Raw genomic sequence first — 55554 nt, 5'->3', positions numbered from 1 at the left:
GTTCCGCAGCCCGGCGAACTCGTCCTTTTCGATCGTGCTCATGGTCATGCACTGCACGATCAGGTCCACGCCCGCCATGTACTCGTCGTCGGCATAGATCTTCGGAAATTCCTCCACCCTGACCTCGTAGCCCTGCTCCTTGAGGTAGGGGATGAATTCTTCGGTGGCTTCAACGGGCTGGTGTCCGTCCCAGCCGCCGCGCACCACCAGTGCTGATTTGATCGGATTTGTCATTGTTCCTCTTAAGTAGTGGGTCAGCGCGTGCTGAAGGCGGCGTCGAAGGCCGCCGAAGGCGGAGAGATCTGTGCCAGTTCCTTGACCAGGGCCAGCGCCTGGGGTGCACCGACGAGGCGGTCCATGCCTGCGTCCTCCCATTCGATGCTGGTGGGGCCCTCATACCCGATGGCGTTCAGCGCCCGGAAGATCCGGTTCCACTGCACGTTTCCGTGACCTGCGGTTACAAAATCCCAACCACGGCGGGGATCCGCCCAGGCAAGATGGGAGCCCAGCCGTCCGTTGCGGCCGTCAAGCTGGCGGATGGATTCCTTCACGTGGACGTGGAGGATGTGCTCCGCAAAATCTTGCAGGAACATCACCGGGTCCAGGTCCTGCCAGACGAAGTGGGACGGGTCGAAGTTCAGCCCGAAGCTCTTGCGGTGTCCGATGGCTTCCAGGGTGCGCTTGGCGGTCCAGTAGTCGTAGGCGATTTCGGAGGGGTGCACCTCAAGGGCGAAGCGGACCCCCTCTTCCTCGAAGACATCCAGGATGGGGTTCCAGCGGTCGGCGAAGTCCCGGTACCCGGCGTCGATCATTTCCTGTGAGGCGGGCGGGAACATCGCCACGGCTTTCCAGATGGACGAGCCGGTGAAGCCGGTCACGGTTTTGACGCCAAGGCGGGCGGCTGCCCGGGCGGTGTCCTTCATCGACTCCGCGGCCCTGCGGCGCACTCCCTCGGGATCGCCGTCGCCCCAAACCTCAGCGGAGAGGATGCCCTGGTGGCGTTCGTCGATGGGGTCGTCGCACACGGCCTGGCCGGTGAGGTGGTTGGCGATCGCGTAAACCTTCAGGTGGTTCTTCTCCAGGATGTCCAGCCTGCCCTGGAGATAGTTGTCGTCCTCTGCGGCGCGGCGCGGGTCCAGGTGGTCGCCCCAGCAGGCGATCTCGAGGCCGTCAAAGCCCCACTCCCCGGCGAGCCGGGCCACTTCCTCAAAGGGCAGGTCGGCCCACTGGCCGGTGAAAAGGGTAATTGGTCGTGTCATCGGTTTCCTTGGGTTTAGAAAAGCTGCCCGGCCTTGCTCAGACTTTTTGCCACTGGCTTGAGTTGGCGGCGCTGGACTCCACGGCCGCCAGGACCCGCTGGACCTGCAGGGCGTCGGCGAAGGACGGTTCCGGCTGGCGGCCTTCGCCGATGGCGGTGACGAGGTCCACCACCTGGTGGGTAAAGCCATGCTCATAGCCCAGTCCGTGGCCCGTGGGCCACCAGTTGCCGGCGTAGGGATGCTCCGGTTCCGTGACAAAGATCTTGCGGAACCCGGCGTCGGGCGATTCGGCCGCGTCGTAGAAGTTCAGGACGTTCATGTCCTCGAAGTCGAAGGCCAACGAACCGCGGCTGCCGTTCACCTCCAGCCGCATGGCGTTCTTCCGGCCGAGGGCGTACCGCGTTGCTTCGAAGACGCCGATCGCACCCGAAGCAGCTCCGCCGTCGAACCTTGCTCCGAAGATGGCCGCATCATCGACGGTGACCTTGCCGCGAGGGGCGTCGTCACGAAGGTCGCCGTGCCCGCCCAGGCCCACCAAATCGCCGGCCAGCGGACGCTCACGCACGAACGTTTCGAGCAATGCGGACACTCCCGAGATTTTCTGGCCGGTGACCCATTGGGCGGCGTCGATGCTGTGCGCTCCGATGTCGCCCAGCGACCCCGACCCGGACTTGTTCTTGTCCAGCCGCCAGGTCATGGGGGCGTCGGCATCCGAAAGCCAGTCCTGCAGGTACTGGGCACGGACGTGCCTGATCCCGCCGAGCCTGCCTTGTTCCACAAACCGCTTGGCAAGGGCAAGGGCCGGAGTACGGCGGTAGCTGAACCCGCACATCGACATGACGCCGTTCTTGGCGGCGGTTTCAGCCGCAATGGTCATCCGTTCCGCTTCCTCCACCGAGTTCGCCAGAGGCTTCTCGCACAACACATGCTTGCCGGCCTCGAGGGCCGCGATGGCTATCTCAGCATGGGTGTCCCCGGGCGTGCAGATATCGATGAGGTCGATGTCGTCCCGCTCAACCAGGCGCCGCCAGTCCGTCTCGACCGAGTCCCAGCCCAGCTTGTCCGCGGCGGCGCGTGCGCCCTCGGCGTTGCGGCCAGCGACGGCGGTGAGCTCCGGCCGCAGCGGCAGGTCGAAGAACCGGGGCGCGGTGCGCCAGGCGTGGGAGTGGGCTGCACCCATGAAGGCATAGCCCACCATGCCAACCCGCAAGGGCTTTGCGGTGGTCATAAGAATGTCCTTTCTATTTGCTGAAGCCGGCGGTGAGGCCGCTGAGGAGCTGGCGGCGGCCGACGACGTAGAGCACCAGGATGGGGAGCGTGCTCAACATCACCGAGGCGAGCACAGCCGGGATGTTGACGCTGTACTCCCCCTGGAAGTTCCACAGCGCGAGGGGCAGGACGCGCAACTCGGGACTTTGGGTAAGGACCAGCGGAAGCAGGAACCCATTCCAGACGTGCAGGCCGTTGTAGATGGCGACGGTTACGATCGCCGGACGCGTCAGCGGCAGGGCCAGCCGCCACATGATCTGCCATTCGCTGCAGCCGTCCAGCCGCATCGATTCGAACAGTTCGTTCGGCACGTCGCGGATGAAGTTGGACAGGATCAGTACCGTCAGCGGGATGGCAAACGCAATGGACGGCAAAATCAGTGCCAGCAGGCTGTCATACAGGTTGAGCCGGATGATCATCAGGTAGATGGGGATGATCGTCGCCTGGAGCGGGATCGCCAGGCCCATCAGGAACATGCCGTTGACCAGTTTCAGGAACCGGCCGCTGCCCCGGACAATGGCGAAGGACGCCATGAAGGAGATCAGCACGGCGGGGGCCACGGCACCGATGGTGACGATGGCGCTGTTCATGAAGTACCTGGCGAAATCCGCCTCAAGGACCAACTGGTAGTTTTCCAGCGTGGGTGAGGCGGGAAGGGCCAGCGGGTTCTGGCCGAAGTAGCCTTCCTGCGTCTTCAGGCTGGTGATCACCACGTAGTACACGGGAATGATGATGATGGCGAGCCACAGCCAGCCGCCCAGCCCCGCGGGGATGTTGAGCCGGCGCAGCCTGGAACCCAGGCCGCCTGCGCGGGGCGCCGGGTTGGCGGGGGAGCCGACCCTGGCTTCCTGCGTGCTGGTGTTCAAGAGGGTACTCACGCTACAGACCTTCCAACTGGCTGCCCTGATTGTCCTTGCCTCCGAGGCGCTGGAGGAGCAAGGCAAGGGCAAGGCCGATGACTACGAGAATGACGGCGATAACGCTCGCCGGGCCCATCAGGTTGGCCCGGAAGCCCCGCAGGTACATGTCCAGGGCCAGGATCCTGGTGGAATTTCCGGGCCCGCCGCCGGTGAGGACGAAGATCAGGTCGAAGTACGTCAGCGACCCCACCACCATCAGGGTGGACGAGGTGATGATCGTGTACTTCAACTGGGGCAGCGTGATGTGGAAGAACTGCTTGATGGTACCGGCGCCGTCGATTTCCGCCGCCTCGTACAGCGACTTGGGGATCTGCCGCACCCCGCCTTGGTAGATCAGCGTGTGGAAGGGCACGAACTGCCAGGCGATCACGAAGATGACCAGGCCCAGGGCCAGGTGCGGGACCCCCAGCCAGTCCTGTGCCAGGAACGGCAACCCCAGGCCCGTGGCCAGTCCGAAGTTCGGATCCAGCAACGCCTTGAAGGCGATGGCGACGGCGGCCGAGGAGAGCAGCAGCGGCAGGAAGTACAGCACTGCAAGGGCTGCCCTGTAGCGCTGGCTTCCTGCCGTAAAGACCCCCAGGAGGAGGCTGATCGGCGTCTGGACAAGCCAGGAAGCGATCATGATCAGGAAGGTCAGCCCCAGGGCGTTGTACAGGCCCGGGTCAGCCAGGACGGAGAGCCAGTTGTCCATGCCGGCCACGCCGATGGCGCCGATGCCGTCCCAGTTCGCGAAGCTCAGGATGAAAACACCCGCCAGGGGCACCACGGCGAAGGCCAGGAAGAAGAAAAGCGCGGGCACTGTCAGCCACGCAAGCGCGGCCTTGCGCTTTTCGGTTTGTTCGGATTCACCCCTGGCGGCCGCAATGCGGGGGGCGGTGGAGACGGCGTTACTCATTTTCCGAGCGTGGCGTTCATGTTCTCGGCGAACTGCTGCGGCGTGATCGACTTCAGGAACAGCTGGTCGATGTTGTTCAGCAGGGCCTCGGCGGCGGTGGGGCTCAGGGCCTGGTCCCACGACTGCTGGAAGTTCGGGGCGTTCTTGGCCAGGTCGTAGACGAAGTTCAGGAAGTCCTTGTCCGGCGACGTGTTGAGTTTGTCTTCGATGCCGTTCACGATGGGCACGGATCCGGAGTTGATGTAGGTGTCAATGACCGTCTCGGTGAGGATCCCGTCCTTGAAGAACTTCTTCGCCGATTCCTTCTCCTGGTCAGTGGCCTTGGAGGAGATGGACATGTACTGGGCGGGGTTTCCGACGCCGTTCTTGGGGTCGCCCTTGCCGCCGGGAACCGTGGGGAACTGGACGAAGCCGAGTTTTCCGTCCTGGACGAAGTTCTGGCCGTTCTTCTTCATGCCGCCGTAGGTCCAGGTACCGTGCAGCATCATGGCTGCCTTGCCCGTGAACAGGAGGGCCTGGTCCGCGTTGGAGTCTGCGGTGATCGAGGAGAAGCCTTTGATGAAGCCTTCGGCGGAGACGAGTTCCTGGATCTTGGTGCCGGTCTCAATGACGGCCGGGTGCAGCCAGGCGTCGGGCTTGCCCTCGAAGATGGCGTTGAAGACCTCTTCGCCGCCAATGCGGTCCAGCAGGTATTCAAGCCACATCATGGAGGTCCAGCGGGACTGGCCGCCAAGCGAGAAGGGCGCGACGCCCATGTCGTTGAACGTTTTGACCAGCGACATGATGTCGTCCCAGGTCTTGGGCGGCTGGACGCCGGCCTTTTCGAACAGTTCCTTGTTGTAGAACAGGACGATCGGGGCAACGTACTGGTTGGGCAGGGCGTAAATTTTGCCATTGACGGTGGCCGCACCGAAGGAGGACGGGAAGAACTTCTCTTTCAGGTCCTTGTTCTCGTCGAACCAACTGGTCAGGTCATCCACCTGGTTGGCCTCGGCGTAGGTCTTCAGTGTGCCTCCGCCCCAGCCGTAAATGATGGTGGGGGCCTGGCCGGCACCAATCGCAGTCTTGATCTTGGTCTTGTAGGCGTCGTTCTGGAAGTACGTCACCGCAATCTTGTTGTCCGGGTTCGCGGAGTTGAACGCGTCGACGGCCTTTTGCATGGTGGTCTGGTTCGGCTCGCCGGAGAGGTACCACATGCTGGCGCCCCCGCCCCCGCTGGCGGTGCCGGGTCCGGAGGTGCCGCAGGCACTGGTTGCCGCGACGGCGAAGGGAGTGAGGGCGGCAAGGGCGAGGAAAGAGCGGCGGGAGGTCTGGGGCTGCTTCATTGCTTCTCCATCTGGAATTTGCTTCTTTGCAAGAATCGGAGCTGCGGCTCCGTCCACATTGTCGAAACATTTCGACATGTGGTTTAGATCACGCTCTAAACTAAAGCGCCTTAATCGTCTGGGGTCAAGAGGTTTCTGCTTCTTTCCTTAAGCCGCGAGTTCCGCGCCGGACAAGCCTTGACGCTTACCTGCGGCCTCGCCAGAATGAAGTCTCCGAAACATTCGAAAGATTGCGATCGCCATGACGACCAAAACGCCCCAGCGGACCAAGCCCACGCTCGCCTCCGTGGCGCGGCAGGCGGGCGTCTCGGCGCCCACAGTTTCCAAGGTTGTGAACGGCAGGGAAGATGTCGCCCCTGAAACCCGGGCCCGTATCCTTGCCGCCCTCGAGCAGTCCGGCTACCAGTCACCCCTCCAGCGGCGTTCCCCCGTGGATACGGGCACTGTTGTTGAAGTGGTGATCGACGTGCTCGATTCCGCCTACATGATCGAAGTGCTCAACGGGATACTCCAGTACGCGGCGGCGGCGGACGTTGAAGTCCTGGTCAGCGTCACCGGCCGTGATCTCGCGACGCCGGCCAGCCCACAGCGGCGCGCACAGAGGATGCTGGATGAGGGCAGGGCCGGGATGATCGTGGTGACCTCCGCGTTCAGCGAGTCACAACTGCAGGCGTTCCGGCGCCGGAAGATACCGGTCGTCGTCATTGATCCCCTCAACCCGCCGTCGGCCGACGTGGTCAGCGTGGGAGCCACAAACTGGGCCGGCGGCAAGGCCGCGACAGAACACCTGCTCGATCTGGGGCATCGGCGGATCGCCTACATTGGCGGGATCGAGAAAGCGGAATGCAACCAGGCGCGCCTCCATGGCTATATGGCAGCGCTGATGGCCCGCGGTATTACGGTTGACCCCCAGTACATCGTGTCCGGCGGCCAGTTCCGGCGCGAAAGCGGCGTCGCAGGGTTTCAGGAGCTGCTCAGGCTCGATCAGCTGCCCACCGCGATCTTCGCGGGGAGCGACGCGATTGCACTCGGTGTCCTGGGCGAAGCGGGCCGGCACGGCATCAGGGTCCCGGAAGACATCAGCCTCATCGGCTTTGACGGCACGAAGCAGGGTGCAGAATCCGTCCCTTCGCTGAGTTCCGTCGCCCAGCCGCTGGAAGAAATGGGCCGCGCGGCCCTGCGGTCGGTACTGCGGCAGGCCAACGGTGAATTCCCTGATTCCCACCGGGTGGAACTTGCCACCCATCTGATTGTCCGGGACTCCACTGCCCCGCCGGCGGCAGCAGAAGGAAGGAAGCGCCGGGCATGAAAATCACCAACCTCGACACTGTCGTCGTCGATTTCTACCGGACGAACCTCATTTTCGTCCGGCTGAGCACCGACGCCGGCATCACCGGCGTGGCCGAGGCAACCCTCGAGGGCCAGGAGCACGCGGTGCGCGGCGCCGTCGCCGTCCTCGCCGACGCGGTCCGCGGCAAGGATCCGACGCGGATAGCCCACACCATCTACGAACTTAACCGGGATGCCTACTGGCGGGGCGGACCGGTCTCCATGACTGCGCTCAGCGCACTGGAAATGGCCATGTGGGATGTCTCCGCCCGGGCCCTGGATGTGCCGGTGCACCGGATGCTCGGTGGACAGGTCCGCGACAGGGTGCGGGCATATGCGAACGGCTGGTTCTCGGGTGCCTCTTCCCCGGAGGATTTCGCGGCGGCCGCCGTTCAAACGGTTGCCCAGGGTTTTCGTGGCCTCAAATGGGATCCGTTCGAAGCGGCCGACCTGATCCTTGAGCCGAAGGACCTCCGGCGCATGCTTGAGCCTGTCGCAGCAGTGCGGGAGGCGGTCGGCGATGATGTGGAGCTCTTCATCGAGGGGCACGGCCGTTTCGACGTTCCCACTGCCATACGCGTGGCCCGGGAACTCGAGCCGTTCCAGCCGGTGTTCTTCGAGGAACCGTGCCCGCCGGACGGGATAGATGCGCTGGTGGAAGTCCGCTCGAAATCTCCCGTCCCGATCGCCGCCGGCGAGCGGTGGTTCGGGCGGAGCACCTTCGTCCCGGTCCTCTCACGCAACGCCGTGGATTACATCCAGCCAGACGTCACCCACGCGGGCGGCTTTTTGGAACTCAGCTTCATTTCCACGCTTGCGGCAGCCCATTACATTCCGTTCGCCCCCCACAACCCCAGCGGACCGCTCAGCACAGCGGCAACACTGCAGCTGGGCGCCACCTTGCCCAACTTCCGGTACCTGGAAATCATGGCTACGGATGTGCCCTGGCGCCAGGACATCTCCAGCGAGCGCCTTCAGCTGACAAACGAGGGCGACGTGCTCATTCCGGAAGGGCCGGGCCTGGGCATCGAGCTCGACTATGACGCCATTGCCGAACACCCGTACACTCCGCATCCGATGCGGATCTTCAGTGACGCCGTCGCTGACATCCGGCCGCCGGACGCCCGTTCCTACTTCAATACGGCTTCCCCCGCCAGTGCCGGATCCTCAAAGGCCGTGGACTGAACGGATTCCCATGTCTCCCCATAGGGGACCAGGTCGCTTAGCTCGGCGGTGAAGTGGCCGGGCCCATGCCTGGTTACCAGGATGCCTCGGAACGGGGACTCCTGGGTCATGGCCTGAAGCTGGTAGATGGAGGCGTTGAGCTTGTCATCAGCCTCGGACCGGGTCGTGGCCTTGATCGTGAGGCGGTGCGGCGTTCCCATGGAAGTTCCTCTCAGGCTGGCAGGCGGCCGCGGGTTTCCGCGGCCGCCTGCCTTCGGACTCAGTTGTTCGGCGTCACGGTTACGCCGCAGTGCAGGGTGCGCGTGTGGTCAACAACGCGCGTCCCACCCGTCAATTCGATAGTGGCCTGCAGCCGGATATCTCCACTGGAGGCACCAAACCGAAGTTCCAGGCCGCCGGGCTCAACGATCCGGCGGCCGTCGCGTCCCGTGAAGGATGCGACGTCGGCCGGAACCGTGAAGGAAACCCGTGCCGAGGCATTCGGTTCGAGCGGCACACGGGCGTACCCCACCAGCTTCTGCACGGGACGGACCACGGAGGCCACAGGGTCGTGCAGGTAGAGCTGGACGAGTTCGACGCCGGCCCGGTCACCCGTGTTGGTGACGGTCAGGGCCGCATGCGCGGCGCCGTCCACCGCCACCGTTGAGGGGCCTTCGAGCTCCAGCCCGCTCCATTCGAAGGTGGTGTAGCTGAGTCCGTGGCCGAACGGGTAGGCGGCGGCAGGATCGATGTTGGACACGCTGCTGGCCTGGGCAAGCGGGGCTGCCAGGTAGGTTGACGGCTGGGCTCCCGGCCGGGCGGGTATGCTCACCGGCAGCCTTCCGCTCGGATTGACGCTGCCGCTGAGGACCCTGGCCACGGCAGGACCGCCCTCTTCACCAGGGAAGAAGGCCTGCACAATCGCCGCGGCGTCGCGGACGGCCGAGCCCACAGCGTACGGACGGCCCGTGAGGAGCACCAGGACAACGGGTTTCCCGGTTTCGACCAGCCGGTCCAGTAGCTGCTGCTGGACGCCCGGGAGGACCAGGGACTCCGCGTCGCAGCCCTCACCGCTGGTGCCGCGGCCGAACAGGCCGGCGCGGTCTCCCAGGACGGCGATGACAACGTCCGCGGCGGCGGCGGCAGCAGCGGCGTCGTCAAATCCTTCCGTGGACGTGCCGTCGATGGTACAACCGGCCGTCACCGTGATGGTGCTGTCCGGGAATTCGGCCTTGAGGGACTGGGCCACGGTGGGCAGTTCGATGCCGATCGGGACGTCGGGGTGCTGTCCGCCGACATGGGCCGGGAAGGAGTAGCAGCCAAGGAAGGCCTGGGCATTGTCCGCATTGGGGCCCACGACGGCGATACGGCCGGGGCTGCGCAGTGGCAGGATGCCGTTGTTGCTGGCCAGGACGATGGACTGTTCGGCGATCCGCGCCGCAAGCTCCCGGTTGGCTGCCTTGTCCAGGCTGATGCTTCCCTCCAGGGCGGCGGGATCGCGAAGGTCTGCGCCCTGCAATGCAGGGGGAACCGCCGACCAGTCCCCGTCCAGCAGCCCCAGTTCGATCTTCTGTACCAGGACACGGCGCAGGGCCCGGTCGATGAGGCCGGTGGGGACCCTGCCGGCCTCGACTTCGGCGATAAGGTGCTCACCAAAGGCGTGCACAGTGGGAAGCTCGACGTCGACGCCGGCGGCCAGGGCGGCGGCTGCGGCTTCTCCAAAGGTTCCGGCGACCCCGTGCAGGTTCTTGAGGAAGGCGACGCCGAAGTAGTCCGCCACCACGGTGCCGTCGAATCCCCAGGTGTCGCGCAGGAGACCGGTGAGCAGCGAAGTGTCGGCGGCGGTGGGAACGCCGTCCAGGTCCGTGTAGGCGTGCATGACGGAGCGGACGCCGGATTCCCGAATGGCCATTTCGAACGGCGGAAGCAAAACATCGGCAAGCTCGCGGGCACCCACTGACACGGGGGCCAGGTTGCGGCCTGCCTTTGATGCGGAATAGCCCACAAAGTGCTTCAGGGTGGCCACGACGCCGCTGCTTTCCAGGCCCTGGATGTAGGCGGTGGCCAGCGTCCCGATCAGGTAGGGGTCTTCACCGATGGTTTCCTCCACCCGGCCCCAGCGCGCGTCGCGGACCACGTCCAGGACGGGGGCGAGGCCCTGGTGCACGCCGACCGACCGCATGTCGGCACCGATCGCGGAACCCATGGTGCGGATAAGGTCGGCGTCGAACGTGGCTCCCCAGGCCAGCGGAACCGGGTAGGCCGTTGCCTGCCAGGTGGCAAACCCGGCGAGGCACTCTTCGTGGACCAGTGCCGGAATGCCGAAGCGGTTCGCGGCCGCAATGCGCTGCTGGGTCCGCTGGAGGGAGAGGGCGCCCAGTGCCGGGTCCACCGGTGCGGTGCCGAACGGCCTGGTGAGCTGGCCCAGGCCATTGGGCAGGATTTCGTCGAGATCGACCGGCGGGTTCATTTCATTCTGGTGCGGCGCGACTTCGCCGCCCTCGCTGGAAGCACCCACCCAGACTCCATAGAGCTGGGCGGTCTTTTCCTTGAGAGTCATGGCGGCGATGAGGCTGTCTGCGCGCTCCTGTGGGCTGGCGGCAGGGTCGTGCCAGGGGGCGCTGTGGGTTGTCGTCTGGGTCATGGCTACTTTCCGCCAGCGCCCATGAGGCCCTGGACAAGCGCGCGGCGCGCGAAGAGGTATGCGAGCAGTACCGGCACCATGGAGAGGGTCACAGCCGCCAGGAGTCCGGGGATGTTGATGCCGAACTGTGTCTGGAAGTTGAAGAGGCCGAGGGTGACCACCCGGGTGGATTCGGACTGCGTCAGGATCAGCGGGAAGAGGAATCCGTTCCAGGCCTGCAGCGCCGAGAACACGGCGATGGTGGACAAGCCGCCCTTGGACAGCGGCAGTACCAGGCGGAGGAAGGAACGGGCGGGGGATGCACCATCCATCGCCATGGCTTCATACAGCTCAGGGGTGATGTCCCGCATGGTGCCGCAGAGGATGATTGTGCAGATCGGAAGGGCGAAGGCCGCCGTCGGGAGAATGACGCCAAGGAGGTTGTCGTACAGGCCCACTGTGTTGATCAGGTAGAACACCGGGACGATGACAGCCTGGGCGGGAATGGCCAGACCCAGCAGGAACACGCGGAAAATGACCGAGGCAGCACGGCTCTGGCTCCGAACGATCGCGTAGCTGAGCGGGGGCACCAGGAGCAGGACCAGGCCAACGACGCCCGCCGTCACGATGATGGTGTTGAGGAAGTACCGGCCGAACCCGCTGGTGATGGCATCGACGTAGTTCTGCAGGGTGAAGCTGGTCGGAAATGACAACGGCCCGTTGTCACCAAACTCCGCGCGGGTCTGGAACGTCGCGGAAAGCATGACGTAGAGAGGAACGGCAACAATGGCGAGCCAGATGAAGGCACCGATGCCGGCGAGGTAATTGGGACGCGTTTTCACTTAGATCCCCTCCAGGGAGCTGCGCATCTTGTCGTATCCGGAAACGCGGACCACAGCGAAGGAGATTGCCGTGGAGATGACGACGAGGACGAGGGCAATGGCGCTGCCCGCACCGAAATCGAACCGGCGGAACGCTTCCTGGTACATGTGGAAGGCAGTGATGGTGGTGCCGGTACCGGGCCCGCCGTTGGTCAGGATGAGGACGGTTTCAAAAGTGGTCAGCCCGCCCACCACCATCAGGATCACGGAGGTGATGATGCTGTTCCTCAGTTGCGGCAGGGTAATGCTGAAGAATTGCCGCACGGTTCCTGCGCCGTCGATCGAGGCAGCTTGGTACAGAACCGGCGGAATCTGCCGGGCCGCGCCTTGGTAGATGAGTGTGTGGAACGGCGTGAACTGCCACATGCCAACAAAGATCAGCACTGCAATGGCGCCCGTTTGAGTACCCAGCACGTTGCCGTCTCCGAACAGCCAGGACATCTGGCCGGGGATACCGAAGTTGGGGTCAAGCAGGGCACGCCACAGGACGGAGATCGCTGCGGAGGACAGCAGCAGCGGGACGAAATAGATGGCGCTGAGGATAGCGCGGTTTTTCTGGTTTCCGGCCGCCCAGACGCCCAGCAGGATGCTCAGCGGCGTCTGTGTAACGATGCCCAGCACGATGAACAGCAGGCTGAGCCACAGGCTCTGGAGCATCACAGGATCCTGGAAGAGGGATTCCCAGTTCTTGAGTCCCACGAACTTGGGGTCGCCCAGGCCCCTCCAGGAGGTGAAGGACAGCACGGCTACCGCAATCAGCGGGACCAGTGCGAAAAGTCCGAAGAAGATGGTGGCAGGAAGGGCCCAGGCGAAACCGGGGCGGCTCGAGGAGGAGCCACCCCGGCGCGCGGGGCGGCCCTCTTCGGAGCCGCCCGCACGCGCCGGGCGCCTGCGGTTTGCAAGCGTGGTGGTCATGGTTTTTCCTAGAGGCTCTGCATGGCCTTGATGAAGCCGTCTTCGTCAATCTGTCCGCTGAAGAACTGCGAAACGGCGGTGAGGATGGTGACGGTTGCTTCCGGCGGGTACGCCTGGTCCCAGGAGAGCTGGAAGGACGGGGCGTCCTTAACCAGGCTGAACTGGTACTTGGCGTATTCGGGGTCCGCCGCCTTATCGAGGAATTTCTCGGTGCTGGTGGTGGTGGGGAGGTTTCCGATGGCTACCTGTTCCTGCACGAACTTGTCCGAGTACATGAGTTTCAGGAAATCGCGGGCAGCTTCGGGATAGCGCGTGTTCTTGTGGATGGAGTAGAAGTTGTTCGTGTTGCCGACCAGATTGTCCTCGTCGCCCTTTCCACCTTCGATCGTCGGGAATTCGCTGTAACCCAGGACGTCCGCTGCGAACTGGGCATCGTTGCTCTGCTGGGTGGAGTACTCCCACGAGCCCATCAGTTCAAAACCGGCCTTGCCACTCGCCAGCAGGGCCGGGGACCCGCCGTCCGTGAACTTCACGGAGTCGAAGTTGGTGCCGAACGCGCCGGCGTCGACGAGTTCCCGAAGCATGCTGAGCGCCTTGCGGCTGTCTTCCGATTCCCAGACGCTGGTGTCGCCCTCCAGGGCCTTCTGGAACAGGCCTTCCCCTGCAACGCGGTCGTAGAGGTACTCGAACCACATCAGGGTGGGCCAGCGGTCACCGGCGCCCAGCGCGATGGGGGTGATGCCCTTGTCCTTGAGGATCTTCACGTCCTCCAGCAGTTCCTCCCAGGTTGCCGGCGGCTTGCTGATGCCGGCATCCGCCAGGACCTTTGAATTGTTGAAGAGCATGACAGGCTGGGTTCCCCGCATGGGAACGCCGTAGGCCTTGCCGTCCACCACTGCGGTTTCGAAGACGGACGGCAGGAAGGCGTCCTTCAGCTGCGGCTCTTCCTTGATGAAGTCATCAAGGGGAAGCACCAGGTCGGCGTCCACAAAGCTCTTGATGCTGCCGCCGCCCCAGTTGAAGAAGATGTCGGGAGCGGTGGGCGTGTCCATGATCGTCTGCAGCTTGGACTGGTACTCGGCACCGGGGATCTTGTCGAGGACGATCTTCACCTCGGAGGTGGCATTAAACTCGTCGATCATCTTCTGTTCAACGGTGTTGCCTGCGTCGCCGTACATTGCGACGTGCAGTTCATTCTCGGGCCGGCTCGATGCCCCGGACCCTCCGGAACAGCCGGCCATCGTCAGGCCAAGGGCAAGCGCCGCACCGCCGGCAAGCGCCCGGGCGACCCATCCATGGTTGTTCATCTTCGAACGCCTCTCGAAAGTTTCGATTTTTTCATCGAAAGTTATTTGATGCAGCCAGTGTAAGTTGCGACACAGCGGAGGTGCAAGGCGCGAAACTTTTGTGGCGAAAAGTAGGCCGCGTGCCGCTATGCTGGTCCTCATGTCCAGCCCTGCATCTTCCGACACGCGCGTCACCCTCGCCCAGTTGGCGGAGGAGGCGGGCGTTTCGCTGTCGACAATCTCAAAGGTTCTCAACGGCCGCTCCGACGTTTCTCGTAAAACGCGCTCGAAAGTTGAGGAGCTGCTGGAAGAACACGGCTACAAAAGGCGAAAAACGACGGCGTCGAAATCCGCACTCCTTGAGCTCGTTTTCCACGAGCTCGAAAGTGCGTGGGCTCTGGAAATCATCCGCGGCGTCGAAAACGTGGCAAAAGCGAACGGCATGAGTGTCATCCTCACCGAAAGCGGTACCAGGCAGGCGCCGGGAGCTGACTGGGTTGAGGGCGTGATGGCGCGCAGGCCCGCCGGGGTAGTCCTGGTCTTTTCCGACCTGCCGCAGGAATACAGGCAGCAGCTGGACGCCCGCTCCATCCCCTTCGTGATTATCGATCCGGCCGGTGATCCGGCCCCCGATGTGCCGTCCGTTGGGTCCGCAAACTGGGCCGGTGGCATGATGGCCACCCGCCACCTCATCGAGCTTGGCCATACCCGCATTGCCGCCATCTCCGGGCCGGAGGACATGATGTGCTCCCTGGCCCGGATTGACGGCTACAGCTCCGCCCTGAACACAGCGGGCATCCCCCTGGACCGGACGCTCATCAGGTACGGCGACTTCCATGTGGACGGCGGCCGGAGGCACGCCCTTGAACTGCTCCAGGCGGACAACCGGCCCACGGCCATCTTCGCGGGCAGTGATCTGCAGGCGCTCGGCGTGCTCGACGCTGCGCGGCAGCTCGGCATAGCTGTCCCCGCCCAGCTGTCCATCGTCGGCTATGACGACCTGCAGGTGGCACGCTGGTCCAGCCCCTCACTGACCACGGTGCACCAGCCGCTGATCGAGATGGCGGAAGAGGCCGCCCGGATGGTCCTGCGCCTCCGCGAGGGCGAACGGCCCAACAACCTCCGGCTCGACCTCGCAACGTCGCTTGTTGTCCGCCAAAGTACTGCGGCCTGCCCCGACTGATCCTCCGGGCAGCACCTTCTGAAAGGAACACCCATGCCACCTGCCGCTGCGCCCAATGGAGAACTCATCATCCTTGAGGCGGGACATTACCGGGCGACTGTTGCCAGCGTGGGCGCTGCCCTGGTCGGGCTGTCGTTTCGGGGTGAGGACATTGTCCTGCCCTTCCCCGCCGACGAGCTGCCGCCCGCATACGCGGGAAAAGTACTCATGCCGTGGCCAAACCGGATTACCAGCGGAACCTACAGCTTCGCGGGGCGACGCTATGAACTGCCGGTCAACGAGGCGGCCACCGGCAGCGCACTGCACGGGCTTGCGCTGTGGAACGACTGGCAGGTGGAGCAACGCTCCGGTTCCGATGTGGTGCTCACGCATCTGCTGCACGGCGAACCCGGTTATCCGTTCCAGCTCGCACTCTCGGCCCGATACACCCTGGACGCCGAAAATGGCCTTGCTGTCCACCTGGCTGCGACGAACCGCGGTACAACGGCAGCGCCGTATGGTTGCGGCTCCCACCCCTACATCACCGCTGGCGGCGAAGACATCGCCACCTGCGAACTGAGCTTCCGCGCAGGCAAAGTCCTCCTGACCGATGACAGGCTCCAGCCCACGGAGCTCCTGGATACCGCGGGCACCGACTTCGACTTTGCGCAGGCGCGGACCGTGGACTCCCAGTCACTCGATCATGCCTTCACCGCACTTCCCGAAGGGCCATGGAACGTTACCCTGCGGAATCCGGCCCTGAGGCTCGCGGCAGTGGTGGAAGCCGACGGCACCAGCGCGCCCTGGCTGCAGGTCTACTCCGGCGAGCTGCGCGGGCGGAAGGGCATGGCCGTGGAGCCAATGACGTGCCCGCCCAATGCCTTCAACACCGGGCAGGATGTTGTGGTCCTGGAACCCGGCGAATCGCATTCGCTGGCCTTCCGCATCCACGCTGTGGAGGGGTAGCAGCTGAAAACAGGAGCGGGCCTGGAACCTTGTGGTTCCAGGCCCGCCTTGTTCACTTAGCCGGTGCTGCCGTGCTTACCGCTGGTAGGCAGGGTGGTTCTCCAGGCGCTGCTCTCCGCCCGGGTTCGCCTTCAGGAGCGTGGACTGCAGGGCGTAGTACGAGGGCTTGCGGGTGTAGTCCTCCCACATCACCGTCGCCTCACCCTGTCCGCTAAAGAAGACAGGCACCCAGGAGTACTTGTCGTTGAAGCCCCAAATGGTGAACGAGTTGCAGTCGTCGACGTTGAGGCATGCTTCCAGCGCGCGCTGGTAGTAGCTCGCCTGCTTGGCCAGCTGCGCATCCGTCGGCTTGGCGCCGGCGGCAATCTCCATCCGCACGTCGATTTCGGTGACGGCAGTCTCCAGGCCAAGGTCGTCGAAGCGCTGGAGGTTCGCCTGCAGGTCTCCCGGGAAGCCGTACTGGGTGCTCAGGTGGCCCTGTACCGCGAACCCGTCCACCTTGACGCCCTGGGCCAGGAGGTTGGAGATGAGTCCGATGTAGGCAGTGCTCTTGGGGTTGATGCTTTCCACGCCGTAGTCATTGAAGAACAGCTTGGCATTCGGATCGGCTTCGTGTGCCCAGCGGAATGCATCGGCGATGATTTCCGGACCAAGTTCGCGGATCCAGATGTTGTCCGTAGTGCGCAGCGTTCCGTCGCCGTTGAAGATCTCGTTGGCGACATCCCACTGCTGGATCTTGCCCGCATACCGGCCCACCACAGTGGTGATGTGGTCCTTGAGGATGGAGCGCAGTTCATCCTTGCTGAAGTTGCCCTGTTCCAGCCAGGCGGGGTTCTGGCTGTGCCAGAACAGCGTGTGGCCGCGGACTACCTGGCCGTGCTGCTGGGCGAATTCAACGATGGCGTCCATTTCAGCGAACCGGTACTGGTCCCGCTGGGGGTGGATGAATTCCCACTTCGCCTGGTTTTCGGGTGACACAGAGCTGAACTCAGCCGCCAGGACATCGCGGTACTGCGCATCGGACGTGAAGGGGTTGGGGTAGGGCATTGTTTCGTGGTGACCGCCGCCTGCGACTGCAGTGCCAATGCGGACATCCTTGGGCGCAGCCCAGCGCAGGGTGTCCTGCTTGGCAAGGCCAGGGGCTTGCGGGCTGTCATTTCCCGCTGCCATGGCGGGCAGTGCGGCGGGGAGGACAAACGTCGACGCCAGTGCGGCGGCGGCGACAAGTTTGGCGACCTTCATCAAGAGCTCTCCTTTGAGGTGGAACCGCCCGCGTTGCGGCGGGCAGACATTTCCGGAAACTTCCGGAAATCTGTCGTTGTAGACTAAGAACCTTCCGGAAGGACCGTCAAGGGGTTCGCAAATATTTCGGTCCTGGCTGCCGCAGGACGACCTATACTTGCAGCGATATCAGGAGGAAAGCGTGCCCAAGACCCAGCGCCCGGCAACCACGATCTCGGCTATTGCCGCTGAAGCCGGGGTGTCAGTTCCTACCGTCTCCCGCGTGCTCAATAACCGGGGGGATGTGTCCGCCCAAACCCGGGAGCGGGTGGAAACCCTGCTGCGGGACCATGGCTATCAGCGGCGTGGCGTCCGGCCGGATGTCCGCTCGGGCCTGATCGACCTTGTCTTCAACGATCTCGACAGCCCGTGGGCCGTTGAAATCATCCGCGGGGTTGAGGAGGCGGCGAATGAAGCCGGCGCTTCCACGGTCGTGTCAGCGATCCACCGGAAAAAAAGTCCCACGTCGACCAGGCAGTGGCTGGAGAACGTGGGCGCCCGCGCCAGTGATGGCGCCATCCTCGTCACAACGGATTTGGATTCCTTCCTGCGGGCGGAACTGAAGCGCCTGGACGTTCCCGCCGTCGTCATTGATCCCGCGGGCGTGCCCGACCTGGAGGTTCCCACCATCGGGGCCACGAACTGGACGGGCGCCGTGGGAGCGACGGAGCACCTTATCGGATTGGGGCACCGCCGGATCGGTTTCGTTGCCGGCGCACCAGGCCTGTGGTGCAGCAGGGCGCGACTGGATGGGTACCGGGCCGGGCTGGACGCCGCAGGCCTTCCCTTCGACCCCGACCTGGTGGTGGAAGGCGATTTCGATTATTCATCCGGCTTCAGGGCCGGGGGCGTGCTGCTCCACCTTGACCAACCACCCACCGCCGTCTTTGCTGCCAGCGACCAGATGGCGCTCGGGGTGTACGAGGCGCTCCGGAAGGAGGGCCTGCGGGTTCCTGAAGATGTCAGCGTGGTGGGGTTCGACGACCTTCCCGAAGCGCGCTGGGCATCCCCGCCGCTGACGACTGTGAGGCAACCGCTGGTGGAGATGGGGAGGCTCGCGGCGCGCACCCTGCTTAGGCTCGTGCAGGGTGAAGTTGTGGAAAGCCCGCGGTTGGAGCTGGCCACCAAGCTCGTGGTCAGGGAAAGCACGCGCCCTCCTGCGTAATCCTGACGCTGGAGGACTGCCAACCCTTGACGGGGAAGCGGGCACCTCCGTACGCTGATTTGGTTCCGGAAACTACCGGAACAGGCTTGGGCAGTCCCTGTCCCCGCTCCCCGTCGTACGCCATGACGGAGGATTCCGGGACACATTAAACGGAGGCAGACTTCATGAAGAACTGGGCGGGCAACCTCGAATATGCCTCCGCGGACGTCCAGCGTCCTGAGTCGGTGGCTGAACTGGGGAAGGTGGTCGCCCGCTCCGCCAAGGTCAAGGCCCTGGGCTCCCGCCACTCCTTTAACACCGTGGGCGATACCGGGGGCACGCATATCCTGCTGGACGCCCTCCCGCAGAACATCAGCGTAGATGCCGCCCGGCAAAAAGTCCGCGTCAGCGGCGGTGTGAGCTACGGCGCCCTTTGCCGGGTGCTCGAACAGTCAGGCCTCGCCATTCACAACCTGGCATCACTTCCCCACATCTCGGTCGCCGGGGCAGTGCAGACAGGAACCCACGGATCGGGCGTCAACAACCAGGCGCTGGCCGGCGCCGTCGAATCCATCGAACTGGTCCGTCCCTCCGGGGAGCCCGCCAAGCTCACCAGGGCGGACGGTGACGAATTCCTGGCCAGCGTCGTGGGCCTCGGTGCCCTCGGCATCGTCACCGGCGTCGAACTGGCGGTCCGTCCCAGCTTCCGCGTGCGCCAGCGCGTACTGGAAAGCCTGCCGTGGGACCGGGCGCTGGAAGGCTTTGACGCCGTGATGTCCTGTGCCTACAGCGTCAGCCTCTTCACCGACTACGCCGGGGACACCGTCAGCCAGGTCTGGATCAAAGCGCTCGACGGCGAACCTCCCCTTCCGGAGCTGTTCGGCGCCACAGCCGCCACACGCCCGCGCCACCCGCTTCCGGACATGTCCGCGGAAAACTGCACGGTCCAGCTGGACGAGGCGGGCCCGTGGCTGGACCGGCTGCCGCATTTCCGCCACGAATTCACACCCAGTAACGGTGACGAGCTCCAGAGCGAATTCATCCTGCCGCTGGAACACGCGCCTGCCGCCATCCAGGCAGTCCGCGGCCTCGCGGACAAGCTGGCCCCCCTACTGTTCGTTTCAGAAATCCGCACAATCGCCGCCGACGAATTCTGGCTCAGCCCGTTCTACCGGCAGCAAAGCGTTGCACTGCACTTCACCTGGAAACCGCTGCAGCCGGAAGTGGAGGCCCTCCTTCCGGAACTGGAGGAACTGCTGCGGCCCTTCGGGTCACGTCCGCACTGGGGCAAGCTCTTCACCCCATCCGGCTATGACTGGGACGCGCTCTACCCCCGCTTCCCGGATTTCCGTGCCCTCGCAGAACGGCACGATCCGCTGGGGAAGTTCCGGAACAGCCTTCTGGACAGCGTCCTTGCCGCGCCGGCACGCAGTTCCCGCTGAACATCCCTGACCACCAAGACCGGACCCGCCCCCCGGCCCGGGCCCAGGGGCGCTCAGGGGCAAACCGGTAGGCTGGACGGATGAAACGCCACCTCGCCGCCCTGTCCATTGCCCCGCTCCTGCTCCTGGCCGCCGGCTGCGGTGCCGTCGAGGAGGCCGCGACCAACGCCGCCAATGACGCCGCTTCAAAGGTTGCGACGGCTGCCGCGGACGAAGTGACGCGGCAAATCTGCGCCGTAGTGCAGGACGGGTTGGTGAGTGTTGAAGACAAGCAGGTACTCGGCGGCCTGGCTTCCGCAGCCCGTACCGCCGGGGTTCCCGCGGAAATTACGACGCCGTTGGGCGAGATTGCCGAGGCCGGAGACCAGGTGCCGGCGGACTCAGTCGAGGCATTGACGGCGGCCTGCCCCGCCTGACCCGATGCGCGTGGATTGGCCCCTGTAAACCCCCGCCCGGTGGTGCTACGGTGAAGTGACGAGATAGTAAGCCTGTGATACTAATCACACGCGAAGGAGATCGTCATGGCCGAACGAGGAAGTAACAAGCACGGCTCCGAGCTGGATGACCAGATGAAGCACGAAGCCCAGGCAGCGGTGCACGGAACCAAGCCGCCACACGCGGAAGAATTCCGCGAAACAGAGCCCTTCCCGGATGACACGGATGCCGCAGAGGTCCGGGACGCCCTCAAACCGGTGGCAACGCCTGATCCGTCGGATGGCGGGGAGGGGGAACAGTGACCGGCACCTTGAAGCAGTACGCGGACCTTTACCGGCAGCCGGGCCCGTGGTGCACCGCCTATGTCAATGCGGGCACGGGAACCGTGGATACCCTGGAAGCTGCAGATGTCAGCCCCGGCAATGTCCGGACCCAGCTCGAGGGCCAAGGGGCCGCCGGATCCGACCTGGACGCGATGGAACAGGCGATCCAGCCGGCCACGGGCGTCCCAGCCCCGGTGGCCCGGTTCGTCCTGGTCCACCAGGGCAAAACGGAAATCAACGAAGTTCTCCCCGGAGAGCTCGTCCTTCCCGAGCGCGTCTCGGTGGATCCGATTCCCGACCTGCTGCCCCTGGTCAAGCACCGGCCCGAAGACCTCCCCTACGTTGTGGCGGAGGTAAGCCGCGAACACGGCGAAATCAGGCTGTACCACGCGGGCGCCGGTGCACCGGACAGCACCCGGGAGGTCGAGGGTGAATCCGAGCATGTGAGCAAGTTCCAGGGCGGCGGCTGGGCACACCTCCGGTTCCAACACCACACGGAGGATGTGTGGCGCCGGAACGCCGATGAAGTTGCCGGGGAAATAGACCGGGTGGTCAGCAGCAGCGGTGCCCGCCTCATCGTCCTGGCCGGCGATATCCGTGCCCGCGGACTTGTCCAGGAGCAGCTGTCCCAGGCCAGCCAGGCGATTGTCTCCGTGGTGGATTCACACACGCACACAGCCGGCGCGGACAGCGGCCTCCTGGAGGACCAGGTCAACCAGCGCGTCGCCGAGTTGTGGGCCACCGAGCAGCAGGATGTCATGGACCGCCTGGCCATGCAGGAAGGCCAGGCAAACCCGGAATCAGCGATTGGTATCGGCGCGGTGGTGCACGCGCTGCAGCAGGCGCAGGTGGATGTCCTGATCCTCAATGATGCCGCACTGGCCGAACGGACCTTGCTGGCCCTGGATGCCGAGCCCTGGATTGCCCTCGCCGAGGAGGAATCCTTGGCCGCAAACGTCCTGGGGAAGGTCCCCGCACCGGCTGCCCTCCTGCGGGCCGCGGCATTAACGGACGCCCGGGTGCTCCTGGTTCCCGGCCCCGTCCTGCCCGAAGGCGCGGATACCGCCGCATTGCTGCGCTGGCCCACCGGACCCGGCGTCCCGTCGTCGTAAATCCTCCAGGCCATCGTTGATTGGCCAACCAACTGATTGGAGAGCAAGATGACTACAGTGAACGAGAACCCTGAGGACGCGGCCGGCGTCATCATCCCGCAAGAGGACGCACTTCCTGGCCCGAGCCGGACGGGGCACGGAAAGATGCCCGAAAATATCGACGACGACGCCTACGAGGCGGCGGCCGAACAGGAACGGGTGGCGGCCGGCCTGGCCGACTACGCGCCGGGCGACGTTCCGCCTGCCACCGATCCCCTTCCGGAGGAAGCGTCAGAGGAAGCGGACCTTGCCCAGCGTGGGCTCCTGACAGAGGACGAGGACCAGCAGGACTAGCCTCTTCCACCAAACTGTCCAGCTGGTAAGAGTAGTCGGAAACAACGGAACCCGGACCTGCAAAATCCTAGGATTGCGGGTCCGGGTTCTCCTCACCGTGGATGTCCGGGCCGTGATGGCCCCCGGACCACGGGTGATACGGCCGGCGCGTGGACCGGTGGTCCGGTGCGACGAACGGCACCACACCCGGGTGCCGCCCCGCCGGCAACGCGCTGACGAACTTGGTCAACTCGTTGTGCAACACCTTCCAGCCGATCGTCGGGTCATCGGGGTAGGCATTAATCTCGGCGGCACGCGCCGCTTCCAGGGCCGCCACTCCGGCGTCAGTGAGTTCCACCTTCAACTGCCTGCGGTCTGACGCCTGCCGGGTCCGCGAGACCAATCCCGTGGCTTCCAGGCGGGTCAGGATGCGGCCCAACGTCTGGCTCTGTACCCGGATCGCGTCGGCAAGTTGTTCCTGGTTCAATGGCCCGCCGGCCAGGCCTTCCAGCGCTATGACGGCGGCCCGCGTTAGTCCCAAATGAGCCAGCGCGTCGTCCTGGCGGCGCTGGACCAGCCGCGCCGCCAGGGTGATCAAGCGGTAGCTGTTTCGGGCGTCGGGGTCGAGGTTGCTGGTCATCGGCCGTTGCCTTCCTGTAGGTGGCAATATGCGGAGGCTCCTGCGTCGCTACCGTCCTACAATAAGCATGCTTAGCATCATTTTTGCAAGCAGGCTTACTATCCGCGGCCGGCCCGGGGTGCGGAATTTTGTTACAGCAGGTCAGGGGCCTTGCGCATCAAAAGCAAAGTGTGCTTAGTATCTAGTTAGTAACCTTGCTTACTAATCGCCAGCACTGCTGGTTCTTGATCGCCAGCTAATCCTTGATGAAAGAGAGCCCGATGACAGAGAACCAATGGCCCCAGACCCCCAACACCGCTGCCACCGACCCCTTCGCGGCGCCGGCCACCGGAGTTGGAGACAGCTACACCGCTGCCCCGGACACGTCCGGCACCTCCAAGACCCAGGCGGCCAAGGAGGAGGCCTCGCATTTTGCCAGCGACGCAGCCGCTGCCGCCCAGGGCGTAGCCCAAACGGCCAAGAGCGAGGCCGCGAACGTGGCTGCGGAGGCGAAGAACAGCGCACAGGACCTGCTGCACCAGGCCAAGTCAGGCCTCACCAGCCAGGCCGGCACACAGCAGCAGAAGGCCGCGGAAGGCATCCGCACCATCTCCAGCCAGCTGCAGAGCATGGCTAATGCCCCTGAACAGCAGGGTGTCGCCAGCGACCTCATCCGGCAGGCGGCCCAGCGCAGCGAATCCGTGGCATCGTGGCTCGAAACCAAGGAACCCGGCGACCTGCTCGCCGAGGTCCAGCGTTTCGCCCGTAACCGCCCGGGCACGTTCCTGCTGCTGGCCGCCGGTGCAGGCGTCCTGGCAGGCCGCCTTACCCGTGGCCTGACCGGGGGCGCACCGGAGCAGGCGTCCGTGAACGCCACGCCGGCGCAGCGCACCGTGACGCGCCAGCCGGTCGCCCCGCTCCATCCGGAGACCGTCTACGCCGCTGGCACCGATGACCTGCTCACCGAGCCCACCATTGCGACGGGCGCCCCGGTTTCCACCTCAACCCTGCCGTCCGGGACCACCGAGGACAGCCCGCTGCGCTTCGAGGACGACCCCTACCGTGACGAGGACGGCAGCTACCGCGGGACGGACGGCACCTACCGGTCAACGGAAGGACGCCAGCTGTGAGTAGCCAGATTCCTGAGATGCCGCCGAGTGAGGCGCATCAGAAGGCCGATAACGCCTCGCTGGGTGAGCTCCTGGGTGATGTGACCCGGGACCTGTCCACCCTGATGCGCCAGGAAGTGGAACTGGCCAAGGCAGAACTCAAACAGTCCGCCACCCGCGCCGGGAAAGGCTCCGGCATGCTCGCCGGAGCCGGCGTCGCCGGCCACTTCGTCCTGATCTTCCTGTCCCTGGCCCTGATGTTCGCCCTCGGCGCACTCATGCCACTGGGCTGGGCCGCCGTGATCGTCGCCGTGATCTGGGGCATCGCCGCAGCCATCCTGGCCTCCATCGGCCGGAAGGAACTCAAACAGATCAAGGGCCTGCCCCAAACGGGCGAAACACTCTCCGAAATCCCCCCAACCCTAAAACCAGGTGAGGTAAACCGATGAGCGAGAACCCGGACGCAATCCGCCAAGACATAGAAGCCACCCGGGCACGCCTGGGCACCAACGTCGACGCCGTCGCGGACAAAGTCACCCCGTCCAACATCGTCCACCGCCAGACCGACAAGCTCAAAGACGCCGTCACCGGCGTAAAGGAGAAAGTCATGGGAGCAGCAGACCACGCCACCGTACGCGCACAAGACCGCCTGCACTCCGGTGCCGGGCACACCTCCGACGCCCTGCACTCCACCGGCGACACCCTCCACGACGCCAAAGACAACGTCTCGGCCAAACTCAGCGACGCCGGCACCGCGATCTCCCACACCCCGGACCAGGTCAAAGCCAAAACCCAGGGCAACCCCCTCGCCGCCGGCCTGATCGCCTTCGGCGCCGGACTGCTCGTCTCATCCCTGATCCCGCCAAGCCAAAAAGAACGCGAAGCCGCGGACCAACTCAAAACCGCAGCCCAGCCCCTGGCCACCCAGGTCACCGACGCCGCCAAAGACATGGTCCAGGACCTCAAGGAACCCGCCAAGGAAGCAGTGGAAAACGTCAAATCCACCGCCACCGACGCAGCCCAAAACGTCAAAACCGAAGGCCAACACGCCGCCACCGACGTCAAGGACCGCGCCACCGACGCCAAAGACCACGTCCAAAACACCTAAAACGGTGCTTTGACACAGCCACAGGCCGGTTCCCGCCCAGGGAACCGGCCTGTTCCATGGCTGGTTACCGCTTCCCCTTTTTCCGCGAACCCCGGCCGCGGCCCTTGTCGGGGTTGGGCGCGTACCGCTGGGCGACTTTCGGAGCTTTTTTGGGGGTGCCGCCGCCGCGCCGGTCAGGTTTGGGTTCCTTCTTAGCCTTTACCGGCTGCGCCGACGGCTGCCGTGAACTCTGGGCCGTCCGCCCGCGGACAATCCCGATGAATTCCTCGAGGACGTCATCCGTGGACTCCGTCAGCCAGACTAGTGCGATCTCGGTTCCCGGCGCTCCGCTAAGCCGCCGGGCCACGGTGTCCTTGACGTTGTAGTGCCGGGCCACGGACATCGGCAGGACCGCCAGTCCGGCGCCGGCGGCCACCACCTGGAGGGCGGGTTCGGGACCGCCCAGGGCAGCAACGTCCAGGAACGATTCCTGCTCCAGGTCCGCCAGGGCCACTTCCTCGAAGACGGAAATCTCGTGCCCCTTGGGTGCCACCACCACCGGTTGTTCCTCATAGAGCGGGATAACACTCAGGCCCTCGCGCTCAACGGGAAGGCGGACAAAGGCCATGTCCGCGGAACCGTCACGGACCGCGCCGGCCTGCGCGCCGCCGTCGTGCATAAACGCGGTCAACGGAACGCCCGGCATCCGTTCTTCCCACCGGCGGATCCACTTTCCCGGCGTAACGCCGGCCACGTAGGCGATGCGGAGAGTCCGCGTCCCTGCAGGAACTTCGGGCTCAGGGGAAGCGTCGGGGATGGGTTCGTTGGAGGAGGGCACGTCTTCACAGTACCGTTCGCCCGGATACCCTTGAAGCATGACCTCTGCGAACTCCCAGTCCATGAAGCCGGCCACCGTTGCCAAGAAACTTGGCATCTACCTGCCCGCAACGCCGCAGGAGTTCCAGGATTCGACAATCACCCGCGAGGAATTCGCCGAACTCCAGTCCAACCCGCCGGAGTGGCTCGCCGAGCTGCGCCGCAACGGCCCGCACCCGCGTCCGGTGGTCGCGCAGAAGCTGAACGTGTCCATCAGCGGCCTCGCCCGCGGTGGCGTGGAGGAAGCGCTCACGACGGCGGAAATCACCGCGCTGCTGCAGGCTCCCCCGCAGTGGCTGGTCACCGAGCGAGCCACGCACGCAGCCGTCCGCGCCGAGAACCAGCGGGTCAAGGAGCAGGCGGCGAAGAAGGCTGCCAAAAAGTAGCCGCGCGGGGTCAGTCGCGCCGGGTCAGTCCTGGTGCAGCTGGACGTAGTTGCCGCAGCCGTCGTCGAAGACGGCGGTGATGCCGGACGGGTCCTCCGTTGGCGGGGTTTTGAAGCTGACGCCCGCGGCCACCAGCCGGTCGTACTCCGCCTGGACATCGGGCACGCCGAACACGATCGCCGGCAGCCCGGCCTTGTAGACGGCGTTCATGTAGTCGGAGCCGATCGGGTTGTCACTGGGTTCCAGGAGAAGCCCCACTGAGCTGTCACCGGCGCCGGGGTCCTTGATGATGTAGAGGTTGTACTCCGGCATGGCCATGAGGGTGTCGAAGCCCAAAATGCCCGTGTAGAAGGCATGGGCGGCGGCGGGGTCCTTGACGTGGATGCTGCACATTTTGATTCGCATGGTCCCCAACATACTCCCGCTCAGCTCACGAGGATCTGCGTTGCGGATTCCTTGAGCTTTCCGTTGGCCCATTTCATCTGCCGGAGGTTCTGCGGGTGGCAGCGCCGGGCCACGTCCAGCAGGTCCGTGTGCTTGATGCCCTGGGCGGCCTGCGCCAGGAGTTCCCAGTCGGCCGACACGCCGCAGGCCTTCGTGTATACCTCGCGCAGGTCCCGCAGGAGCAGCAGCCCGGCCTCGCCTTCCCGGCCCACCAGCTGGCTGCCCTTTTCGCGGAGCTTTTCCAGCAGCGTGTTTTCGCTCCGCGGTTCCGGGTCCAGCTCCTGGCCGTAGCGGGTGGCGATGGCGGCGATCTCCCGGACATGCTGCTGGGACCACTTCGCCAGGTCCCGCCCCAAGTGGTAGATCTCGTGGTCCACCTTGTGCCGTTCCGAGACGTGGAAGAGTTCCTGCGCCAGGTCGTTCTCGTCCCGGTGCAGCTGTTCGAGTACCAGCCCGATTTTCACAGCGATCCCTCCCCTGCGGTGGTGCGGATGTCTTCCCCGGCCAGGGCGGTCGGGATGCCGCGGGTGCCGGTGCCGGGAAGTTCGACGGCGGGCGCGGACGCCGTGTTGGTCGGCGCCGGCGCGGGGCCGTCACCTGCACCCACGCGGCGGATGCGGGCGGCGGCGGTTTTGAAGATGGGCTGCTTGGAGGCTGCATCCCAGTCCGTGATGGTCAGCTCGTTGGCGGCGCGGCCGACGTCGCCGGGCTCATGGCCGGTTCCGGTGTCCCAGTACCCGTAGTGGAAGGGCAGGAACAGGACACCGTCGCGGATCCCGCCGATCCGCACCTGCGCACGGACGGAGCCGCGGGGAGTCTCCACCTCCGCAACGTCGCCCTCCGCGATTCCGTGTGTGCCGGCGTCGTGCGCTGACATCTCAACCCACACCTCCGGTGCGGCCGCCTGCAGTTCCGGTGCCCGCGCCGTCTTGGTGCGGGTGTGGAAGTGGAAGAGCGTGCGGCCGGTGATGAGCTGCAGCGGGAACTTCCGGCTGGGGAGTTCATGCGGCGGGACGTATTCGGCGGCCTTGATGATGGCGCGCCCCTCCGGGTTCAGGGCCTTGTACTCCTCAGGTTCCACCGGAGCCCCGGTGATGAGGTCGCGGCCGTAGGTTTCGCAGTACTCAGGGTGCGCCCAGAACTTCCCGTCCGTGTAGAGCCGCTCGGTACCGTCCGGATTTTCCCCGTTGCACGGCCACTGGATCCCCGAGGCGCCGCGCAGCTTGCCATAGGTGATGCCGGTGTAGTCGCAGGGGCGGCCCCGACTGCATTCCTTCCATGCCTCGAAGGCGGACTCGGCGTCATGCCACTTGATGAGCGGCTGCCCGTCTTTGTCCTTCAGGTCCATCCGGTGTGCGTAGTCGATGAAGATGTCCAGGTCCGGCCGCGCTTCGCCGGGCGGGTCCACGGCCTTCTCGGACAGGTGCACGGTGCGGTCCACATTAGTGAACGTCCCGGTTTTTTCGCCCCACGTGGCGGCAGGCAGGACGACGTCGGCCAGCTGCGCCGTCTCGGAAAGGAAGATGTCCTGCACCACCAGGAAGAGCCGGTCCTGTTTCAGGATGGAGCGGATGCGGGCGAGCTCCGGGAGCGACACCGCCGGGTTGGTGCCGCTGACCCAGAGCATCCGGATGGAGCCTTCCTCCACGTACCGCATCATCTGCATCACGTGCGTCGGGGGCGAGTAGTGCGGGATGGCCATCGGGTCCACGTTCCAGACCCGTGCCAGGTCCTGGACGTGGGTGTCGTTGGACCAGTTCCGGAAGGCCGGCAGGTCTCCGTCGGCGCCGCATTCGCGGGTGTTCTCGGCTGTGGGCTGACCGTTCATCTGCAGGATCCCGCAGCCGGGTTTGCCCAGCATGCCCCGGATGATGTGGACGTTATTAACCTGCACCGCGGCGGCTGTGGCCTGGTTGGACTGGTAGAAGCCCTGCAGGACGGTGGACAGCAGCCGTTCCGCCTGCCCGATGATCCGCGCTGCCTCCCGGATCTTTTCCCCGGGGACGCCGCAGATTTCGGCTACCAGGGCCGGCGGGTACTTATTGACCTCTTGTTCGAGCTCCTGGTAACCCACTGTGTGGGCCTGGATGTAGTCCTGGTCCACCCAGCCGTTCGCGATGATCTCGTGCAGTATCCCGTTCATCAGGGCCACATTCGTGCCGGGCCGCGGGGCGAGGTGGACCGTTGCTGCCTTGGCCACGGGTGTGAGGCGCGGGTCCACGCAAATGATCCTGGGCGGGTTGGGGCCGGCCAGCCGGTCCAGCATACGCGTCCAGAGTACGCTCTGGGTTTCGGCCACGTTGTGGCCATAGAGCGCAATCACATCCGCATGGTCAACGTCGGTATAGGAGCCGGGCTGGCCGTCGCAGCCAAAGGATTCCTTTAGTGCTTCCGCCGCGGTGGCGGTGCAGAGGCGCGTGTTGCCGTCCACGTGGTTGGTGCCGATGCCGCCGTGGGCGATGGTACCCAGCGTGTAGTACTCCTCGGCGAACAGCTGGCCCGTGGTGTAGAAGCCGATCGCGCTGGCGCCCTGTTCGGCCAACAGGGCCTTGGAGTGCGCCACCACCTGGCCCATGGCGGTGTCCCAGTCCGTCTCCACCAGCTTGCCGTTCCTCCGGACCAGGGGCCGGGTCAACCGGTCCGGGGAGCCGTTCGCCTGCCAACCGTATAGGTCTTTCGGGCCCAGGCGGCCGTAGTTGACCCGGTCCACGGCCCGGCCGCGCACACCCACTATCCGATTGTCCTTGACGGCGATGTCCATGGCATCGCCGTTCGAGTGGAGGATGGAGGCCGTCTGGACCCAGCGGTCAACATCCTCCGGGGAGACGCCCTCGGCAAGGTGCGAATCAACCCGGACCGGCCACGTTCCTCCGCTTGGATACGGGGTCCGTGTCCCCCAGGGTTCGGCGATCCTGTCCATCCGAGCCATCAGTCCATCTCCTGTCCCGAAGTCGGGCACGGCAACGGCGCCGGTCCCCGTACGGGAAACCTACCCCTGTTCCACCTGCCAAAACAGTGCCGGCCGCGCGTTGAAGTCCAGCCATTGACCCCGTCCGTCCGGCGCGGTGGAATTGAATGACCAGCCCGGGATTCCGCGGCCCGGGCTCATGCTGGAGGTCGGGTGGCAGCCATGGGGGAAGGGTTCTTCGAGGGTCTGGTACAGGGAGTGTGGGCGCTGGTGCTCGCCGGTCCCCTGCTGGTAGCCAGTGTGGCGGCCACGGTCTATGTAGTCCGCCGGCGCGCCCTGTCCAGAGGGCATGACCAAGCCGGCCCGCATGGCACGGCCGGGCATACGGACCAGGTGTTTTGGGACCTGTTCCTGGGAGCCTGCGTCGCCGTCCCTGCCCTGCTGATCCCAACCCTCGTTTCACCTTGGACGGGGCTGTTCCTAGGGGGTGCCGGTGTGGCAGCGGGCGTCGCGGCCTACAGGGCCACTCCCCGGTTCCTGGACCAACGGACCCGCCGCCGCGAGGACCGTCAGCTGGAGTCGGCCCACCTGGCAGCACGTGCGCAGCACGACGAGGTGATCGCCCGGTGGCGGCGTTACGAGCTGGACCCGGCCTGCCATATCGACTACCCGGCCCTGACGGACGTGCGGCTGCCGGAGACGTCGGCCTTCATCAAGGCGATGCGGGCGGCTGACCAGCTCCGTGGAGAGTCCCGGCAAGGCTATCCCGACGCCGTTACGCGCCTGGCTGCCTCCCTCGCCGCCGCGGAACGCGCAGCAGGAATTCCCGCCGAACAAGGTTAGGAAACCGCCCAGCGATGCGCGTCTTCCGGTACAGTCCTCGAAATTGACCGCAGCAAGGGAAATGTCAGACCCCCGTTAGACGATATTCCTATGGAAACGAGCGCGGGAGCGGCGGCACGAATGGAGGCCATCTGTGCCACCGTTGCTGCACTCGCCGCGCTTGATGCTGAGGACGCTGCACTCGCCTCCGCCGGTGCTTCGGCTGTGGCCGGCGCTGTTGCCGGTGACGGTGTGGATGCTCTTCAGCGGGCGTATGAGATCCGGCTTGAACGCCTGGAGCTGGAGAACAAGCTGGAGGCCCAGGCCGCGGCCCGAAAAGCCCGGTCCGTGGCCGAAGCCATGGACCTGCAGCATGCCATGATCCCGCCGGACGCGCCCCTGCATGAGCGGACCTACACCGAGATGTCCACGGTGGAGGAGATCGCCGGGATCCTGACCATCAGTTCCGGGGCCGCGTCCGCGTTCGTGACCCAGTCCCGCCAGGTCTGTGCCCTGCCGCCGGTAATGGACGTCCTGTCGGTTGGGGCCATGTCCTGGCAGCAGGCCCGGATTTTCGCCGACGAAACCGAGGCCCTGGACCACCCTGCTGCGGCCGCTTTGGTGGAGCATTTCCTCGACCCCGGCGCGCCCAACCCCGCCCGTGGTTGCCCGGCATCGGAGCTGGTGCCCGCCCGGTTACGGGCAAAGGTGCGCAGCTGGCGGGAACGCCACCACCGCGAATCGATCGAACAACGCCACCGCAAGTCCGCGGCGGACCGGCGGGTGGAATACACCCCGGACCGGGACGGTATGGCCTGGATCTCCGCCTACCTGCGCGCCGACCAGGCGCTGGCGATCAACAACGGCCTCACCGCAACCGCCAGGACCCTGCAGGGACCTAACGAAGCCCGCACTCTCACCCAGCTCAAAACCGACATCTTCGCCCGACGCCTCCTCACAAACCGGACAGCCTCCGCCCCCGACCACGCAGCTACCGGCTGCACCCCGACCCATGAGCTGGACGATGTGATCGGGCTGGCCACCTTCACAGGCTCCGATGAACCCGCAACAGAGCTCAATACGTTCGCCGGTGACAACCCCAGCACCAGGCCGGCAGCAGGACCGGACCTCCCCGCCGCCTGCACCACCCCGTACCCTGCTCAACCGGATTCGAGCGGAACCACGGGTCCCTGCGGCACCACCCTGCAACAGGCTAGATCCGCGTTGAGCGGAACCACGGACGCGGGCACGAACCAAGATCTGGCCAAGGTCCACACACCCCGCGCCGAGGTCCTCGTGACCGTCCCGCTCTTCGCGCTCCTTGGCCTCACCGACGAACCAGCCGAACTCGACGGCTACGGACCCATCCCCGCCTCCATCGCGCGTCAACTCCTCGCCGGCGGCGCCGAATCCTTCCGCCGCGTCCTGCTCGACCCCCGCGACGGAACACCCCTGGAAATCGGCCGCACCAGCTACCGCCTCACCAAAGCGATGAAAAGAGGTTTGCAGCTGCGGGACGGCAAGTGTGTCTTCCCCGGCTGCAGCAACAACTCCCTCGACAACGACACCGACCACCTCACAGCCTGGCAGCACGGCGGAACCACCGGCATCAGCAACCTCGCCCAACTCTGCCCTCGGCACCACCGCCTGAAACACAACAGCAGCTGGGAACCAACAGCCGCGACCAAGGACGAACCACCAGGCTGGACCTCACCCACCGGCCGCCACTACCAAGCCGAACAACCCGACCGCCAACCACCACAATGGCCACGGGGTATGGGTGTGGCGCCGGTGGGAGTGGAAGAACCCGGGAAGGGACAGAGTCCTGAAGGGAGACAGGGCTCAGGAGGGAAACAGGGTTCAGAAGGGCGCGGTTCGGACGCAGCTCCCGACGCAGGACCAGCCGCACCACCCTGGCCGGATCCTGCATGGTTCGAATCAGCACCGCCCGATCTGGAGCCTCCAGGCGACGAACCCGAGGACGAGAACCTCATAGATGCCAACGAATCCGAACCCGACGACCCCATCTGGGAAGCCTTCTACACCACACCCTTCGTCCTCCCACCCGACCCACAACCGGAATGGATACTCCTGCTCGAGGCCACGGCTCCCTGATCCAAGGGGTTAACTCGGGTCGAGGACTCATGCCCATGGGGCCAGGTCGGGCGAGGTCAGAATTGAACGTCGCCAGGCTCTGCAGCGGTGGTGCCAGGGGCAGGAGGTTAAGTGGTATGTCGGAAACGGTGGAAGGCTCCGGCACACCGGCGATAGCATCCGAAGATGGAGCCAGACGAATTACCAGAACGGGACCAGTATGGGCGGCTGCTGGAGGACCGCGGAGTCTGGAGGCAGGCCACCACCCTCGACGCCGCGGGCGAACTGACCGCGCGGTGGCTGGAGGGCGGCAGTTCGTACCAGCCCGGCCACTTCGCACCGGGCGCCGACGACGAAACCAGCCCCATCGCCACAGCCCTTGCTGAACTCAACCGCAACGGGTTGTTCACCAAAGAGTCGCAGCCCGGGCTGAAATCAGGGTCAGAAGCCCAGCGGGAGTATGTCACGGGCTTCTGCAGCGCGGACGTGGCAGGAGAACTGCTTGCATTGTCCACCCGCACCGAACTGGTGACCGTGGCTCACGCGCCCGGGGAATCCAGCAATGCGGCCATTCCGGTGACGTTAGTGGGATCGGAAGTTACGACGGTCCTCGGCTCGAGCGAGAACCCGGTGGACGAAGAACAGATCCGGGACTGGGCGGAGGAAACCAACGACACCCTGGCCCTGCTGCTCGCCGACTCCTGGTATGTGGAAATCTTCGATCCGGAGTGGGGCCGCAATGATGTCCTCCTGCCGGCAGTCCTGGGAGCGCTGGCAGCCGCCAGGGCCGGAAACAGGTAGGACCGGAAGTACCCGCTGAAAACACGGCTACAGCAAGGCCGGGACAGCCCACGGCTGCCCCGGCCCTCTCTCGTCATATGGATTTACAGTTTCACGTGGATCTAGAGTTCCACGGTGCCGCTTTCGCCAACGCTCATCCGGCTGTTGGTGACCTTCGACTTCACCCACTGCAGCACCGTCGCGGCGGTGCCGCCCGGGCTGTGCCAGTACTCGGCGGAATCAGAATCAATGCGGAGCAGGCAGACCTCGGGAGTGTCCGGTCCGTCCGGGAACCACGCTTCCACCGCCTGGTTCCACAGTTCATGGATCTTGGCACGGTCCGTCACCACTTCGGCGGTGCCGGCTACGGACACCCATTCGGTGTTCTTTCCAAAGGCAACATTGACGCGCGAGTCCCTGCGGACATGCGCAACCTGCGATGTGCCGAGACCGGTGAAGAACCACATGTCGCCGTCGTCCTTCACCTCCTGGACGGCCAGCGGGCGGCTGACGAGCGCGCCTTCCTCATTGATGGTGGTCAGCATTCCGATCTTGGAGTCGTTGATGATGTCCGTAACCTTGCTGATGCCGTTGGCGTCAGTCATGTCTCACCTCGCTTGTTTGCCTAGGGGACGCTCCCCACGGCCAGCCTATTAGTAAGCATGCTTATTTACCAGCGGCTCCGGCTCCTTCTCAGGCGGGAACAGCCACGTTCGCGAGTTCGGCGATCCGCGCGGCGGTTTGCCGGCCCATCCGGATGGCGCCGTCCACGTGCTGGTAGCCTTCCGCGGCGAGGTCGGAGGAGCACCAGTAGATGGGTCCCACCGGGGCGAGCTGGTCCTTGCCGTAACGGTGCAGGCCGCCCAGGTCGTAGCTGGCGGCGTACGCGCCGCGGGTCCATTCCTCCGACCCCCAGTCCGACTCGTAGTAGACCTCGGGCACCAGGGCCTCGTCGCCGAGGAAGCCCGCGATGGAGGCCAGGATCGCCTTCTTGCGGTCTTCCGCGCTCAGCTCGAAGACGGCGTCGGCCTTTTCGTCGGAGACGAAGCCCACCAGGGTGCCGCGGGCGTCGCCGTGGTTGGTGTTGTCGTAGACCTCCTGGACCAGCGCGTCGGCGCCGAAACCGGTGCCGGACAGACCCTTATTCCGCCAGAACGGCGTGCTGTAGACGGCATGGACCTTGATGACCAGGCCCAGGGACTGGTGCTGGTGCATCTGGTGCTGGCGGCGCGGCAACGGCGGGTTGAAGGAAACGCGGGAGTACAGGTTGGGCGGGACGGCCATGATCACAAACCGGGCATTGACGGTGGCACGGTCGGATTCGACGGTGACGCGGTGGCCGCTGTCACCGTCCGGCTGCCAATGGATGGTGCGCACGGGGGTGTTGAGGACAACGTCGTCACCCAGTTCCTGCGCCTGCAGCAGCGAGACCTGCTGCATGCCGCCCACCACGCGGCGGTCGAGGATGAAGTCCTCGTTGGTGAGGTTGGTGAAGGATCCGGCGGAGGCGGCCATCAGGACGGCCTGCAGCGCGGAGAAGGAGTGGGCCGGCTTGGTCAGCATGCCGCCGGCGATAAACAGGCCGATGTTCCTGCAGGCCTCCTCGTTGGCCGAGTTCTGCCGCAGCCAATGGTGGAAGGAGACAGTGTCCAGCTCCCGGGCCTTGGGGTGTGCCCAGGGTTCGGTGGCACCGACTTCGGCAGCGAGTCCGTCGAGCAGCTCCACCAGGCGGTCCATTTCGACGGCGGTGGCCGGGTCCACTGGGAAGGTATCACCCGTGTAGCGGACGGGAATGCCGTCGGAGCCGATGTAGACCGAGTCGCCCTGGCGGTAGCGCGGGTAGGTTTCCAGGTTCAGCTCCTGCAGTAGGTCAAGGAGTGCCGTCTGGTCCGGAGAAACCCACTGTCCGCCGATTTCCAGCATGGCGCCGTCCACGGTGTCCGTCCAGGTGCGGCCGCCGACGCGGTCACGGGCCTCGAGCACGGCCACGGTGAGTCCGGCCTTCTTCAGCTCCCGTGCTGCCGTGAGCCCGGACGGCCCGGCTCCGACGACCACGACGTCTCGGTTCAGGTTCAGCATGATGTCCTCTCTGGTGTCCCCCTGGTGAGGGGTAACACTAAATGAATGCCGTTCATTTATTAGAACTATAGCTGTTTCTCCGCGGGACTGGAAGTGCCCGGTGGAATAATGCTGGGGACCGCAAAAGAAAGGGCGCCGAATGCCGGCAGTAGCAGCCGAACAGGGACAGACTGCAGGGAACGCCGCACAGGCGCGCCGCCGTCGGGCAGGCCGGCCCTCAGCGGCAGTGCTGGACAAGGCGGGAATTACGACGGCGGCCCTCGAGCTGATCAGCCGGAAAGGCTACGACGGCCTCACCATGGCGGCACTGGCAAAGCTGCTGGACGTGGCGCCGTCGGCCCTGTACAACCACGTCAAAGCCAAGCGCGACGTCCTGCTCCTGGTGGAGGACCACCTGACGTCACTGGTGGACGTCTCAGCCTTCGGCACCAAGCCCTGGGAGGACGCCGTCAGGACATGGGCCCGGAGCTACCGGGACGTCTTCGCGGAGCACACCCCGCTGATTCCCGTTATTGCCGTGCTGCCGGTAACCGATGCCCCGCAGACCCTCGCTATGTACGAGACAGTCAGCAAAGGGTTCCTGGACGCCGGGTTCCCGCAGGAGCGCATCGTTCCTGCGATTGTGGCCCTCGAGTCCTTTATTTTCGGGTCCGCCTACGACGTGACTGCGCCAGGCGACATCTTCGAGCCCGGGTCCATGGCTGAGGCAAACCCGCATTTCACGGCAGCCGTGCGGAGTTTTTCCGTCGAGCAGGATACGGGCGGACATTCAGGAACCAAGGGGCATGGCCGCTGGAAACCGGCCGACACGGCGTTCAGCCTGGGACTCGAGGCGCTGATTGCCGGCCTGGGCTTGCTCCGGGGGCAGGCCGGCTGACCTCCGCGCCGCTTCTCCCCTAACGTCCGGACTGCCCAGGCCGCCGGTCCTCACGCCGGTCCCGGGGGTGGGACCCCACATCCGACCCGGAGTCCCAGGAGTCGGGCTCCTCCGTTTCGGAGACCCCATCTTCCGGGTCCGCATCTTCGGGATCCCCGTCTTCGGAGTCCCCGGATCCGGCGCGGACAGGCGTCGGAGTAGCAGTAGCTCCAGTCGGGCCTGCGGTCGCGGGTACATGCGCCCTCGGCGGCTGCGCCGGATCCTGCGGCGCTGCGTCCGGGGCGGCAGTCGCCGAGGGCTCCGCTGTAGCTGCGCCGGTAGCCTCCCCGCCGCTTTGGGCAGCCGCTTCGCCACTTTTCCTTGCGGCTTCCCTGGCCCTTTCAGCCGCAGCCAGCTGGCTGGCGCCGACATCCGCCGTCGGCCTCGAATTGGGATCCGCGCCAATGGCAACCCCACTGTCGGCCGGAACGGACGTCAGGACGGGATCGGCGTCGGACGGGGCAGTGCAGGCCGCAGTGGCGAGCAGTGCAAAGAGCATGCCAGTGGCGAACAGAGCGTTTCTGCGCATGGAAAACAAAGCCTCTTCAAGGTGTGCGGCGCGACGGGACGCCTGGTATGTCCCACCGGTGTTGTCACGGGCGGCGCAGTGCGGAAGCACCGCGCGGCGGCCTTAACACACGCAGAAGCAGTAACGATGGTTCGCCGGGGCGTGTGCGCCGACCGGTGACCTAAACGTTACATTGCCGCGTTGGCGGGAAGCCAATCGATGAAACGCCGCCGATTAGCAGGAATCTTGTATTACAAGTTATGTACTTGTATTCTAAGTGTGTGGGCGAAGAAGCCCAGTCCCCGCCCCTAGGAGAATCCATGAGCACCGTTGACCTGATCAGGCACGTCAAGCTGTCCACCGCCCGCCTCCCCCTTGCCGTTCCCATCAGCGATGCCAAGGTGTTCACGGGGCGCCAGAAGCCCATGACCGAAGTGGTCTTCCTCTTCGCCGAGATCACGACCGAGCAGGGCCACAGCGGACTGGGCTTCAGCTACTCCAAGCGCGCCGGGGGGCCGGCGCAGTACGCCCACGCCAAGGAGGTTGCCGAGGGAATCATTGGCGAGGACCCAAATGACATCGGCAAGCTCTACACCAAGCTCCTCTGGGCCGGCGCTTCAGTGGGCCGCTCAGGCGTCGCCACCCAGGCACTGGCCGCCATCGACATCGCCCTGTACGACCTCAAAGCCAAGCGTGCCGGGCTCCCCCTGGCCAAGCTGCTCGGCTCGTACCGTGACTCGGTCCAGACCTACAACACCTCCGGCGGCTTCCTGAACGCCACCCTCGACGAGGTCAAGGCCCGGGCCACGCAGTCCATCGACGACGGCATCGGCGGCATCAAGATCAAGGTCGGCCTGCCGGACACGGCCGAGGACCTCCGCCGCGTGGCGGGCATCCGGGAACACATCGGCTGGGACGTCCCGCTGATGGTGGACGCGAACCAGCAGTGGGACCGGGCCACCGCACTCCGGATGGGCCGGCAGTTCGAGGAGTTCAACCTCATCTGGATCGAGGAGCCGCTGGACGCCTACGACTTCGAGGGCCACGCCCACCTCGCGCAGGTCCTGGACACCCCTATCGCGACCGGTGAAATGCTCGCCTCCGTTGCGGAGCACAAAGGACTCATCGCCGCCAACGGCTGCGACATCATCCAACCGGATGCCCCGCGCGTAGGCGGCATCACCCAGTTCCTGCGCCTTGCGGCCCTCGCGGACGAACGCGGCCTGGGCCTGGCCCCACACTTCGCCATGGAAATCCACCTGCACCTGGCCGCGGCCTACCCGCGGGAGCCGTGGGTGGAGCACTTCGACTGGCTGGATCCGCTGTTCAACGAGCGCCTCGAAACGAAGGACGGCCGGATGATCGTTCCGGATCGCCCGGGCCTCGGCGTGACGTTCAGCGACCAGGCCCGCGCCTGGACCACCGAGTCCGTGGAGTTCGGCGCGTAGCCCTGAAGCCGTAATCTGGTGCCATGAGCCGGAACCTCACCGCGGACCTCGCCGCCGACCTTCGAAACCGTATCGTCGACGGCGTCATCCAGCCTGGTGAGAAGCTTCCCAGTGAAAACACGCTGATCAGCGACTTTGGCGTGAGCCGTACCGTGGTCCGGGCGGCCCTCACACGGCTCCAGGCCGAGGGACTGGTGGAAACGGAGCGCGGCCGCGGCAGTTTCGCGCTCACTCCGCCTTCGGAGGGGCCCTCGGCAGCGCCGGGGGCCCGCCCGGTGGCCACCACGGAGGACCGGCTGCACCTCCTCGAGTTCCGCATGGGCGTGGAAACCGAGGCCGCGGCGCTGGCTGCCGGCAATCACAGCGACCGGCAGTTGCGGGCCATCAATACTGCCTTGGAAGAGTTCACCGCCAGCGGCGGCCACCCGGCTCATGCCATGAAATCCGATTTCGAATTCCACCGGGCCGTGGCCGCGGCCTCCGGCAACCCGTATTACTCCGACTGCCTCACGGCCCTGGGACAGACCATGATCGCCATGCCGCGCACCCGGCTGATGACCGGCGTCGAGCATTATGCCCGGGACCACTTTGACCAGGTGGTGCTGGAGCACCGCTCCATTGCCGACGCAATTGCTGATGGCGACGAGGCGGCGGCAGCGGCCGCCATGCGCAGCCACCTTGCAAACTCGCGACGCCGGTTCAAGGCGTCCGCCCGCACCCCGGCCGGCGAATCCTAAGCTTGCCGGCAGGACCTGGGCTTGTCCGCCGGATCCGCGGACAAGCTTCTGGAATTACGTACGGCGCGTCAAAACGAAAGGGTCCGAACACGAAAGAGCCCCGGTCCTAGGACCGGGGCTCTTTCTTTGCGTGCGCGAGGGGGGATTTGAACCCCCACGCCCTTTCGGACACTGGCACCTGAAGCCAGCGCGTCTGCCGTTCCGCCACTCGCGCGCAACTTCTTCCACTTCAGCTGGTCGGTTTCCCGGATCCTCGCCTCGTAAAAGCAGCGAGATCAAGCATAACGGACACCTGCCGCAAAACACCAATCGAGCCGTCCGGCCCCCCAAAAGTGGACCGCGGAAGCACCGAAACCAGATTGTTAGGACACTGGAAAGCCCCGCAACACCATGCGGCGGGAGGGGCTGGGACCGAACTTTTCCGGGCGGCGGGCCGTTGTGGATTAAGGTCATTCACAGGCCTGCCCAGTAGTATCGGATGTAGGCGCGGCTGCTTCCTGCAGGCGCAGTCGTGGGTTGTGAACTGCACGCCGGGCGAAGGTCCGGAACAAGTTTTGCCCGGAACCGGGAGAAAGGAGGAGAACCATGGGCTTGCTGGACAAAGTCGAACGCGGCATTGAAAAAGCTGTCCGGGGCGTCTTCTCCACTGGCTCCAAGGCCCAGGTCGAACCCGTTGAGATCGCCAGCCGGCTCCGTCGCGAGGTGGACCACAAGGCCCTGACTGTCACCGCCGGACGCACCCTGGCTCCGAACGTCTTCGACGTCCAGCTCAGCGAAGACGACTTCCGCCGCGCGCAGGAGTGGGGCACCCCGCTGGCGGAAGAACTTTGCGATGTGGTGATCAACCACGTGCGCAGCCAGGGCTACACCCTCCAGGGATCCGTGCGGATTTCCTTCCGCCGCGACACCGAACTTCGCGCCGGCGACTTCGAAATTGTTTCCGCCACGGAAAAATCGTCCGGCACACCAGCTCCCGCACCGGCCCGGCCGAACGTTCCAGCTGCCCCCAGCCGGCAGCCGGTCCGGCTCCAGCCCGTGCTGGACATCGACGGCCAGCGCTACTCACTGAACGCACCGTCCATTGTGCTGGGCAGGTCCTCCGAGGCGGACATCCATGTCGAGGACACCGGTGTTTCCCGCCGCCACCTGGAAATCCGCACCGCCAACGGCGTCTCCAGCGCCGTGGACCTGGGCTCCACCAACGGAAGCTACGTGAACGGGCAGCGCGTTTCCGGCAGCACAGAACTTACTGACGGCTCCACCATCACGATGGGACGGACAAAGATCATCTTCCGCCTGCTTCCCGCCAACCCCGGTGGCCACGCATGAGCGACCTCACCATCACCGCGCTGCGGTTTGGCTTCCTCCTGCTCCTTTGGGTGCTCATCTTCAGCATCGTCTCGGCCATGCGCCGCGACCTCATGGTGGGCCGCAAGGCCGCCGCCGGGGCGCCCACGGCACGCCAGGTCCGCAAGAACCCTGAACTCGCTGAAACCCCGCCGCCGCCGGCAAAGCAGCAGGCCCGCCAGCTGGTCGTGGTTGAGGGCCCGTTAAAGGGAACCTCTGTTCCCCTGGCCGCGAGCCCCATCCTGCTGGGCCGTGCGCAGGAGGCCACCCTGGTCCTCGAGGACGACTACGCCTCCGGCCGGCACGCACGGCTGTTCCCGCAAGGCAGCCGCTGGTTCATCGAAGACCTCGGTTCCACCAACGGAACGTACCTGGCGGACCAGCAACTTACCCGTGCCCTGCCCGTTGAGCCAGGCGTACCAGTGAGAATCGGCAAGACGGTCATTGAATTGAGGCCGTAGCCGTGGCTGTCCCTGAGAACACCGCAAACGGGCAAACACCCGCGGAGCGGCCCCTCATCATGCGCTTCGCCGCGCGGTCCGATGTGGGCCGGATCCGCGCAAAGAATGACGACTCGGCCTACGCGGGACGCCACCTGGCCGTTGTGGCTGACGGCATGGGCGGCCACGCAGGCGGTGACGTCGCCTCCGCCGCCGCGGTCCTGGACATGATCCACCTGGACCGGGACGATTACGACGGCGACGCCGGCACCGTCCTCGCGGACGAGATCCAGACCGCAAACTCCCTGCTGTCCGAGCTGGTCCACATCAACCCCAAGCTCGCGGGGATGGGCACCACTGTCACCGCCCTGCTGCTGGCGGAAGGGAAACTCCACTTCGCCCACATTGGCGACTCCCGCGCGTACCGGCTCCGGGACGGCGAATTCAAGCAGGTGAGCGTGGACCACACGTTCGTCCAGCGGCTCATCGACGAAGGCCGGCTCAAGCCCGAGGAAGCCGAAAGCCACCCTCACAAGAACGTCCTGATGCGGGTCCTCGGCGATGTCGATGCCAGTCCGGAACTGGATCTCGACACCCTGGACGTCCAGCCGGGCGACCGGTGGCTGCTCTGCTCCGACGGCCTCAATTACGTGGCCGGGCATGCCGTCGAGCGCACCGTCAAGGAAACGAAGGACCTGCGCGAATGCGTGGAAACCCTGGTGGAACTGACCCTGGAAGCCGGCTCCCCGGACAACGTCACCGTTGTCATGGTCGAAATCGTCGAGGAAACGGCCGACGACGTCAGCACCGCCGCCGTCGACGTGGTGGCTCCCGTTGTGGGCACCAAGTCCGCTGCCGCGGCGGGGGCGGCAGCCGGCACAAAAGACGGCGGCAAGGCCGACGACGGTTCCGGCCGACCTGCCGGCGACGCGAAGGCGGCTGCCGGCAAGGGCCCCGGCGACGATAAGACCACCGGCGGCGAAGAGCCCGGATCGCAGCGGCACGGCTCCAGCGCCGCGGAGCCCGGCTCCACCGATCCCCACCTCGGTGAGCACCTCACGGCCGAAGTCCTCCGGGAAGAACTGGCCACCCGCCCGCACGAACTGGTGGGCGCCGCCGCGTCGGCCGCAGAATCCGGGTCCATCCCCACCATCGCAGGCCGCACCGTGGCGCGACGCGCGGCAACCCTCCTCACGCACAAAGCGGAACCGGCGGGCGACGACGACGAAACCTTTGTGCCGCTTAAGCCGCGCCGTTGGGTCACCTGGTCGATCGCAGCAGCAATCCTGGTGCTCCTCTCCGTCGGCCTATGGCTCGGGTACGCCTGGACCCAAACCCGGTATTACATTGGCGAGTTCGATTCCCGGGTGGCCATCTACAACGGTGTCTCGCAGCGGCTCGGCCCCATCCAGTTGTCCAGCCTGGAAACCGTAACGGACATCCGGATGGATTCACTGCCCCCCTTCTCGCAGCAGCGCGTCCGCCAGACCGTGCCCGCCAATGACCTCTACGACGCGCAGCGGATCGTGAAGAACCTCGAGCTGACCGGCACCACCTCGCCTGAAGAGCAGTGCCCGCCGTCGGCCTCTGCATCACCCACCGCGCCGGCACCTTCCCCCACGGCCCCCGCGGCATCCGCGCCCCCGGCGCCCGGCGAGGCACCCGCCAGCGCCGCTGCCGCGCCCTCCCCCGCACCAACTCCCACTGTCACCTGCGAGGGGGGCCAATGAGCCAGCTCACCACCACGCCTAAACCCCGCCGCAACGTCGAGCTGGCGTTGCTTCTCCTGGCCCTCGCTGTCGGTATCGGCGCGAACATGCTCGTCGGCGTCGACCAGGATAAGGCCTTCGACTCCGACTTCTGGTTCCAGTCCAGCCTCCTTGCCGTGGCCGCACTGGTGTTTCACGGCGTCCTCCGCTTACGCGCCAAATATGCCGATCCGGTTATCCTTCCGCTGGTAGTTGCCCTGAACGGCATAGGCCTGGCCATGATCCATCGGCTGGACGCCCCGGGCGATGACACGGGCAACAACCAGCTCCGCTGGACACTGATCGCCATGGCCGTGGCCATCGCGGTTATCTGGTTCCTCAAGGACCACCGGATCCTGCGGCGGTTTACCTTTATTTCCCTTGCCGCCAGTGCCCTCCTGCTGATCCTGCCCCTGGTTCCGGGCATCAGCGCCGGCGAGATCCTGGGCGCCCGGGTGTGGATCCGGCTTGGCCCAATGACATTCCAGCCGGGTGAAGTTGCCAAAATCACCCTGGCGATATTCTTCGCCGGGTACCTCTCCTCCAACCGCGACCTCATCCTGCTTGCCGGCCGGAAGATCGGGCCGCTGCAGTTCCCGCGCTTCAAGGACATGGGCCCCATGATCACGGCGTGGCTGGTCAGCATCGGCGTGCTCATCTTTCAGCGGGACCTCGGGTCCTCCATCCTGTTCTTCGGCCTGTTCATCGTCATGATCTACGTGGCCACCAGCCGGATCAGCTGGGTGGTCATCGGCCTGGCGCTCATCGCCGGCGGCGGCTTCGTGGCTGCGCAGGTGTTCTCCCATGTGGAGCTGCGGATCAACGGCTGGCTGAACGCCTTCACCGAAGAGGTCTACGGACGCTCCCCGGGCGGCAGCATGCAGATTGTCCAGGGACTCTTCGGCATGGCCAACGGCGGCCTCGTCGGCACCGGACTTGGCCAGGGCCGCCCGGACCTGGTTCCCTTCGCCAACAGCGACATGATCATCGCGTCCCTCGGCGAGGAGCTGGGGCTGATTGGCCTGTTCGCCGTCGTCCTGATGTACCTGCTGCTCTTCACCCGCGGCTTCCGTGCCGCGCTGGGTACCCGGGACGCGTTCGGCAAGCTCCTGGCCTGCGGGCTTTCCTTCGCCGTTGCGCTGCAGTGCTTCGTGGTGATTGGCGGCGTCACCCGCCTCATCCCGCTGACCGGGCTGACCACCCCGTTCCTCGCCGCCGGTGGCTCCTCCCTCCTGGCCAACTGGATCATCGTGGGGCTGCTCCTGATGATCTCGCACACGGCCCGCGGACCCGTGGACACCACACCACTGCCGCCTGCCAAGGGGCCGGAAGCAACGGGCATTGATACTCCTACCGAGGCGGTGAAACACCTGTGAACCAGGCAATACGGCATTCGTGGGTAGCGGCCATCGCCATGTTCGCCCTGATCTTCGGTGCCATCAGCTACGTCCAGGTGATCGGCGCCGACGAGCTCAAGGCCAATCCGTGGAACCAGCGCGCCGTGCTGCAGAACTTCTGCAACGACCGCGGCGCCATCATTGTGGGCGGGTCCGCCGTGGCGGAATCCGTGGAAAGCGGCTCCGAAACCTGCGCCTTCCAGCGCACCTACCCGCAGCCGGAACTGTACGCCGGCATCACGGGGTACTTTTCGCAGAATTTCGGCGCCACCGGCCTGGAACAGTCCATGGGCCCTGAACTGGCCGGCAACTCGGACCAGCTGTTCCTGGACCGCGTGGGACAGCTGTTCCTCGGCAACCAGCCCAAGGGAGCCTCGGTGGAACTCACCATCGACCCCGAACTCCAGCAACTCGCCTACAGCCTGATCCCGGACGGGCAGCGGGGATCCATTGTGGTCACCAACCCCAAGACCGGAGCCATCCTGGCCATGGTGTCCAAGCCGTCCTACGACCCGAACCTGGTCGCGACGCAGGACCTCGCCGCCTCCGAAGCCAACGTCAACGAGTTGCTCAAGGTCCCCGGCATCAACCTGCACCAGAGCGTCAGCGGACCCACAGGCGAACTCCTCGCCCCCGGTTCCGTCTTCAAACTGGTGGACACCGCCGCCGCCCTGGCCTCCGGGAAGTACAACGCGGACAGTGAACTGCCCAACCCGGCGGAGATGCCGTTCGAGGGCATCCAGTACCGGCTGCCCAACTACGCCGGCGGAAACTGCTACACGCGGGACACCGCCAGCTTCGCCTTCGCACTGCAGCAGTCCTGCAACACCCCGTTCGCCAGCATCGCCCTGGATATTGGCCGTGACGCGATCGCCGCGCAGGCGGAGAAATTCGGGTTCGGCCAGGACATGGGTGACCAGCTCAAGCTCGACTACGCCCGCGGCAACACCTTCCCCGATGGCCTGGACGCGCCCGGCCTGGCCCAGTCGGTCATCGGCCAGAAGGACGTCCGCGCCACACCGCTGCAGGTAGCCATGATGACCGCCGCCATCGCCAATGACGGTGTCCAGATGCAGCCCAACCTGGTCAAGACCCTGCGGTCCCCGGACCTCCGCGTCATTGATGAGCCCCAGCCCAAGCAGCTGCGGACCTCCACCACGCCGGCCATTGCCAACCAGATCACTGACTGGATGGTCAGTGCGGTCAGCGAAGGCATCGCGAACCGTGCGGCCGTACCGGGTGTCCAGGTGGCAGGCAAGACAGGCACCGCGGAGCTTGGCAACGGAACCAACAACTCCTGGTTCACCGGCTTTGCCCCCGCAAACAACCCGCAGGTGGGTGTCACGATCGTCATGGAAGGCGTGGACATCACCACCGGCGCACAGCTGACCAGTCCGAACGCGAAGAGAATTTTTGAGGCGGTGTTGAATAAGTGAGGCCTACAACGGGAATCACCCTCGGCGGCAGATTTCAGCTGACAACGCGGATCGCGATTGGCGGCATGGGCGAAGTCTGGAAAGCCAAGGACCTCGTCCTGGGCCGCATCGTCGCCATCAAGGTACTCAAGGAGGAATACACCGGCGACCCCGGATTCCTCCAGCGCTTCCGTGCTGAGGCCCGCCACACCGCCCTGCTGAACCACGTGGGCATCGCCAACGTCTTCGACTACGGCGAGGAGGAGGGCTCCGCCTACCTGGTCATGGAGCTGGTCCCCGGCCAGCCGCTGAGCAGCATCATCGAGCACGAGCAGGTGCTGTCGCCGGACCGCACGCTGTCCATCATCGCCCAGACAGCCCGCGCCCTCGCCGTCGCGCACGCCCAGGGCCTGGTGCACCGGGACGTCAAGCCCGGCAACCTGCTGATCACCCCTGACGGGCGCGTGAAAGTCACCGACTTCGGTATCGCCCGCCTCGCGGACCAGGTTCCGCTGACGCAGACGGGGCAGGTGATGGGTACGGCCCAGTACCTTGCCCCCGAGCAGGCGACCGGGCAGACCGCCACAGGGTCGTCGGACATCTATTCGCTCGGCGTGATCGGCTACGAGTGCCTCAGCGGACACCGCCCGTTCTCCGGCGAATCACAGATTGCCATCGCCCTGGCACAAGTCAATGACGCCCCGCCGCCGCTGTCGGAATCCCTGCCGGCTCCGGTACGGGCGCTGCTGATGTCCATGCTGGCCAAGGATCCCAAGGACCGGCCCGCCAACGCCATCAAGCTGGCCGAAGCCGCGGAGGCCATCCGCAACGGCGACATCAGCGCTGCCCGGGCCGCCGTGCCCGGCATGCTCCTGTTCGACGCCACAACCGGGCCCATCACTGCCCCCGTTGACACCGCGACCGCACCCACCGGTGTCATCGGCGCCTCACGGGATTCCTCGCCCACCGCCACCTCGGCCCTCCCCGTCGTCGGTGCCGGCGCCGCCGGAGCGGCGGCCGGTGCTGCGGCAGCTTCCGCCGCAGACGCCGACGGCCCACAAAGCAAGCTTGCCCGGGCGAATGCGCTGGCCGCCGAACGCAAGTGGGTTCCGGAAGACACAACGTACGACGACGAGCCTGCCGACGAGCCCGAACGCAAGGGCCGCAGTCCCTGGACCTGGCCGCTGATTGCCTTGATCCTCCTGGTGCTGTTCGCCCTGGTCGGGTTCTTCCTGAACCAGCAGGGCATCCTGTTCCCGTCGAACAGCGCCACGTCCAGCCCGCCGGCCACCAGCGCCCCGGCCACCAGCGCGAGCCCCACCCGGACATCCCCGGCCGCCACGCCGACACCTACCCGGAATACGCCGACGCCCACCCAGGAAACGGTGAACGTCATCCCGGCCGCGTACCTTGGCAAGGACTACCGCCAGGTGCAGTCCGAGCTGTCCAACCTGGGGCTGGCGGTGACTGTGGAGCCGCTGCAGACCAATGAGGCCGCACCGGGTCGGGTGGTTGGACTGAACCCAACCGGTCCGCTGCCGGTGGGTTCTTCGATCACCGTCACGTACGCGGTCGCGCCGCCGGCTGCGACAACCACGTCCCCCACGGCGCCCGCCACCACGTCCGCAGCCCCCACAACCGCGCAGTCCGCTCCCTCGCCGCGGTTGACCCTGCCCGCCTGCGCCGACGGCGAACAGCCCGGCACACCGCCCACCTGCGCCCCGTAGACGCCAGGACGAACAGTGAACGAGTCACCGCGCACACCAATGCACCGGGAGGACAGCCTCCCGGTGGATAACCAGCGGATCCTCAGCGGCCGCTACGAACTGGGCACCCTGATCGGCCGCGGCGGCATGGCGGACGTCTACAAGGGCTCCGACACGAGGCTGGGCCGGACGGTGGCGATAAAGCTGCTGCGCCCCGACCTGGCCCGCGACCCGCAGTTCCAGGCGCGGTTCAAGCGGGAGGCCCAGGCTGTCGCCGCGCTGAACCATTCGTCCATTGTTGCCATCTACGACACCGGCGAGCACTCGATTGCGGACGGATCCGGAGAAGACGTCCGCGTGCCGTACATTGTCATGGAATTCGTGGAGGGCAAGACCATCCGCGAACTCATCCGCGCCAACAGTGTCACCATCGACCAGGCCATCGACTATTGCCTGGGTGTCCTGTCAGCGCTGGAATACAGCCACAAAGCCGGCATCGTGCACCGGGACATCAAACCCGCCAACGTCATGTACTGCGAAGGCACAGATTCGGTGAAGGTGATGGATTTCGGAATCGCCCGTGCCATCGCCGACTCCGCCGCGACCATGACCCAGACACAGGCCGTGGTGGGCACCGCACAGTACCTCTCGCCGGAACAGGCGCGGGGTGAGACGGTGGACGCGCGAAGCGACCTGTACTCTGCGGCCTGCCTGCTCTTCGAGATGTTGACGTCCCGTCCGCCCTTCGTCGGCGACAGCCCGGTCTCCGTTGCCTATCAGCACGTCCGGGAGATTCCGGAGCCGCCCAGCAACCTCAATCCGAGCGTTTCGCCAGCCCTGGACTCCGTACTCGCCAAGGCCCTGCAGAAGAACCGCGAGGACCGGTTCCAGGATGCGGCCGCCTTCCGGCGCGCCCTAAGGGCGGCACGGTCCGGCATTCCGGTCCCGGTCCTGCCCGCCTCCGAGGCGCCCACGGACCCGAACGACTACGTGCCGGCAGCCCCTCCGGCAACGCAGGCTTTGGCGGCAACGGGGGCCAGCTTCCTTGATGACGCGCCCACAGGCCGGATCAGCGCTACAAGTGCCTACCAGGACGACGCCGGTCCGGCAGCGGCAGCGCCCCCGGCGGATATGCGCGCGGCAGCCGAGCCGCTGCCGCTGGGGCTTGGGACCCAACGTGAGCCGAACGAACGGCAGAGGTCCCGCCGTCGTGCATGGATTGCCACTTTGGTGATTGTCACCCTGCTGGTCCTTGCCGGCGGCGGCCTGTGGCTGTTCAACACTGTGAACCGGCCGGCCCCGGCGGCGAAGGTCCAGATTCCCGCGGTGGCCGCGATGACGGAGTCGGCTGCGCTGCAGGAACTGTACAACGCCGGCCTCAAGCCAAAGATCGTACGCAACCAGCACGACACCGTCCCCAAGGGCGTCGCCATCGGCACGGACCCTGCCGCAGGAGCGTCACTGGACCCGGGCGCGGAGCTGGTACTGAACATCTCAGAGGGCCCGAGCGCGGTGAAGATCCCGGACAGCCTGCCAGGTAAAACCGAAGCCGCGGCCCGGGACATCCTCAGGCAGAGCGGCCTGGTCGGCGCACCAACCACCACCACCGCCAACAGCGCCACCGTTCCGGCCGGGATCGTCATCACCACCAGCCCGGCTCCCGGACAGATGGTGGGTGTGGGAACCAGCGTGGAGCTGGTGGTATCCACGGGCAAAGTAACGGTGCCCGAGCTCCGCGGCCGCACCCGTGAAGAGGCGGAAACCGCCCTCAAGGAGCTGGGCCTTGTCCCGAACGTCATTGAGGTGGAGAACGGACAGGTGGAAGCGGGACGGGTGACCGACCAGAGCGATCCCGTGAACGCCGCCGTCGAGCAGGGCAAGACCGTCAGCATTGTGGTAGCCAAGGCACCGCCGCCTCCGCCACCATCTCCATCTCCCACCCCCACGCCGAGCCCAACGTCCACCCGGCGCGGCTAACGGAAAGGGACAGCACCCGGCGGGGTGCTGTCCCTTTTTGTCGGTTTACCGGGCCGGGGCCTAGTGCTGGATGAGCGGACTGAGCTTGGCTGCCCGGGCGGCCGCACCGGCCATGCCCAGGGATTCGAGCCAGTTGCCGAGCATCTGGTATCCGCCCTCCGTCAGCACCGACTCCGGGTGGAACTGCACGCCGCAGAGCGGGGCGGTACGGTGCTGGAGTCCCATCACCACGCCCGAGGCGGTCTGGGCGGTGACTTCCAGGACATCGGGGATCGACTCGCGGACTGCTGCCAGCGAGTGGTATCGGGTGGCCGTGACGGGGGAGGGGAGCCCGGCGAACACGCTGGTGCCGATGTGCTCCACCAGCGACGTCTTCCCGTGCATGAGTTCCGGAGCATGGGTAACCTTGCCACCGAAGGCCTCGGCCAGCGCCTGGTGGCCCAGGCACACGCCGAACATCGGCACACTGTGCTCGCCGCACCACTTAATCAGCTCGATGCAGACGCCGGCTTCTGCCGGGTTGCCGGGGCCCGGTGAAACCAGCACGCCGTCACGCGCGGAGGCAAGCTCGATGGCCTCGGCCAGCGTGACGTCGTCGTTCCGGACCACGGTGGTCTCGGCGCCGAGCTCCTGGAGGTATCCCACCAGGGTGTAGACAAAGCTGTCGTAGTTATCCACCACGAGGATCTTGGTTGTGGTCATGGCTGGCTTGCTGCACCAATCGTTGAGTCAGTGAACTGGGTGTACTCGGACATCCACGGAAAAAGGAACTGGACCATCAATACCAGTGCGACGGCGATGAGCACCAGTGAGGTGACGATCCTCAGCCACAGGGGACCGGGGAGGTGGCGGAAAATCCAGCCGTACATGGTCAGCCCCTTCCTGTCGCGGCGGCCACCTGGGCGGCGATTTCGGCCGGTGCGCCGGCTGAGGCGGGCCGCCAGCTGTCCAGCAGGGCGTAGGCGATGATGCGTTCTTCCGCCCCGAAACGCGGGTTGCAGCTGGTCATGGTGAGGTAACTTTCGGTGGGGGTAACACCAGGAAGGGTGGGGACGGGTTCCAGGACGTCGGTCCGGTCCGGCATCACAATCTGGTTGTTGCGGAAGACGTAGGCGTAGAAGCCGTCCTTTGTCTGCACGTAGATCTTGTCGCCGGGAACCAGGGTGTGGATGTTGTCCAGAACGGCCCCGTGGGTCTGCCGGTGACCGGCGACGGCGAAGTTGCCCACGGCGCCCGGCATCGCGGTGTTGGCGTAGTGGCCCAGGCCCAGGGTGTCGAGGACGTCGCTGGTGGTGCCCTGGACGATGGGACGGGTGTAGTTGGCGCCAAAGCGGGGGATATACATGATGCCGATGGTCCCCGCGTGGCCTGGCGCCGTACCCACGACCGGCGGGCCGAAGTCCTCACCGGCAGGCGGCACTTCAGGGGCCTCGGGAGCGGGGGCAGCGAGATCCTGGGCAAATTCCTTGATGACTTCGCTCTGCTTGGCATCCGATTCCACGTTCGTCCACCACAGCTGCCAGGCGACGAAGAGAAGAAGGATGATACCGGCGGTAATCAGCAACTCGCCGAGCACCTGGACGGTGCCACGGAGTATCCGCACACCCGAAGCCGGCGCAGCGGCGGGCCTCGCCTTTTCCTGCAATACCACGCATGCTCCTTGGGCGTCCCGCTGGGCGACGGCGGCCCAGGAAGTCCGGCTAGAATTGGCTGCTAGTAAGAACCCAGGTATGACCAAGATCGCGCAGACCGCTGGCTATTTCCTTCTTGCAGGATATCAAGCCCGGAACGCCGAGCTTGCCCAAGCCCGCCAAGGAGAGCCAGTGCCCGAGTCAAAGCCGCGCAAGAAGACTGCCAGCACCGCCCAGCCGGCCTCCCCGCAGGCGTACAAGCCAAACCCGGTCTGGTTCAAGCCCGTTATGTTCGGCCTGATGATCATCGGCCTGTTCTGGATCATCACGTTCTACATCAGTGAAGGCCGCTTCCCCGTCCAGGACTGGGGTTCATGGAACATCGTGGCCGGCTTCGGCATTGCGATCGTCGGATTCCTGATGACCACCCGCTGGCGGTCCTGACCCCTCCCGGTCCTCAGAAAACACCCGCCAGGAGGCGTCGCATGCCTGCCGAGCCAACCGGTTCCGTAATCGTCGGCGACGACGGCCTGGCCCGCCCTGCCTGGGCTTCGTCCGATCAGCTGCTGCGTGACTACTACGACCATGAATGGGGCCTTCCCGTCACCGACGAACAGGGCATCTATGAGCGGATCTGCCTCGAGGGTTTCCAGGCAGGCCTGTCCTGGGCGACTATCCTTCGAAAGCGTCCGGCCTTCCGTTCCGCTTTCGCCGGCTTTGATCCCGATGCCGTCGCGCTGTTCACGGAAGACGACGTCGAGCGGCTGCTCCAGGACCCCGGGATCGTCCGCAACCGGCTGAAGGTCCTCGCCGCCATCAAGAATGCCCAGGCAACCCTTGAGTTGCGGCAGGAGGGCGGGCTGGCGGACTTCGTCTGGCGATACCGGCCCGCTTCCACTCCGGCGCCCCGCGTGCACAGCGATATCCCCACCCAATCGGAGGAATCGGTGGCTCTTTCCAAAGCCTTGCGGAAAAAGGGCTTTGCCTTCGTGGGGCCAACAACGATGTTCGCGCTGATGGAGGCGATCGGCATGGTGGACACCCACCTGCTGGACAGCCACCGGCGCGGCTCGTCTGGAGTATGGTCCAGCTAGTCCCAGGAGGGCGTTCTCCCCAGTTGTTGGAAAAGTTATCCACAATGTTGAAAACCTGCGGATAACCGGATTCCCCCCTCGCGAGACGCCGTAAACCGCAAGAAAAACGAAGCTTGCCTCCGCGATGCGGTTATTAACAGTGTGGAATACGCTGTGGATAAACCCGGGGGTTCTGTGAAGAGGGTACCGGCTCAGCGCTGCCTGCGGACGGGATGGTGGCTGGTGATGGACACCCGGTTGAAGGCGTTCATGCTGATCGCGATCCAGCTGACCACTGAGAACTCCTCGTCACTCAGGCAGCGGCGGGCAAATCCTTCTTCCTGCTCCCGTATCTGCTGTGCGGGCAATTCGGTGATGCTTTCGACGAGGGCCAGGGCGGCGCGTTCCTTGTCCGTGAACAGGGCAGTATCCCGCCACGCCGGCAGCACGGCCAGCCGCTGCTGCGTTTCCCCGGCCTTAACCGCATCCTTCACATGCACGTCCAGGCAGTAGGCACAGCCATTGATCTGGGAGATCCGGACGTTGAGGAGTTCCACCGTCTTTTCGTCGATCCCCGCCTCTGCAGCGGCTTCCTTGACCTTGAGTCCCAGCCCGTTGATGGCTCGCCACACAGCCGGATGTTGCTTGTCGAGGAAGATGTGCTGGGTGGCGGTCAAGGAAGCCCTCCTGGAATCAACGCGTACAACTGGTGGAAATGGTGGCACCTGAAGCTTATCCACTTACCAACACCGTGATACCCACAAGTTATCCACAGGTGTGGACGAAGCTTGGGGATTGTGGGGATACAAAGGCCAGCACGCTGGGATGCAGAGGGTCCAGTCGCCTCGAACTACACGGGCGGAACTTATTAACAGTGTGCATAACCATGTTGAAAGCTGTCCCGCTGCCGTTCCTCTGCCCTGTTTCGGCGTGTATCCACCTGCCTTCTCCACAGCGGGCCACGGGAGAGGGCACTTTGTCCACTTACGCACATGCGTATCCCCAGAAGTTATCCACAGGTGTGGAGAATTTTCTGGATATAGCTGCGGGAAGGGGCCGGGGAACTACATGTAGTAGCTCGGCGGCAAATAACAGGGCTGTAAGTTACCAACACTGTGGATAAGCGCTGTGGAAAACAGAAAATCCCGCCAGCCGGACGGCCAGCGGGATTTTTTGGGTGGGACGATTTGGGCGAAGCCCTGGCTGAAACTACATTGAGACCCGGATCCAGGTGGCCAGGGCGAGCAGGAGGACAACACCCATCAGTCCCGCTGCCTGGAGGAGTCCCTGCCGCGGCCCCCGGGGGGTGTAGGCCAGTACCGCGGCGCAGAGAGCGCCGGTGACCAACCCCCCAAGGTGCGCCTGCCAGGCGATCTGGGGGACCAGGAAGCCGATGACGCCGTTGATGGCGATAAGCACCCACAACTGCCGTGTGTCTCCACCACGGTGGCGCTGGACCAGCAGCATGGCGCCGAAGAGGCCGAAGATCGCCCCGGATGCCCCAACCACGCCGTAAAGCGGGCGGCCGGGTTCATACAGGGGGGTCAGCAGGAGGTATCCCACGGAACCGCCAATGGCGGAGATCAGGTATAGCGCGAGGAACCGTACCCGTCCCAGGAGGGGTTCCAGGGCCTGCCCGAATGCCCACAGCATGTACATGTTCAGGGCGATGTGCAGGATGAACCCCTGCGAGTGCAGGAATGCTGACGTGAGCATCCGCCAGGGCTCGAATTCACCCCAGCGCGGCTCCGCATAGACGTTGGCAAAACCGAGGGCCTGGTAGATGGCATCATTCGGAACAAGCCACTGCAGGACGTACAGCACGGCGCAGGCGGCGATAGTTCCGAACGTCACCTTCGGTTTGCCCGTGGCAACGGCGCCGCCGTAAACGGTGCGTATTTCCGGCGTCGTACGTTTTGTTTCGTTGACGCAGTCAACGCATTGGAATCCGACGGCGGCCGCCCGCTGGCAGTCGGGGCATGCGGGACGCCCGCACCGCTGGCAGCGCACGTAGGATGGCCGGTCGGGATGCCGGGGGCACACCGGAACCTGGGCGGACGGCTCAGCCGACGGAATTCCGTAACTCATGGTGCGTGATTACAGCTGTTCGATGTCGATGCTGTTGATGGTGACGTCCTCGACCGGGCGGTCACCCATGCCGGTGCGCACGCCCTCGATAGCGTCCACGACCTTCTTGGATTCATCGTCGGCCACTTCACCGAAGATGCTGTGCTTGCCCTGCAGCCAGTCGGTGGGGATGGTGGTGATGAAGAACTGGGAGCCGTTGGTGCCCTTGCCCATCTGGATGCCGGCGTTGGCCATGGCCAGCTTGTAGGGCTGGTTGAAGCTGAGTTCGGGGTGGATTTCGTCGTCGAACCGGTAGCCGGGGCCGCCGGTGCCGCGGCCCAGGGGATCGCCGGCCTGGATCATGAAGTCCTTGATGATGCGGTGGAAGATGGTTCCGTTGTAAAGCGGCGTGCCGGTCTTGTCCTCGCCGGTTTCCGGGTGGGTCCATGCCTGCTCGCCGGTGGCGAGACCGATGAAGTTCTTGACCGTCTTGGGCGCGTGGTTGCCGAAGAGGTTAACCACGATGTCGCCGAGGCTCGTGTGGATGGTTGCTTTTGCTGTTGCGATGGCAGTCATAGGGCCCATTCTTCCATGCTGTCCCGGAGGGGGCATGGCCGCGGGAGCAGTTCCGCGCTGGGTGAAATCACCCTAAAATCCGCTGTGAGAATAGCCGGTGAAGTCCAAGCCACGTAGGCTAACCACAGACCGTCACATTAATCGGGAGGTAGTTGTGAAGAAATCGGATCGTATTGCCCGTGACCTTGAGTTGTCTGTCATAGGCGCGGTTGAAAATGCCAAGGACTGGGCTGCCCCCCGCGTGGAAGCAGCCGTGGATTGGGCAGTTCCCCGCCTCCAGCATGGCCTGGACACCGCTTCCCCCAAGATCCAGGAAGGCCTGAAGACTGCGGCCCACAACCTGGCTGACGGCGTGGCCACCGTTACGCCCCGGATCCAGGACGGCCTGGCGCACCTCGCTCCGCGGATCAACGACGTCGTGGAAGGCGCCTCGCCGCGCCTGCACGAGGCACTGGACAGGGCAACCCCCGTGGTCCTGAACGCGCGTGACCGGGTTGTGGTCGAGTACCTGCCCCGCCTTTCGGACCAGATCGGCCACGCTTCCGAGGCTGTGCACCGCACACTGGAAAGTGCACCGGCCCGCGTGGATGCCGTCGCCCAGAAGCTTGGCGACGTCGGAATCGTGCACGCACTCCAGGAGCAGGCCCAGGCCACCGGAACGCAGTTGAAGGCAGCAGCAACCGAAGCGGGCCGCACTGTGGGCATCCAGCTGGCCCAGCCGGAACCGCCCAGGAAACAGCGGGGCTGGCTCGTTTTCGGCGTCATTGCTGCTGCAGTCGCTGCCGGCGTCGCGGCGTGGAAGGCCTCCAAGCCCGTGGAGGACCCCTGGAAGACTCCGTCTCCTGTCACCCCAACACCTGCCCCGGTTGCGGCCACTACCGTCAACGAGGACAGGGAATCCAGCACGGACGCGGCCGGGAAGGCCACCGGCGCCACGGCCTCTTTCGCGGCTGCCGGTGCTGACACGACGGCCGATGCCGCCGGCACCGCCACGGACAAGGCGGAGGACAAAGCGGAGGACACCGCGGAAAAGGCCAAGCACGTGGCCGACGACGCCGCCGAAACCACGGCCAAAATTGCCACCGATGCGAAGACGGCCACCAAGAACATCGCCGCCAACATGAACAACGGAGACAAGGGCACCACCCAGTCCTGATCGTCCAAGCAACCTGAAGGGGTCCCGTTTTCGGAAACGGGACCCTTTTTGCTGTCCGCCGGGACCTGGTCCGCGTGGCGGGACGTTTGTTCCGCTCCCCGGCAGCCGGGGCGGCCGGTGCTAGATTTGAACTGATGTCAGCCGATCAACCCCTTGGGGATGCCT

At 65.3% G+C, this 55554-nt stretch carries 56 protein-coding genes and 1 tRNA gene (2 of these 57 cut by a window edge); 31 read left to right on the top strand and 26 right to left on the bottom strand.

From position 1 onward, the window contains the following. From ACYQ1Z_RS07650 to ACYQ1Z_RS07625, 6 genes are all read right to left on the bottom strand, one after another. Positions 1-234 carry the 5' portion of a ThuA domain-containing protein gene (locus tag ACYQ1Z_RS07650; RefSeq protein ID WP_459791886.1) on the bottom strand. 468 nt of this gene lie to the left of the window's left edge, so the window shows 234 of its 702 coding nt (coding positions 1-234); its start codon is at positions 232-234; its stop codon lies off the left edge, out of view. A 20-nt stretch (positions 235-254) separates the two neighbouring features. After that, positions 255-1259, bottom strand: coding sequence for a sugar phosphate isomerase/epimerase family protein (locus tag ACYQ1Z_RS07645; RefSeq protein WP_459791885.1), 1005 nt, complete (start codon positions 1257-1259; stop codon positions 255-257). A gap of 37 nt (positions 1260-1296) precedes the next feature. Then, a complete protein-coding gene (locus tag ACYQ1Z_RS07640) occupies positions 1297-2487 on the bottom strand; it encodes a Gfo/Idh/MocA family protein (protein ID WP_459791884.1) in 1191 nt (396 codons plus the stop codon). Positions 2488-2500: 13 nt separating this feature from the next. Next, entirely contained in the window at positions 2501-3328 is an 828-nt protein-coding gene (locus tag ACYQ1Z_RS07635; RefSeq protein ID WP_459792010.1) for a carbohydrate ABC transporter permease, read from the bottom strand. 79 nt (positions 3329-3407) lie between these two features. After that, positions 3408-4343, bottom strand: coding sequence for a carbohydrate ABC transporter permease (locus tag ACYQ1Z_RS07630; RefSeq protein WP_459791883.1), 936 nt, complete (start codon positions 4341-4343; stop codon positions 3408-3410). Then, on the bottom strand, positions 4340-5668 hold the full coding sequence (locus ACYQ1Z_RS07625) for an extracellular solute-binding protein (RefSeq protein ID WP_459791882.1): 1329 nt from the start codon (positions 5666-5668) through the stop codon (positions 4340-4342). Before ACYQ1Z_RS07625 ends, ACYQ1Z_RS07630 begins: the two co-directional genes overlap by 4 nt. 241 nt (positions 5669-5909) lie before the next feature. Here ACYQ1Z_RS07625 and ACYQ1Z_RS07620 point away from each other — a divergent pair, with 241 nt between their 5' ends. Then, positions 5910-6977 carry a LacI family DNA-binding transcriptional regulator gene (locus ACYQ1Z_RS07620; protein WP_459791881.1) on the top strand — a complete coding sequence of 356 codons (1068 nt, stop codon included), beginning with the start codon at positions 5910-5912 and terminating at the stop codon, positions 6975-6977. Further along, positions 6974-8182, top strand: a complete 1209-nt coding sequence (locus tag ACYQ1Z_RS07615; protein ID WP_459791880.1) for a mandelate racemase/muconate lactonizing enzyme family protein — start codon at positions 6974-6976, stop codon at positions 8180-8182. The genes ACYQ1Z_RS07620 and ACYQ1Z_RS07615 overlap by 4 nt, the downstream gene beginning before the upstream one ends. On the opposite strand, the gene ACYQ1Z_RS07610 is transcribed toward ACYQ1Z_RS07615, so the two are convergent. From ACYQ1Z_RS07610 to ACYQ1Z_RS07590, 5 genes are read right to left on the bottom strand one after another with little or no spacing between them, the layout of a single operon-like run. Beyond that, on the bottom strand, positions 8128-8382 hold the full coding sequence (locus tag ACYQ1Z_RS07610) for a hypothetical protein (protein WP_459791879.1): 255 nt from the start codon (positions 8380-8382) through the stop codon (positions 8128-8130). The two genes, ACYQ1Z_RS07615 and ACYQ1Z_RS07610, sit on opposite strands and share 55 nt — an antisense overlap. A 59-nt stretch (positions 8383-8441) precedes the next feature. Beyond that, positions 8442-10805 carry a beta-xylosidase/alpha-l-arabinosidase gene (locus ACYQ1Z_RS07605; RefSeq protein WP_459791878.1) on the bottom strand — a complete coding sequence of 788 codons (2364 nt, stop codon included), beginning with the start codon at positions 10803-10805 and terminating at the stop codon, positions 8442-8444. 2 nt (positions 10806-10807) lie between these two features. Continuing rightward, complete coding sequence (locus ACYQ1Z_RS07600) at positions 10808-11626, bottom strand: carbohydrate ABC transporter permease (RefSeq protein ID WP_459791877.1); 819 nt, start codon at positions 11624-11626, stop codon at positions 10808-10810. Beyond that, a complete protein-coding gene (locus tag ACYQ1Z_RS07595) occupies positions 11627-12580 on the bottom strand; it encodes a carbohydrate ABC transporter permease (RefSeq protein WP_459791876.1) in 954 nt (317 codons plus the stop codon). It abuts the gene before it with no gap. 8 nt (positions 12581-12588) lie between these two features. Further along, a complete protein-coding gene (locus ACYQ1Z_RS07590) occupies positions 12589-13887 on the bottom strand; it encodes an extracellular solute-binding protein (RefSeq protein ID WP_459791875.1) in 1299 nt (432 codons plus the stop codon). Positions 13888-14026: 139 nt separating this feature from the next. Between ACYQ1Z_RS07590 and ACYQ1Z_RS07585 the strand changes: the two genes are divergently transcribed. Both ACYQ1Z_RS07585 and ACYQ1Z_RS07580 read left to right on the top strand, forming a co-directional pair. Further along, positions 14027-15049: a LacI family DNA-binding transcriptional regulator gene (locus ACYQ1Z_RS07585; RefSeq protein ID WP_459791874.1), complete on the top strand. Its 1023-nt coding sequence runs from the start codon at positions 14027-14029 to the stop codon at positions 15047-15049. A gap of 33 nt (positions 15050-15082) precedes the next feature. After that, on the top strand, positions 15083-15994 hold the full coding sequence (locus ACYQ1Z_RS07580) for an aldose-1-epimerase (protein WP_459791873.1): 912 nt from the start codon (positions 15083-15085) through the stop codon (positions 15992-15994). A 75-nt stretch (positions 15995-16069) separates the two neighbouring features. Here ACYQ1Z_RS07580 and ACYQ1Z_RS07575 read toward each other — a convergent pair whose 3' ends face one another. Then, positions 16070-17236: an endo-1,4-beta-xylanase gene (locus ACYQ1Z_RS07575; RefSeq protein WP_459791872.1), complete on the bottom strand. Its 1167-nt coding sequence runs from the start codon at positions 17234-17236 to the stop codon at positions 16070-16072. Between the two features lie 181 nt (positions 17237-17417). On the opposite strand from ACYQ1Z_RS07575, the gene ACYQ1Z_RS07570 reads away from it, so the two are divergent. The 6 genes from ACYQ1Z_RS07570 (at position 17418) to ACYQ1Z_RS07545 (ending at position 22064) form a co-directional block, all read left to right on the top strand. Further along, the gene (locus ACYQ1Z_RS07570) at positions 17418-18440 is read left to right on the top strand and encodes a LacI family DNA-binding transcriptional regulator (RefSeq protein ID WP_459791871.1); all 1023 of its coding nucleotides are present in this window, start codon (positions 17418-17420) and stop codon (positions 18438-18440) included. 164 nt (positions 18441-18604) lie between these two features. Next, positions 18605-19861, top strand: a complete 1257-nt coding sequence (locus ACYQ1Z_RS07565) for a D-arabinono-1,4-lactone oxidase (protein WP_459791870.1) — start codon at positions 18605-18607, stop codon at positions 19859-19861. Between the two features lie 80 nt (positions 19862-19941). Beyond that, the gene (locus ACYQ1Z_RS07560; protein ID WP_459791869.1) at positions 19942-20277 is read left to right on the top strand and encodes a hypothetical protein; all 336 of its coding nucleotides are present in this window, start codon (positions 19942-19944) and stop codon (positions 20275-20277) included. 105 nt (positions 20278-20382) lie between these two features. After that, entirely contained in the window at positions 20383-20598 is a 216-nt protein-coding gene (locus tag ACYQ1Z_RS07555) for a hypothetical protein (protein ID WP_459791868.1), read from the top strand. Then, positions 20595-21731, top strand: coding sequence for a baeRF2 domain-containing protein (locus tag ACYQ1Z_RS07550; RefSeq protein ID WP_459791867.1), 1137 nt, complete (start codon positions 20595-20597; stop codon positions 21729-21731). The genes ACYQ1Z_RS07555 and ACYQ1Z_RS07550 overlap by 4 nt, the downstream gene beginning before the upstream one ends. 48 nt (positions 21732-21779) lie before the next feature. Next, entirely contained in the window at positions 21780-22064 is a 285-nt protein-coding gene (locus ACYQ1Z_RS07545; protein WP_459791866.1) for a hypothetical protein, read from the top strand. A gap of 67 nt (positions 22065-22131) precedes the next feature. Here ACYQ1Z_RS07545 and ACYQ1Z_RS07540 read toward each other — a convergent pair whose 3' ends face one another. Next, entirely contained in the window at positions 22132-22683 is a 552-nt protein-coding gene (locus ACYQ1Z_RS07540; RefSeq protein WP_459791865.1) for a MarR family winged helix-turn-helix transcriptional regulator, read from the bottom strand. Positions 22684-22943: 260 nt separating this feature from the next. Here ACYQ1Z_RS07540 and ACYQ1Z_RS07535 point away from each other — a divergent pair, with 260 nt between their 5' ends. Genes ACYQ1Z_RS07535 through ACYQ1Z_RS07525 form a run of 3 tightly spaced genes read left to right on the top strand, consistent with a single transcriptional unit; the run spans position 22944 to position 24879 of the window. Continuing rightward, positions 22944-23792: a hypothetical protein gene (locus tag ACYQ1Z_RS07535; protein WP_459791864.1), complete on the top strand. Its 849-nt coding sequence runs from the start codon at positions 22944-22946 to the stop codon at positions 23790-23792. 17 nt (positions 23793-23809) lie between these two features. Next, the gene (locus ACYQ1Z_RS07530; protein WP_459792009.1) at positions 23810-24220 is read left to right on the top strand and encodes a phage holin family protein; all 411 of its coding nucleotides are present in this window, start codon (positions 23810-23812) and stop codon (positions 24218-24220) included. Next, positions 24217-24879 (top strand): DUF3618 domain-containing protein, encoded by a 663-nt coding sequence (locus ACYQ1Z_RS07525; protein WP_459791863.1) that lies wholly within the window; start codon positions 24217-24219, stop codon positions 24877-24879. The genes ACYQ1Z_RS07530 and ACYQ1Z_RS07525 overlap by 4 nt, the downstream gene beginning before the upstream one ends. A 64-nt stretch (positions 24880-24943) precedes the next feature. Here ACYQ1Z_RS07525 and ACYQ1Z_RS07520 read toward each other — a convergent pair whose 3' ends face one another. After that, positions 24944-25735: a LysR family substrate-binding domain-containing protein gene (locus ACYQ1Z_RS07520; RefSeq protein ID WP_459792008.1), complete on the bottom strand. Its 792-nt coding sequence runs from the start codon at positions 25733-25735 to the stop codon at positions 24944-24946. Here ACYQ1Z_RS07520 and ACYQ1Z_RS07515 point away from each other — a divergent pair. Beyond that, positions 25734-26120: a DUF5997 family protein gene (locus tag ACYQ1Z_RS07515; protein WP_459791861.1), complete on the top strand. Its 387-nt coding sequence runs from the start codon at positions 25734-25736 to the stop codon at positions 26118-26120. The genes ACYQ1Z_RS07520 and ACYQ1Z_RS07515 overlap by 2 nt on opposite strands. 24 nt (positions 26121-26144) lie before the next feature. Here the strand turns inward: ACYQ1Z_RS07515 and ACYQ1Z_RS07510 are convergent, their stop codons facing one another. Genes ACYQ1Z_RS07510 through ACYQ1Z_RS07500 form a run of 3 tightly spaced genes read right to left on the bottom strand, consistent with a single transcriptional unit; the run spans position 26145 to position 29493 of the window. Beyond that, positions 26145-26525: a VOC family protein gene (locus ACYQ1Z_RS07510; RefSeq protein ID WP_459791860.1), complete on the bottom strand. Its 381-nt coding sequence runs from the start codon at positions 26523-26525 to the stop codon at positions 26145-26147. Between the two features lie 20 nt (positions 26526-26545). Next, the gene (locus ACYQ1Z_RS07505) at positions 26546-27028 is read right to left on the bottom strand and encodes a hypothetical protein (protein ID WP_459791859.1); all 483 of its coding nucleotides are present in this window, start codon (positions 27026-27028) and stop codon (positions 26546-26548) included. Next, positions 27025-29493 carry a molybdopterin oxidoreductase family protein gene (locus ACYQ1Z_RS07500; RefSeq protein ID WP_459791858.1) on the bottom strand — a complete coding sequence of 823 codons (2469 nt, stop codon included), beginning with the start codon at positions 29491-29493 and terminating at the stop codon, positions 27025-27027. The genes ACYQ1Z_RS07505 and ACYQ1Z_RS07500 overlap by 4 nt, the downstream gene beginning before the upstream one ends. 201 nt (positions 29494-29694) lie before the next feature. Between ACYQ1Z_RS07500 and ACYQ1Z_RS07495 the strand changes: the two genes are divergently transcribed. The 3 genes from ACYQ1Z_RS07495 to ACYQ1Z_RS07485 all read left to right on the top strand — a co-directional run bounded on the left by ACYQ1Z_RS07495 (position 29695) and on the right by ACYQ1Z_RS07485 (position 33189). Then, the gene (locus ACYQ1Z_RS07495) at positions 29695-30315 is read left to right on the top strand and encodes a hypothetical protein (RefSeq protein ID WP_459792007.1); all 621 of its coding nucleotides are present in this window, start codon (positions 29695-29697) and stop codon (positions 30313-30315) included. 90 nt (positions 30316-30405) lie between these two features. Continuing rightward, positions 30406-32409, top strand: coding sequence for an HNH endonuclease signature motif containing protein (locus ACYQ1Z_RS07490; RefSeq protein WP_459791857.1), 2004 nt, complete (start codon positions 30406-30408; stop codon positions 32407-32409). Between the two features lie 165 nt (positions 32410-32574). Then, the gene (locus tag ACYQ1Z_RS07485) at positions 32575-33189 is read left to right on the top strand and encodes a DUF6919 domain-containing protein (protein WP_459791856.1); all 615 of its coding nucleotides are present in this window, start codon (positions 32575-32577) and stop codon (positions 33187-33189) included. 101 nt (positions 33190-33290) lie between these two features. Here the strand turns inward: ACYQ1Z_RS07485 and ACYQ1Z_RS07480 are convergent, their stop codons facing one another. Together ACYQ1Z_RS07480 and ACYQ1Z_RS07475 are read right to left on the bottom strand one after the other, a co-directional pair. Then, positions 33291-33773, bottom strand: coding sequence for a pyridoxamine 5'-phosphate oxidase family protein (locus tag ACYQ1Z_RS07480; protein ID WP_459791855.1), 483 nt, complete (start codon positions 33771-33773; stop codon positions 33291-33293). An 88-nt stretch (positions 33774-33861) separates the two neighbouring features. Then, entirely contained in the window at positions 33862-35247 is a 1386-nt protein-coding gene (locus ACYQ1Z_RS07475; protein ID WP_459791854.1) for a flavin monoamine oxidase family protein, read from the bottom strand. A 139-nt stretch (positions 35248-35386) separates the two neighbouring features. Between ACYQ1Z_RS07475 and ACYQ1Z_RS07470 the strand changes: the two genes are divergently transcribed. From ACYQ1Z_RS07470 to ACYQ1Z_RS07460, 3 genes are all read left to right on the top strand, one after another. Further along, a complete protein-coding gene (locus ACYQ1Z_RS07470) occupies positions 35387-36124 on the top strand; it encodes a TetR/AcrR family transcriptional regulator (protein WP_459791853.1) in 738 nt (245 codons plus the stop codon). A gap of 867 nt (positions 36125-36991) precedes the next feature. Then, positions 36992-38119, top strand: coding sequence for an L-talarate/galactarate dehydratase (locus ACYQ1Z_RS07465; protein WP_459791852.1), 1128 nt, complete (start codon positions 36992-36994; stop codon positions 38117-38119). A gap of 23 nt (positions 38120-38142) precedes the next feature. Continuing rightward, positions 38143-38856, top strand: coding sequence for a FadR/GntR family transcriptional regulator (locus ACYQ1Z_RS07460; RefSeq protein ID WP_459791851.1), 714 nt, complete (start codon positions 38143-38145; stop codon positions 38854-38856). A 131-nt stretch (positions 38857-38987) separates the two neighbouring features. Here the strand turns inward: ACYQ1Z_RS07460 and ACYQ1Z_RS07455 are convergent. After that, positions 38988-39070, bottom strand: a tRNA-Leu gene (locus ACYQ1Z_RS07455). A gap of 371 nt (positions 39071-39441) precedes the next feature. Between ACYQ1Z_RS07455 and ACYQ1Z_RS07450 the strand changes: the two genes are divergently transcribed. From ACYQ1Z_RS07450 to pknB, 7 genes are read left to right on the top strand one after another with little or no spacing between them, the layout of a single operon-like run. Further along, positions 39442-40185: an FhaA domain-containing protein gene (locus tag ACYQ1Z_RS07450; protein ID WP_459791850.1), complete on the top strand. Its 744-nt coding sequence runs from the start codon at positions 39442-39444 to the stop codon at positions 40183-40185. Further along, positions 40182-40664: an FHA domain-containing protein FhaB/FipA gene (locus tag ACYQ1Z_RS07445; protein ID WP_459791849.1), complete on the top strand. Its 483-nt coding sequence runs from the start codon at positions 40182-40184 to the stop codon at positions 40662-40664. The genes ACYQ1Z_RS07450 and ACYQ1Z_RS07445 overlap by 4 nt, the downstream gene beginning before the upstream one ends. A gap of 2 nt (positions 40665-40666) precedes the next feature. Beyond that, positions 40667-42373 carry a PP2C family protein-serine/threonine phosphatase gene (locus tag ACYQ1Z_RS07440; protein ID WP_459791848.1) on the top strand — a complete coding sequence of 569 codons (1707 nt, stop codon included), beginning with the start codon at positions 40667-40669 and terminating at the stop codon, positions 42371-42373. Next, positions 42370-43767 carry an FtsW/RodA/SpoVE family cell cycle protein gene (locus ACYQ1Z_RS07435; protein WP_459791847.1) on the top strand — a complete coding sequence of 466 codons (1398 nt, stop codon included), beginning with the start codon at positions 42370-42372 and terminating at the stop codon, positions 43765-43767. The genes ACYQ1Z_RS07440 and ACYQ1Z_RS07435 overlap by 4 nt, the downstream gene beginning before the upstream one ends. Continuing rightward, entirely contained in the window at positions 43764-45224 is a 1461-nt protein-coding gene (locus ACYQ1Z_RS07430) for a penicillin-binding transpeptidase domain-containing protein (protein WP_459791846.1), read from the top strand. The genes ACYQ1Z_RS07435 and ACYQ1Z_RS07430 overlap by 4 nt, the downstream gene beginning before the upstream one ends. Continuing rightward, on the top strand, positions 45221-46930 hold the full coding sequence (locus ACYQ1Z_RS07425) for a protein kinase domain-containing protein (protein WP_459791845.1): 1710 nt from the start codon (positions 45221-45223) through the stop codon (positions 46928-46930). The genes ACYQ1Z_RS07430 and ACYQ1Z_RS07425 overlap by 4 nt, the downstream gene beginning before the upstream one ends. Positions 46931-46969: 39 nt before the next feature. Next, a complete protein-coding gene (gene pknB, locus ACYQ1Z_RS07420) occupies positions 46970-48886 on the top strand; it encodes a Stk1 family PASTA domain-containing Ser/Thr kinase (RefSeq protein ID WP_459792006.1) in 1917 nt (638 codons plus the stop codon). Between the two features lie 60 nt (positions 48887-48946). Here pknB and ACYQ1Z_RS07415 read toward each other — a convergent pair whose 3' ends face one another. From ACYQ1Z_RS07415 to ACYQ1Z_RS07405, 3 genes are read right to left on the bottom strand one after another with little or no spacing between them, the layout of a single operon-like run. Next, the gene (locus ACYQ1Z_RS07415) at positions 48947-49588 is read right to left on the bottom strand and encodes an anthranilate synthase component II (RefSeq protein ID WP_459791844.1); all 642 of its coding nucleotides are present in this window, start codon (positions 49586-49588) and stop codon (positions 48947-48949) included. Next, a complete protein-coding gene (locus ACYQ1Z_RS07410; protein WP_165976935.1) occupies positions 49585-49755 on the bottom strand; it encodes a hypothetical protein in 171 nt (56 codons plus the stop codon). The genes ACYQ1Z_RS07415 and ACYQ1Z_RS07410 overlap by 4 nt, the downstream gene beginning before the upstream one ends. Before the next feature lie 2 nt (positions 49756-49757). After that, positions 49758-50537, bottom strand: coding sequence for a class E sortase (locus ACYQ1Z_RS07405; protein ID WP_459791843.1), 780 nt, complete (start codon positions 50535-50537; stop codon positions 49758-49760). 172 nt (positions 50538-50709) lie between these two features. On the opposite strand from ACYQ1Z_RS07405, the gene ACYQ1Z_RS07400 reads away from it, so the two are divergent. Together ACYQ1Z_RS07400 and ACYQ1Z_RS07395 are read left to right on the top strand one after the other, a co-directional pair. Continuing rightward, the gene (locus ACYQ1Z_RS07400; protein ID WP_459791842.1) at positions 50710-50961 is read left to right on the top strand and encodes a cell division protein CrgA; all 252 of its coding nucleotides are present in this window, start codon (positions 50710-50712) and stop codon (positions 50959-50961) included. A gap of 41 nt (positions 50962-51002) precedes the next feature. Further along, the gene (locus ACYQ1Z_RS07395) at positions 51003-51611 is read left to right on the top strand and encodes a DNA-3-methyladenine glycosylase I (RefSeq protein ID WP_459791841.1); all 609 of its coding nucleotides are present in this window, start codon (positions 51003-51005) and stop codon (positions 51609-51611) included. Between the two features lie 191 nt (positions 51612-51802). On the opposite strand, the gene ACYQ1Z_RS07390 is transcribed toward ACYQ1Z_RS07395, so the two are convergent. From ACYQ1Z_RS07390 to ACYQ1Z_RS07380, 3 genes are all read right to left on the bottom strand, one after another. After that, positions 51803-52267, bottom strand: coding sequence for a carboxymuconolactone decarboxylase family protein (locus ACYQ1Z_RS07390; RefSeq protein WP_459791840.1), 465 nt, complete (start codon positions 52265-52267; stop codon positions 51803-51805). 532 nt (positions 52268-52799) lie between these two features. After that, positions 52800-53678 carry a rhomboid family intramembrane serine protease gene (locus tag ACYQ1Z_RS07385; protein WP_459791839.1) on the bottom strand — a complete coding sequence of 293 codons (879 nt, stop codon included), beginning with the start codon at positions 53676-53678 and terminating at the stop codon, positions 52800-52802. A gap of 9 nt (positions 53679-53687) precedes the next feature. Then, entirely contained in the window at positions 53688-54233 is a 546-nt protein-coding gene (locus ACYQ1Z_RS07380) for a peptidylprolyl isomerase (protein WP_400607047.1), read from the bottom strand. A gap of 154 nt (positions 54234-54387) precedes the next feature. On the opposite strand from ACYQ1Z_RS07380, the gene ACYQ1Z_RS07375 reads away from it, so the two are divergent. Together ACYQ1Z_RS07375 and ACYQ1Z_RS07370 are read left to right on the top strand one after the other, a co-directional pair. Continuing rightward, positions 54388-55389: a hypothetical protein gene (locus ACYQ1Z_RS07375; RefSeq protein WP_459791838.1), complete on the top strand. Its 1002-nt coding sequence runs from the start codon at positions 54388-54390 to the stop codon at positions 55387-55389. A 134-nt stretch (positions 55390-55523) separates the two neighbouring features. Further along, positions 55524-55554: the 5' portion of a glycosyltransferase family 2 protein gene (locus tag ACYQ1Z_RS07370; RefSeq protein WP_459791837.1), read on the top strand. Its footprint extends 845 nt past the window's final position; the window shows 31 of its 876 coding nt (coding positions 1-31); the start codon lies at positions 55524-55526; its stop codon lies beyond the right edge, outside the window.

The sequence above is a fragment of the Arthrobacter sp. AD-310 genome (assembly GCF_054656615.1).
Note: the sequence above shows the minus strand (reverse complement) of the source record. Positions and strands in the feature narration are given on the sequence as shown.

Coding starts and splice junctions, on each gene's coding strand:
- ACYQ1Z_RS07540 (WP_459791865.1), bottom strand. CDS start 22,683: ATGACCAGCAACCTCGACCCCGACGCCCGAAACAGCTACCGCTTGATC.
- ACYQ1Z_RS07415 (WP_459791844.1), bottom strand. CDS start 49,588: ATGACCACAACCAAGATCCTCGTGGTGGATAACTACGACAGCTTTGTC.
- ACYQ1Z_RS07585 (WP_459791874.1), top strand. CDS start 14,027: ATGTCCAGCCCTGCATCTTCCGACACGCGCGTCACCCTCGCCCAGTTG.
- ACYQ1Z_RS07575 (WP_459791872.1), bottom strand. CDS start 17,236: ATGAAGGTCGCCAAACTTGTCGCCGCCGCCGCACTGGCGTCGACGTTT.
- ACYQ1Z_RS07530 (WP_459792009.1), top strand. CDS start 23,810: ATGCCGCCGAGTGAGGCGCATCAGAAGGCCGATAACGCCTCGCTGGGT.
- ACYQ1Z_RS07480 (WP_459791855.1), bottom strand. CDS start 33,773: ATGACTGACGCCAACGGCATCAGCAAGGTTACGGACATCATCAACGAC.
- ACYQ1Z_RS07610 (WP_459791879.1), bottom strand. CDS start 8,382: ATGGGAACGCCGCACCGCCTCACGATCAAGGCCACGACCCGGTCCGAG.
- ACYQ1Z_RS07410 (WP_165976935.1), bottom strand. CDS start 49,755: ATGTACGGCTGGATTTTCCGCCACCTCCCCGGTCCCCTGTGGCTGAGG.
- ACYQ1Z_RS07580 (WP_459791873.1), top strand. CDS start 15,083: ATGCCACCTGCCGCTGCGCCCAATGGAGAACTCATCATCCTTGAGGCG.
- ACYQ1Z_RS07450 (WP_459791850.1), top strand. CDS start 39,442: ATGGGCTTGCTGGACAAAGTCGAACGCGGCATTGAAAAAGCTGTCCGG.
- ACYQ1Z_RS07495 (WP_459792007.1), top strand. CDS start 29,695: ATGGGGGAAGGGTTCTTCGAGGGTCTGGTACAGGGAGTGTGGGCGCTG.
- ACYQ1Z_RS07625 (WP_459791882.1), bottom strand. CDS start 5,668: ATGAAGCAGCCCCAGACCTCCCGCCGCTCTTTCCTCGCCCTTGCCGCC.
- ACYQ1Z_RS07535 (WP_459791864.1), top strand. CDS start 22,944: ATGACAGAGAACCAATGGCCCCAGACCCCCAACACCGCTGCCACCGAC.
- ACYQ1Z_RS07485 (WP_459791856.1), top strand. CDS start 32,575: ATGGAGCCAGACGAATTACCAGAACGGGACCAGTATGGGCGGCTGCTG.
- ACYQ1Z_RS07520 (WP_459792008.1), bottom strand. CDS start 25,735: ATGCTTCAAGGGTATCCGGGCGAACGGTACTGTGAAGACGTGCCCTCC.
- ACYQ1Z_RS07555 (WP_459791868.1), top strand. CDS start 20,383: ATGGCCGAACGAGGAAGTAACAAGCACGGCTCCGAGCTGGATGACCAG.
- ACYQ1Z_RS07435 (WP_459791847.1), top strand. CDS start 42,370: ATGAGCCAGCTCACCACCACGCCTAAACCCCGCCGCAACGTCGAGCTG.
- ACYQ1Z_RS07620 (WP_459791881.1), top strand. CDS start 5,910: ATGACGACCAAAACGCCCCAGCGGACCAAGCCCACGCTCGCCTCCGTG.
- pknB (WP_459792006.1), top strand. CDS start 46,970: ATGCACCGGGAGGACAGCCTCCCGGTGGATAACCAGCGGATCCTCAGC.
- ACYQ1Z_RS07385 (WP_459791839.1), bottom strand. CDS start 53,678: ATGAGTTACGGAATTCCGTCGGCTGAGCCGTCCGCCCAGGTTCCGGTG.
- ACYQ1Z_RS07615 (WP_459791880.1), top strand. CDS start 6,974: ATGAAAATCACCAACCTCGACACTGTCGTCGTCGATTTCTACCGGACG.
- ACYQ1Z_RS07525 (WP_459791863.1), top strand. CDS start 24,217: ATGAGCGAGAACCCGGACGCAATCCGCCAAGACATAGAAGCCACCCGG.
- ACYQ1Z_RS07470 (WP_459791853.1), top strand. CDS start 35,387: ATGCCGGCAGTAGCAGCCGAACAGGGACAGACTGCAGGGAACGCCGCA.
- ACYQ1Z_RS07560 (WP_459791869.1), top strand. CDS start 19,942: ATGAAACGCCACCTCGCCGCCCTGTCCATTGCCCCGCTCCTGCTCCTG.
- ACYQ1Z_RS07630 (WP_459791883.1), bottom strand. CDS start 4,343: ATGAGTAACGCCGTCTCCACCGCCCCCCGCATTGCGGCCGCCAGGGGT.
- ACYQ1Z_RS07645 (WP_459791885.1), bottom strand. CDS start 1,259: ATGACACGACCAATTACCCTTTTCACCGGCCAGTGGGCCGACCTGCCC.
- ACYQ1Z_RS07595 (WP_459791876.1), bottom strand. CDS start 12,580: ATGACCACCACGCTTGCAAACCGCAGGCGCCCGGCGCGTGCGGGCGGC.
- ACYQ1Z_RS07565 (WP_459791870.1), top strand. CDS start 18,605: ATGAAGAACTGGGCGGGCAACCTCGAATATGCCTCCGCGGACGTCCAG.
- ACYQ1Z_RS07515 (WP_459791861.1), top strand. CDS start 25,734: ATGACCTCTGCGAACTCCCAGTCCATGAAGCCGGCCACCGTTGCCAAG.
- ACYQ1Z_RS07490 (WP_459791857.1), top strand. CDS start 30,406: ATGGAAACGAGCGCGGGAGCGGCGGCACGAATGGAGGCCATCTGTGCC.
- ACYQ1Z_RS07510 (WP_459791860.1), bottom strand. CDS start 26,525: ATGCGAATCAAAATGTGCAGCATCCACGTCAAGGACCCCGCCGCCGCC.
- ACYQ1Z_RS07500 (WP_459791858.1), bottom strand. CDS start 29,493: ATGGCTCGGATGGACAGGATCGCCGAACCCTGGGGGACACGGACCCCG.
- ACYQ1Z_RS07395 (WP_459791841.1), top strand. CDS start 51,003: ATGCCTGCCGAGCCAACCGGTTCCGTAATCGTCGGCGACGACGGCCTG.
- ACYQ1Z_RS07590 (WP_459791875.1), bottom strand. CDS start 13,887: ATGAACAACCATGGATGGGTCGCCCGGGCGCTTGCCGGCGGTGCGGCG.
- ACYQ1Z_RS07640 (WP_459791884.1), bottom strand. CDS start 2,487: ATGACCACCGCAAAGCCCTTGCGGGTTGGCATGGTGGGCTATGCCTTC.
- ACYQ1Z_RS07545 (WP_459791866.1), top strand. CDS start 21,780: ATGACTACAGTGAACGAGAACCCTGAGGACGCGGCCGGCGTCATCATC.
- ACYQ1Z_RS07445 (WP_459791849.1), top strand. CDS start 40,182: ATGAGCGACCTCACCATCACCGCGCTGCGGTTTGGCTTCCTCCTGCTC.
- ACYQ1Z_RS07475 (WP_459791854.1), bottom strand. CDS start 35,247: ATGCTGAACCTGAACCGAGACGTCGTGGTCGTCGGAGCCGGGCCGTCC.
- ACYQ1Z_RS07380 (WP_400607047.1), bottom strand. CDS start 54,233: ATGACTGCCATCGCAACAGCAAAAGCAACCATCCACACGAGCCTCGGC.
- ACYQ1Z_RS07460 (WP_459791851.1), top strand. CDS start 38,143: ATGAGCCGGAACCTCACCGCGGACCTCGCCGCCGACCTTCGAAACCGT.
- ACYQ1Z_RS07465 (WP_459791852.1), top strand. CDS start 36,992: ATGAGCACCGTTGACCTGATCAGGCACGTCAAGCTGTCCACCGCCCGC.
- ACYQ1Z_RS07605 (WP_459791878.1), bottom strand. CDS start 10,805: ATGACCCAGACGACAACCCACAGCGCCCCCTGGCACGACCCTGCCGCC.